Annotated in this window: 40 protein-coding genes (1 of these 40 running past the window's edge); 13 read left to right on the top strand and 27 right to left on the bottom strand. The window is 45.2% G+C overall.

Annotation, left to right across the window (positions count from 1 at the left end; genetic code table 11):
- Window positions 1-91: 91 nt before the first annotated feature.
- Window positions 92-889 carry a pYEATS domain-containing protein gene (locus ABD031_RS10995; protein WP_343851334.1) on the top strand — a complete coding sequence of 266 codons (798 nt, stop codon included), beginning with the start codon at window positions 92-94 and terminating at the stop codon, window positions 887-889.
- A gap of 417 nt (window positions 890-1,306) precedes the next feature.
- Here ABD031_RS10995 and ABD031_RS11000 read toward each other — a convergent pair whose 3' ends face one another.
- Entirely contained in the window at window positions 1,307-3,844 is a 2,538-nt protein-coding gene (locus ABD031_RS11000; protein ID WP_343851336.1) for a hypothetical protein, read from the bottom strand.
- Window positions 3,845-4,309: 465 nt separating this feature from the next.
- On the opposite strand from ABD031_RS11000, the gene ABD031_RS11005 reads away from it, so the two are divergent.
- The 5 genes from ABD031_RS11005 to ABD031_RS11025 all read left to right on the top strand — a co-directional run bounded on the left by ABD031_RS11005 (window position 4,310) and on the right by ABD031_RS11025 (window position 10,043).
- A complete protein-coding gene (locus tag ABD031_RS11005; RefSeq protein ID WP_343851338.1) occupies window positions 4,310-6,469 on the top strand; it encodes a TonB-dependent receptor in 2,160 nt (719 codons plus the stop codon).
- An 11-nt stretch (window positions 6,470-6,480) separates the two neighbouring features.
- On the top strand, window positions 6,481-7,125 hold the full coding sequence (locus tag ABD031_RS11010) for a tetratricopeptide repeat protein (protein WP_343851340.1): 645 nt from the start codon (window positions 6,481-6,483) through the stop codon (window positions 7,123-7,125).
- Between the two features lie 209 nt (window positions 7,126-7,334).
- Window positions 7,335-8,411 (top strand): sensor histidine kinase, encoded by a 1,077-nt coding sequence (locus ABD031_RS11015; protein WP_343851342.1) that lies wholly within the window; start codon window positions 7,335-7,337, stop codon window positions 8,409-8,411.
- Entirely contained in the window at window positions 8,408-9,160 is a 753-nt protein-coding gene (locus ABD031_RS11020; RefSeq protein WP_343851344.1) for a LytR/AlgR family response regulator transcription factor, read from the top strand. Before ABD031_RS11015 ends, ABD031_RS11020 begins: the two co-directional genes overlap by 4 nt.
- A gap of 73 nt (window positions 9,161-9,233) precedes the next feature.
- Entirely contained in the window at window positions 9,234-10,043 is an 810-nt protein-coding gene (locus ABD031_RS11025; protein WP_343851346.1) for a DUF4349 domain-containing protein, read from the top strand.
- A gap of 34 nt (window positions 10,044-10,077) precedes the next feature.
- Here the strand turns inward: ABD031_RS11025 and ABD031_RS11030 are convergent, their stop codons facing one another.
- Window positions 10,078-10,977 (bottom strand): sugar phosphate isomerase/epimerase family protein, encoded by a 900-nt coding sequence (locus ABD031_RS11030; RefSeq protein ID WP_343851348.1) that lies wholly within the window; start codon window positions 10,975-10,977, stop codon window positions 10,078-10,080.
- Window positions 10,978-11,114: 137 nt separating this feature from the next.
- Between ABD031_RS11030 and ABD031_RS11035 the strand changes: the two genes are divergently transcribed.
- Window positions 11,115-12,017: a cation diffusion facilitator family transporter gene (locus tag ABD031_RS11035; protein WP_343851350.1), complete on the top strand. Its 903-nt coding sequence runs from the start codon at window positions 11,115-11,117 to the stop codon at window positions 12,015-12,017.
- Window positions 12,018-12,027: 10 nt separating this feature from the next.
- Here the strand turns inward: ABD031_RS11035 and ABD031_RS11040 are convergent, their stop codons facing one another.
- Window positions 12,028-12,486 carry a DUF4251 domain-containing protein gene (locus ABD031_RS11040; protein WP_343851352.1) on the bottom strand — a complete coding sequence of 153 codons (459 nt, stop codon included), beginning with the start codon at window positions 12,484-12,486 and terminating at the stop codon, window positions 12,028-12,030.
- Window positions 12,487-12,715: 229 nt separating this feature from the next.
- On the opposite strand from ABD031_RS11040, the gene ABD031_RS11045 reads away from it, so the two are divergent.
- Window positions 12,716-13,834 (top strand): hypothetical protein, encoded by a 1,119-nt coding sequence (locus tag ABD031_RS11045; protein WP_343851354.1) that lies wholly within the window; start codon window positions 12,716-12,718, stop codon window positions 13,832-13,834.
- A 327-nt stretch (window positions 13,835-14,161) separates the two neighbouring features.
- Here the strand turns inward: ABD031_RS11045 and ABD031_RS11050 are convergent, their stop codons facing one another.
- The 24 genes from ABD031_RS11050 to ABD031_RS11165 form a co-directional block, all read right to left on the bottom strand.
- On the bottom strand, window positions 14,162-16,435 hold the full coding sequence (locus ABD031_RS11050) for an eCIS core domain-containing protein (protein WP_343851357.1): 2,274 nt from the start codon (window positions 16,433-16,435) through the stop codon (window positions 14,162-14,164).
- Window positions 16,436-16,452: 17 nt separating this feature from the next.
- A complete protein-coding gene (locus ABD031_RS11055; protein ID WP_343851359.1) occupies window positions 16,453-19,770 on the bottom strand; it encodes an eCIS core domain-containing protein in 3,318 nt (1,105 codons plus the stop codon).
- A gap of 495 nt (window positions 19,771-20,265) precedes the next feature.
- The gene (locus ABD031_RS11060; RefSeq protein ID WP_343851361.1) at window positions 20,266-22,074 is read right to left on the bottom strand and encodes an eCIS core domain-containing protein; all 1,809 of its coding nucleotides are present in this window, start codon (window positions 22,072-22,074) and stop codon (window positions 20,266-20,268) included.
- Window positions 22,075-22,257: 183 nt separating this feature from the next.
- Window positions 22,258-25,086, bottom strand: coding sequence for an eCIS core domain-containing protein (locus ABD031_RS11065; RefSeq protein WP_343851363.1), 2,829 nt, complete (start codon window positions 25,084-25,086; stop codon window positions 22,258-22,260).
- 9 nt (window positions 25,087-25,095) lie between these two features.
- Window positions 25,096-25,488, bottom strand: a complete 393-nt coding sequence (locus tag ABD031_RS11070) for a hypothetical protein (protein WP_343851365.1) — start codon at window positions 25,486-25,488, stop codon at window positions 25,096-25,098.
- Window positions 25,489-25,498: 10 nt separating this feature from the next.
- Entirely contained in the window at window positions 25,499-26,722 is a 1,224-nt protein-coding gene (locus tag ABD031_RS11075; RefSeq protein WP_343851367.1) for an eCIS core domain-containing protein, read from the bottom strand.
- A gap of 322 nt (window positions 26,723-27,044) precedes the next feature.
- Window positions 27,045-28,349, bottom strand: a complete 1,305-nt coding sequence (locus ABD031_RS11080) for an ATP-binding protein (protein WP_343851369.1) — start codon at window positions 28,347-28,349, stop codon at window positions 27,045-27,047.
- A gap of 6 nt (window positions 28,350-28,355) precedes the next feature.
- A complete protein-coding gene (locus tag ABD031_RS11085) occupies window positions 28,356-29,570 on the bottom strand; it encodes an eCIS core domain-containing protein (protein WP_343851371.1) in 1,215 nt (404 codons plus the stop codon).
- Between the two features lie 12 nt (window positions 29,571-29,582).
- Window positions 29,583-31,130 (bottom strand): contractile injection system tape measure protein, encoded by a 1,548-nt coding sequence (locus tag ABD031_RS11090; protein WP_343851373.1) that lies wholly within the window; start codon window positions 31,128-31,130, stop codon window positions 29,583-29,585.
- Window positions 31,131-31,141: 11 nt separating this feature from the next.
- Window positions 31,142-35,521, bottom strand: coding sequence for a PKD domain-containing protein (locus tag ABD031_RS11095; protein WP_343851375.1), 4,380 nt, complete (start codon window positions 35,519-35,521; stop codon window positions 31,142-31,144).
- 2 nt (window positions 35,522-35,523) lie between these two features.
- Complete coding sequence (locus tag ABD031_RS11100) at window positions 35,524-38,505, bottom strand: hypothetical protein (RefSeq protein WP_343851377.1); 2,982 nt, start codon at window positions 38,503-38,505, stop codon at window positions 35,524-35,526.
- Window positions 38,505-42,092 (bottom strand): baseplate J/gp47 family protein, encoded by a 3,588-nt coding sequence (locus ABD031_RS11105; protein WP_343851379.1) that lies wholly within the window; start codon window positions 42,090-42,092, stop codon window positions 38,505-38,507. Before ABD031_RS11105 ends, ABD031_RS11100 begins: the two co-directional genes overlap by 1 nt.
- A 6-nt stretch (window positions 42,093-42,098) precedes the next feature.
- Window positions 42,099-42,506, bottom strand: coding sequence for a GPW/gp25 family protein (locus ABD031_RS11110; RefSeq protein WP_343851381.1), 408 nt, complete (start codon window positions 42,504-42,506; stop codon window positions 42,099-42,101).
- 14 nt (window positions 42,507-42,520) lie between these two features.
- Window positions 42,521-42,814: a PAAR domain-containing protein gene (locus ABD031_RS11115; RefSeq protein ID WP_343851383.1), complete on the bottom strand. Its 294-nt coding sequence runs from the start codon at window positions 42,812-42,814 to the stop codon at window positions 42,521-42,523.
- Window positions 42,815-42,821: 7 nt separating this feature from the next.
- Window positions 42,822-44,591 carry a type VI secretion system tip protein VgrG gene (vgrG, locus tag ABD031_RS11120; RefSeq protein ID WP_343851385.1) on the bottom strand — a complete coding sequence of 590 codons (1,770 nt, stop codon included), beginning with the start codon at window positions 44,589-44,591 and terminating at the stop codon, window positions 42,822-42,824.
- Window positions 44,592-44,599: 8 nt separating this feature from the next.
- Window positions 44,600-45,316: a CIS tube protein gene (locus ABD031_RS11125; protein WP_343851387.1), complete on the bottom strand. Its 717-nt coding sequence runs from the start codon at window positions 45,314-45,316 to the stop codon at window positions 44,600-44,602.
- On the bottom strand, window positions 45,316-45,483 hold the full coding sequence (locus ABD031_RS11130; RefSeq protein ID WP_343851389.1) for a DUF5908 family protein: 168 nt from the start codon (window positions 45,481-45,483) through the stop codon (window positions 45,316-45,318). Before ABD031_RS11130 ends, ABD031_RS11125 begins: the two co-directional genes overlap by 1 nt.
- Window positions 45,484-45,493: 10 nt before the next feature.
- Window positions 45,494-45,991, bottom strand: coding sequence for a phage tail protein (locus tag ABD031_RS11135; RefSeq protein WP_343851391.1), 498 nt, complete (start codon window positions 45,989-45,991; stop codon window positions 45,494-45,496).
- A gap of 2 nt (window positions 45,992-45,993) precedes the next feature.
- Window positions 45,994-46,425, bottom strand: coding sequence for a phage tail protein (locus tag ABD031_RS11140; protein ID WP_343851393.1), 432 nt, complete (start codon window positions 46,423-46,425; stop codon window positions 45,994-45,996).
- Between the two features lie 45 nt (window positions 46,426-46,470).
- Entirely contained in the window at window positions 46,471-47,892 is a 1,422-nt protein-coding gene (locus tag ABD031_RS11145) for a phage tail sheath family protein (protein WP_343851395.1), read from the bottom strand.
- 30 nt (window positions 47,893-47,922) lie between these two features.
- Window positions 47,923-48,540, bottom strand: coding sequence for a hypothetical protein (locus ABD031_RS11150; protein WP_343851397.1), 618 nt, complete (start codon window positions 48,538-48,540; stop codon window positions 47,923-47,925).
- 5 nt (window positions 48,541-48,545) lie between these two features.
- Window positions 48,546-49,133: a Pvc16 family protein gene (locus tag ABD031_RS11155; RefSeq protein ID WP_343851399.1), complete on the bottom strand. Its 588-nt coding sequence runs from the start codon at window positions 49,131-49,133 to the stop codon at window positions 48,546-48,548.
- A 311-nt stretch (window positions 49,134-49,444) separates the two neighbouring features.
- Window positions 49,445-50,080: a LuxR C-terminal-related transcriptional regulator gene (locus ABD031_RS11160; RefSeq protein WP_343851402.1), complete on the bottom strand. Its 636-nt coding sequence runs from the start codon at window positions 50,078-50,080 to the stop codon at window positions 49,445-49,447.
- 138 nt (window positions 50,081-50,218) lie between these two features.
- Window positions 50,219-51,610 (bottom strand): hypothetical protein, encoded by a 1,392-nt coding sequence (locus tag ABD031_RS11165; RefSeq protein WP_343851404.1) that lies wholly within the window; start codon window positions 51,608-51,610, stop codon window positions 50,219-50,221.
- An 83-nt stretch (window positions 51,611-51,693) separates the two neighbouring features.
- Here ABD031_RS11165 and rbfA point away from each other — a divergent pair, with 83 nt between their 5' ends.
- The 5 genes from rbfA to ABD031_RS11190 all read left to right on the top strand — a co-directional run.
- On the top strand, window positions 51,694-52,083 hold the full coding sequence (gene rbfA, locus ABD031_RS11170; RefSeq protein WP_343851406.1) for a 30S ribosome-binding factor RbfA: 390 nt from the start codon (window positions 51,694-51,696) through the stop codon (window positions 52,081-52,083).
- 11 nt (window positions 52,084-52,094) lie between these two features.
- Window positions 52,095-53,321, top strand: coding sequence for an FtsX-like permease family protein (locus ABD031_RS11175; protein ID WP_343851408.1), 1,227 nt, complete (start codon window positions 52,095-52,097; stop codon window positions 53,319-53,321).
- A 1,017-nt stretch (window positions 53,322-54,338) separates the two neighbouring features.
- Window positions 54,339-54,938, top strand: coding sequence for a hypothetical protein (locus ABD031_RS11180; protein WP_343851410.1), 600 nt, complete (start codon window positions 54,339-54,341; stop codon window positions 54,936-54,938).
- 57 nt (window positions 54,939-54,995) lie between these two features.
- Window positions 54,996-56,123, top strand: coding sequence for an N-methyl-L-tryptophan oxidase (gene solA / locus ABD031_RS11185; protein WP_343851411.1), 1,128 nt, complete (start codon window positions 54,996-54,998; stop codon window positions 56,121-56,123).
- A 248-nt stretch (window positions 56,124-56,371) separates the two neighbouring features.
- Window positions 56,372-57,671: the 5' portion of an ABC transporter ATP-binding protein gene (locus ABD031_RS11190; protein WP_343851412.1), read on the top strand. 488 nt of this gene lie beyond the right edge of the window; only the first 1,300 of its 1,788 coding nucleotides appear in the window; the start codon lies at window positions 56,372-56,374; its stop codon lies off the right edge, out of view.

Here is a 57,671-nt window from a genome sequence, read left to right on the forward strand (position 1 = left end):
AAATTGGCTCTCATCCCTTACCACTTTTCAATAAAATTAATCGCTCGAAAGGTGATTTTTTAATCTGAAGCTAACATAGGAGAAGCGAAGCGTGGAAGAAACGGCTTTGCTGGAAATCAAACGGCTGATTAAAAGTCACGTAGGAGTAAATGAGGAGGCAAGAGAATATTTCACCGAGAGACAATTGATGTACATTGAGCCGTATTTGGATAAATTCAAAGCAAACCCTGAGGAGCAAAATTGGATTGATAAAAGCGAAAAATTTAGGGAAGAACAAAAAGCCTTAGAGGTAAAGAAAGCTCTGATGGAGTCCTCAAAAAAGAGGAATGAAAGAAGGAGATGGATCGCTGTAATAGTTAGTATTTTATTAATTAGTATGGCTTTCGTTCTATATAAATCAATGGAATCTAAACAAAAGGAAATCAGTAGTTTACAGCAAAAACTTGATGATCAATTAAAGCTAGATCAAACTAAGGAATTATTAACTCTCGTAATGCGCGGTAGAGGTCCGGAATATAAAAATCTCACAGATGAAGAAATTGAAAGAATTATTTATAAAGAAAGAACGTATCCTCTTGATAGCTTGATAGAAATCAAAGCATCAGTCAGTCCATCAAATAAAGGAGGTACGAATCGGAACTATACCATGTGGCTAGATATGCCATCTTTCCGCAAGGACGAAATCAAAGAAGTTCAATATAACTTCTGTAGAGATTTTATAGATAAACTTCGCATTTCTAAAGACCCGACATCTTCATTTTCTATAGGGTATTTAGGTTATGGCTATTGTCCTACGATGAAAATCGACATCATCCGTTTTCAAGGAGATACGATAACTCGGTACTTTTCTTTTGAGAAGTATTTTGAGAAAAACCCGCTGACAGATTAAGATGCTTCTATACTTACGTTATTAATCCAGTTGGTCAATTTTCTTTGTCAAATGGGCTAGAAGACCGATGCATCGTTTTTGGTGTTTTGTTTAGCGAAACTTCAATTAGTCCTGGTTTTGCACTGGCAAATAGCCGTTTATCCTAATAATGCATTTATGATTTCGAACTCTCGAAGGACTTGGGACCGCTACCAAAAAGGCTAGTGCACAGAGTAAAGGATGTTTCACGCTGAGTCATAACAATTCAAGAATTTGCAAAGAGGGAATCACTCTGTTTTGATTCGATGCGTTTGTCAGCCTGAGCGCCCGCCTATGTCAGGCTGAGCGGAATCGAAGCCCGTTACAAATTTGATTCTAGTTTAAGGTAGTGAAAGCAAGAAGACGGCTAGGCAAGCCGATCAATCTCCCTTCATTAACCTACTGAATAATCTTAAGCAACCCCGCTTTTCTCAGGTGCTCCTGCGCGGAGATCTTGCCGGACAGATCCAGCTCCACCGTCCCGCTGTTCAAATTGACATGGAAATGATACACAAACACCGACAGGGTTTTGTTGGGCAGTTCTTTGTCTGTCAAATCAGCCGGAAGACGATCATAGCTGTTCTCGATCAGTTGTTCAGCAAAAGCCGGAGTCATGCCATTTTTACTCATTGTAACGGCGTTGGATGCGATCACGAGCGCAAACATGCGATACTCGGATTCTAGATCAAAAAACATCGACTTGAAGATCTCATAGTAGGAGAGTTTCTTTTGGCCTGTAAGACTTTTCACAAAGCGCTTGTCAGGCGCAACTGCAGAACCATCTATATTGAATTTCTCCAGACTTGTCGTTATCGCAAATCCCTGAGCCGCATAGTAATAATGCAGTTGGTTGCTATATCCGGCAGAGATAAATTCCTTTCGAAGAAAGTCGTCTACCTTTCCAAGTGTCTTCAAACCTGGCTGGAAGTTTCGCTTGATATAGCTTGCTGAAGCTAACGGAGCGAGTTCCGGGAAGAAGAAAGATCTTTCTTCCACCGATCTCGCCAAATCATTTTCAGTCTCAGCAGTTAAATTTTCTTCAGCTAACGGATATCCATATGGGTTAAAGTCATAAGGAAACTTCTCCTGCAACTGCGAAAATAGTGTCTCAATGGCCTCCGAATTCAATTCTCGCAATATGAATTCATCCCTTTCCCCATTACTGAAAAAATCTGAGTGGTATAATTTGTTGATGAATTCGTTGTATGAATAGTAAAGCTCCTCTACATCAAAATCAGATGGAACGGAGAATTGATCGGAAGCCAGAAATTTGAATTGGATAAACTTCGAGACCAAATCCAACTCTCGAAGCATTTCGTAGGATTGGCTTATCTCATTATATGGACCATAAGGAACCACGTTTCTTTTGTTCTCCAAAACAGAGAAGTCCGATCTGATGCCATAAATTTCAGCGAATGCTTTCAGGCCTTCGAAATCGTACTGTTCATAATTCTTGGCTTTGTAAAAGATGCGTTGAAAATCTGGGTAAATGTCTTCGTTGAAATAGGGGGTGAATTGGTCTTTTAACCCGGTAATTTTACTCGACAAAGCGGACACATCTTCTTGCAGAAACTTTATGTGATTATAAAATAGTGTTTCCTTGTCCGTTTTTTCGCGTTCCTTTTGAGATAGATTATAATGATCTATTCCCCGTTCCAATGTTTCTTTCCATTCCACCAGTGTTTTTCTAAGTACATCTTTTCTGGCTCTAAAAAGCAGCCTTGCGGTGTTTTCATACAGCAGCGAATAAGTGAAATCATAGAGCGCTGGATTTTCGGCGATAAACATTGAATCGCTTATCTCGCTCAATTCCTTTTCGTGCAAAGCAAGTATTGAAGCAATCCGACTATCGGTTTGCGTCTCAAATTGAGCCTGAATAATGGATAGATTGATGAACGCCTGTGCAGTAGCATAGGGCGCGTAGGAAAACTTCTTTTTTAAATCGCCATACAAAAGATCGAGTTCCTTGGCATTCAATTCGTTTTTTAGGAATGTATCCTTTGCTTTGGTGATCCTGTTGTAAAAAATCTCATCCTCACTTTGATCTCTGAAAATAAAGTAGTCATTGTAAAGCCGATAGCTTTCAAACCAAGAAAGAGAGTCGCTGTGGGTTCTTGACGCCAGTCTCTTCAATTGAACGTACCTGAGAATCAGGTCCAATTGATCATCGAGCGGATAGGTCGTATCAATACGGGTCGTGGTCTGATTGTAGTTGTAGTTCTTTTTGAAGTGACCATATTCGGATGGCAATGCCAGGGTGTTTGGTCCGAAATCGTAATTGTTTGAATCGAATTCTCTTTCTACTATCGCAAAATTATACTCGAAGCTATAGATATTAGCAAAGTACGATAGCGAGTCAGTTTCGAACTTATCCGAATTTTTGGCTTTTAAGAAAATGCGCTTAAAGTCCGGTAGGATATCCTGATTGAAATAGGGGGTAAAAAAGCTTTTCAGATCAAAGAGCTCTTTGTGCAAATTGGTGTACGATCGTTCTTCAAATTTTATTAGGTCGAAAAAAGAATTGTCCTGCTCCCAGCTTGCATACCTTTTTGAGCTATAAAAGTTTTCAATGGCTTTTTCCAGTGAGTTTTTCCAGTCGATCAGTGTTTCACGATCGGTGTTTTTCTTGGTTCGAAACAAAAGCTTTGCCTGATTGTAGTAGAGCAGCGAGTAGGAAAAATGGTAGAGCGCTGCATTGTCTCGGATAAATGCGCTGTCAGTGATCGACGCCAATTCCATTTTTTCAAAGGGAAGTATATTTGAAATTCGCTCCACACTTATTCCCTCAAAATACTCCTTGGTCAGGGTCAGGTTGATGTATGCTTGTGCCAAAGTGATCGAGTCGTTTTTGACGGGGGGAGGGCCTTCCTGCGCCGTTGCCCCACTCAGTGAAAACGTGAGCAGAAGTAGCGCTAAATAGCCTTTCAAAAGATGCATTGCATTTGGTCTAGAGGAATGATAAAAGAAAGAAACGATTGAAAATCATAGCTTTCATTCCTGAATATATGGTAATTAATAATCTTAACGTTATAAAATGGCTTCTTAATCCAATAATTAAAAGTGAACGATTGGGGACATTCTCCCCATCGCAGAGCTCGCCATTTCCAAAAACCATTGCTTCCTGTTTTAACTCTGAAGGTCTCCAGCCACCAAATCAATTTTTTGAGCATTCAACAACAAAGCATTTATCAAAAAGGGAGGTAAGGAAATCCTGGTCGACTAATCAAAGCGCCGATTACCGATAGCACGTTCACAAAATCTGAAGGGAATTCAGTTCCCTAAGGATTCAAAATTACCCCAGCCCCCACTTTTTACATTTCAGTCGCCGAATTCAACACTTCAGTCAGCTTCAGTTTTTGGATTGAATTCGGCACTGCACTTTTGATTCATATCTGAATCGAAATGAGAATCCGCCTGATACTTTTAGCCTACTTTTTCCTCAGCCAAACGCTTGCCTTTGCGCAGACGATCCTTAGCGGCAAGGTCTTGGACGAAAAAAATAAGCCTTTGCCTGGTGTGAATGTTTTTATCAAAGGCTCCTTCGACGGTACAAGCACCGATGTAGCCGGAACCTTCCGATTTGAAACCACCGAATCCGGCACAAAAATCTTAGTCTTTAGCATGCTGGGTTTTGAATCCCAGGAAGTGAAGGTCGAGCTTGCAGGAGGAGAATTGACGATACCTGCCCTGACGCTCCGCGAGGAATTTAACGAGTTGAACACCGTCACCATCTCCGCTGGAGCGATGGAAGCCTCGGATGAGAAAAAATCCGTAATCCTCCGTCCCCTGGATATCGTCACCACTCCCTCTGCGAACGGTGACATCATCGGCGCATTTCAGACGCTTCCCGGTACAAGCACAGTCGGAAATGATGGCAGACTCTTCGTGCGTGGAGGCGACGCCAGCGAGGTGGGTATCTACATCGATGGCTTGAAAGTCGCCAACTCCTACGGTACCACCGCGGCCAATGTCCCAACGCGAAATCGCTTCAATCCAAATCTCTTTAAGGGAACCTTCTTTTCCACCGGTGGCTATTCCGCGGAGTATGGACAGGCACTTTCTTCCGCCCTGGCGATGAACACCAAAGATGTGGCTGCCAGAAGTCAAGGTGACCTCTCGGTGCTTTCCGTAGGTGCCGGCTATTCCCATACCTTGGCAAACGACAAACAGAGTATTTCGCTCAGCGGAAATATCCTGGACTTGGCTCCCTACCAGGCGATGGTCAAGCAAAATTTCGAATGGGAGCGTGCGCCGCATGGCTGGGACCTGGAGATTGCGGGGCAGACGAAGTTGAAAAAAGGAGGCATGCTGAAAGTACTCGCCCGCACCGAAGGTGGCGGCATGGAACTTTGGCAGGCGCTGCCGGGAGTCGAGGGCAAGGGCGTGTTGGTCAACCTGAAAAACAGCTATTCCTACGCCCAGAGCAATTGGAGAAAAGCCTATGACAATGGATGGTCTCTTTTTTCTGGAGCTTCCTATTCCCACAACCGTGACCAGATCCGCTACGACTCCGCCGAGATAGATCGAGGCAACGACCTGAGCCATCTGAAATTCACCGCCGTAAAAGACTTTTCGGGCCGGGTTTCTGCCAAAAGCGGAGCAGAGCTTTTCATTCATTCCTATTCGGAAAGGATGGTAAGGGCTGAGTTAAGTCGGTCTTTTGATGATCAAGAAGGCTACCTTTTCACCGAGTGGGACTGGTACTTGAGCCGGAAGTTTGTCTTGAGAGGAGGGCTGCGAGCCGGACACTCCACACTCGCGAAAGATACTTGGCTGGACCCCCGAGGGTCGCTTGCCTACCAAGTTTCCGAAAATGGAACCCTCTCCCTTGCCGCCGGCAGATTTCATCAATTGCCTGTGGATAACTTTCGGGTTTTGAACCTGGAACTGCAAAACTCCCAATCCAAGCACCTGATCCTGAACTATCTCCTGCAAAAAGAAGGACTCACCTTTCGGGCCGAGACCTTCTATAAATCCTACGAGGGCTTGGTCCTCTTTGAAGGAAATCCACAGAGTCCAAGCCTGCTGCAAAATGGCGGCGAGGGCTTTGCCAAAGGTTTTGACCTCTTCTTCCGGGATCGAAAAAGCCTGAAGAATACCGACTACTGGATCACCTACAGCTTTGTGGACAGCAAGCGTAGCTACAACCAGTATGTGACGGAAGTCCAACCTGATTTTGCGCCAAAGCATAATTTCTCTGTCGTGGTGAAACACTTCGTCACTAGGCTCAAGTCACAGATAGGCGCGTCTTTTTCATTCAACGACGGCTATACCTACACCAATCCCAATTTTACGGGAGAGATGAACTCGAAGACCCGATCCTATCAAAACCTCAGTCTGAGCTGGAGTTACCTGCCCAAGCCGAATCTGATCATCCACGGAGCGGTGACCAACGTACTCGGCAGCGAAAACATTTTCGGCTACAACTATTCGCTCACGCCTGACGAATCCGGTTCGTACGACTCACTCCCGATCCAGCAGTCCGCTCCGAGATTTATCGTGATTGGGGTGTTCCTGACCCTGTCTAAAGACAAAAATGCAAACATGTTAAACAACCTCTAAATCCTTTATTTATGAAAACGTTCCTATCCACTTTCTTCCTGGCTTTCGCCTTTGTTCTATCCGCTTTTTCCGCAGATCCTGCTTATGAAAATGCCATGAAAACGCAACTTGCTGCGATGGAAACCATCCAGACTTTGGAAGAATCCCAGGCAGTCACCAACGGTTTTCTGCGCATCGCGGAAGCTAAACCTGAAGAATGGCTCCCGCTCTATTATGCAGCCTATTTGCAGGCGACTGCAGCTTTTCGGTTTGATGTCAACAAAGATCAATACTTCGATCAGGCGGACGAGCTGATCACAAAGGCAGACAAAATCGCCCCAAACAATTCGGAAATCACGGCGATAAAGGGCTATGTCTTGATGGGGAAAATCTCTGTCGATCCTTCTTCCCGAGGTCAAAGTCTTAGTCCACAAGCCATGCAGCTCTTCGGGAAAGCAATCAACTTGGATCGTGAAAACCCGCGCGCGCTGATGCTCATGTCGCAAATGGAGCAGGGCATGGCCCAATTTTTCGGATCAGGCCCGGAGAAAGCATGTGGATTGGCCAGAAATTCAATCGCGCTTTACTCCAAAGAGGAAGCCGAAGTGAGCGAAGATTACATCCTGCCGACGTGGGGGAAGGATCTCGCCGAGAAAGTAGCTGGCGTCTGTAAATAGCCCTTCGATTGCTAACTAAACCAAGCCCAGTCTCCGTCATTCCGTCGGTGACTGGCTCCTGCCTTGAGATGTAGCCGCTCGCTGGCTAATTCTTTGTGTTTAGTCTGAATGCTCGAAAGCTGCTAAGCGATTGAAGATGCAATTGAGGTCGATGAACGCTGCCAGTGGATAGTCGACGATTTGAAAAACCTTTTTTATTATCTTCCCCCATGACCACAGCGACCGTCGACAGCTCCTGCAGAACCGGGAGTGATTTCTGGTATGACACCAAGAAATTTATACTGATTAATTTGGCCATCGCCCTTATCCTTCAACTGGTGTTTTGTACGCAGTGCTTCCTGTCTTGGGACGGGATCAAAAGCATGGGGCCAGACTTTCTGTTTTCCTTTACGATCTCTTCTCTATTGAGCTTTGGCGGCAGCCGGGTCGAGCACTACCTAGACTCCCGGCTTTCTTGGGTCCACACTCCGGTCAAGCGTCTTCTGGTCACTACGGCGCTGTATTTTGCTTATGCTTTCGTCGTGAGTTTTATTGTCGTCTTTTGCTTTTCTTGGCTGCGCGACCGTTTTCCTTTAGATCAAATTCCTTGGGCTTTTATCTTCCGCTACAGCCTCATTCCCATGTATATCGCCTTGGTCTTTATGGCGATCTTCACTACCCGGTCATGGCTGATGGAGTGGCGCAAGTCTGCCATCGAAGCGGAGCAGCTACGTTCCGAAAAACTTGCCAGCCAAAACCAGAGCCTCAAAGACCAGCTCAACCCGCATTTTCTTTTCAACTCGCTCAACACGCTTTCCAACCTAGTCTATGAGGATGCCGACCGCTCGGCGGCTTTTATCCAAAAGCTCTCCCGCATCTACCGCTATGTGCTGGAAGTGCAGCAGGAGGAGCTCGTTGCGCTGGATCGGGAACTGGACTTTGCCCGCAATTTTCTTGAACTGCAGCAGATTCGCTTTGGGGAAAATCTAAATTTCAGCATCAAAGTACCCGATCCGCAGGGTCTCTTTTTGCCACCGCTCTCTCTGCAGCTCCTGCTGGAAAATGCCATCAAACACAACATCGCCTCGACGGAAAATCCGCTCTTTATCCACATCCTCCAAAAGGGTCAGGAGCTCTGGGTAAGCAATACTTTTCAACCCAAATCCAGCCAAAGCGAACCCTCCACCGGAGTCGGACTAAAAAATATCCGATCCCGCTACCAGCTGCTGAGCAAGACACAACCAGAGGTGATCCAGGCGAAACATGAGTACCTGGTCAAGCTGCCCCTACTGACTATACAGCTATGAAAATCCTGATCATCGAAGACGAAAAACCCGCCGCAAACCGACTGGAAAGGCTGCTTTCCGCCCATTTTCCAGAAGTGCAGTTTGGGGAAAATCTCGACACCGTGACCAAAGCCCTGCGCTGGTTTGGGGAAAACGCCGCGCCTGACCTGATCTTTTGCGACATACAACTCGCCGACGGGATCAGCTTTGAGATTTTTGAGAAGTTAAAAGTAGCGGCACCGGTGATCTTCACCACGGCTTTTGACCAATACGCGATCCGCGCTTTTCAGGTCAATGCCATCGACTACCTGCTCAAGCCCATCGATCCCGCCGAGCTGGCGAGAGCTGTGGATAAGTTTAAGTCTCGGCAGGTGAAGCAGGTTTTGGATCTGGAGCTGTTGAAAGGACTACTACAGCCGGAAAGAAGAGTTTTCAAAAACAGGTTTTTGGTGCGTTTCGGGGAAAAGATCCAAAGCATTGCCGTAGAGGAAGTGGCCTTCTTCTTCAGCGAGGAGCGGGTGACTTTTTTGCAGACCAAAGAAGGGAAAAAGTACGTCTTGGACTCGACACTGGAGCAGGTCGAAAATCAGATTGATCCTGCCGTTTTCTTCCGAATTAACCGAAAATATCTCTGCCGAGTTGAAGCCGTCGATGAAGTCCTGACCTACTCCAACAGCCGGCTTAAGGTGAAGCTCACTAATAGCGCTGATTCGGATATTCTCATCAGCCGGGAGAAAGTTGGGGATTTCAAAGACTGGCTGGATCGATAAATGTTAATTTTTCCATCAATTGCGGCCGAACGTTCTACCTAGACGTTTTAATTTTCACCCAAGCTCCAGCACTATGAAACTCTTTTTGCTAAAATTTCCCGTTCTGATGGGATTTATCGTTGCGGCCTGTAGTACTCAAAATTCACCTGAGTTGGCAGTAGATTCCGATACTTCCTATGAAATGTTGAACGTTCCAGTGACCGAACAACCTCCTGTACAAACAGAGTCGGTGGAAAGGAAAGTCATCCGAGAAGGAGAAATCTACTTCGAATGCCGGGATATTCAAGAGACGGATTCGTTTTTGAAAAACGAGGTAAAATCCGCTAAAGGGTACATCTCCAGCGAATCTTCCAACAGCTATGGCGAGCGGACAGAAAAGCGTCTGAGCATTAGAATTCCCGCCGATCAGCTGGATCCCTTGCTGGAAAAGATACAGTCGCATGCGATCCATATCGAAAATACCAACATCCGAAGCGATGACGTGACGGAGCAATACATCGATGTGGAAGCTCGGCTGAAGACCAAAAAGGAACTGGAAAATCGCTACATGGAGCTCCTGAAGCAGGCTGGCAACCTCGAGGAAACACTGGGACTCGAGCGAGAACTTGCCAATGTGCGCGGGGAAATCGAATCGATGGAGGGCCGGCTTCGTTACCTCAGCGACCGAGTTGCACTCAGCACGCTGAATGTTTCCTTCTATGTGGAGGGCAAAAGGACTTTTGGCTTTTTAAGCAAAGCCAGTGAAGGAATCGGAAACGGCTGGGAAAACCTGCAATGGTTTCTTGTTCTCCTGATCAATATTTGGCCCTTCTTCCTGATTTTTGGAGCCTTGCTCTTCTGGCTGTTGAAAAGAAAGAAAACGCCTCCTCCCCCGATGAAGTGATAGAAAGCGGGTTTCTCCACTTGAGAATAGTCAACTAGCCAAATAATCCGATCAGGTTCTTTTTAAAATAGTCTGCACTGTCCTTGACACTCTGGATCGGGTTTTGGGCAAAATTGCCGCCCTGCTCGATGTAATAGTATTCCATGCCGGAGAGCGTGGCGTCCGGAAGTATTTTCGTGTAGTCAATCGACCCGTTTCCCATCTCGGTATAGTCACGGCTGACCTTGTGCATGTCCTTGATATGCCACATCACGTAGCGGCCGGGCGCTTTCAGGAAGAGTTCGTGTGCCGAGAGCGGCGAGCTATGCGCTACCCAATAAAGGTCAATCTGCAGCTTCACCAGCTTTGGGTCGGTATTGGCCAGGATGATGTCGTAGCCGTTTTCCCCGTCATGGTCGATGAATTCGAAGTCGTGATTGTGGTACGCAAAACCCAGTTTGGCTTTGTTGACCCGCTCACCGATCCGGTTCAGTTTTTCGGCCAAGATCTTAAACTTCTCGATGGATCGAGACTCCGGATCGAGCCAAGGCCAGGTGATGTATTGTTGCCCCAGAGCATGGGCTCCCACGATGCATTGGTCGGTGTAGCGCATGAGCTCCTCATCCGGACCATTGAAATACTTGATGAAATCATAATGTCCGCTGGTGCTGGTGAGGGCGTTGTCTTCCAGTACTTTTTTGAAATCAGCAGCAGGCATGCCGTAGTACTTATTGGCGGGGCCGTCGAAGCCGTAGATCTCCGTGTCCTGATAGCCAAATCCGGCGATGGTTTTTAGCGTTTTGATGGGATCATCCGCCATGGGTTGGCGAAGGGTAAAGAGCTGGAGACCCATTTTGTATCGTTTTGCCATGGGAAAGTCGAATGCGGAAAGGCCAAGGCCTGCGGCAGAAAGGGCAAGACCAGATTGCTTGAGAAAATCGCGTCGGGAAGACATGAGGAATAGGTTAGGTTTGGATTAGATACTCACCCGTGTAGGTTGAGTTTTAAATATACGATTCGAAACTAGAATCCGGCAATTGCAATGAATGTGCATAAATCCAACGCTTTCGAAAAGCCGCTATCTTTAAACTAATGTCACACGGTCACCATCATCATCACGACTCAGGAAAAGGGTTGAAAGCGGCTTTTTTCCTCAACCTTACCTTTACCATTTTCGAGCTCATCGGGGGTTGGTATGTCAACAGTGTCTCGATCGTCTCCGACGCGGTGCACGACTTGGGAGACACGATTTCGCTGGGCACTTCGTGGCGGCTGGATAGCCTATCAAAGAAGAAAGCGACGGAAGCCTACTCTTTTGGCTACCGCAGGTTTTCGCTTTTAGGAGCGCTGATCAATGCCATTGTCCTGATCTTGGGCTCTGTCTTTGTGATTCGGGAAGCCGTGCTGCGGCTCATCCACCCTGAAATGTCCGATGCGGAGGGCATGCTCTACTTTGCGATCTTCGGTGTGGCAGTGAATGGGTATGCCGCCTGGAAAGTAAGCCACGGCAAAACGCTGAACGAGCGGGTGATTTCCTGGCATTTGATGGAGGATGTCCTCGGTTGGGTGGCGGTGATGCTGGTTTCGGTGGTGATGCTTTTTTACCCGAGTCCATATTTAGATCCGGCTCTATCGCTTTTGATCTCACTTTATATCTTGTGGAATGTCCTGAAACGGCTTCAAGAGACCATTTTTCTTTTTCTCCAAGGGAAACCGGCAGATGTGGATAAATCTGCAATCGAAGCCGAAATCAGAAAAATCCCCGATGTCAAATCTACTCACCACACCCACATTTGGTCATTGGATGGGGAACATCATGTCTTTACGACCCATGTTAAGCTAAAGCCTGTGCAGACGATTGAGGAGATTTTGGAAGTAAAAAATAGGCTCAAGGAGATCATGAAGCGGTACCCCTTTGAGCATTATACAATTGAAACGGAGATCGATCAGGAAGATTGTGTCCTGCTCAGTGGCGAGGTACACAGCCACTCCTGAGAGGCCCGCACTATTGGATGGTCCCCGTATAGGACATGCCCTCCTTACTGTTGCTGGTGATTCTAAGAGAGGCATTGCCGGACTCTTGGATTGTCAGGAAAACAGACCGGATATCATTGGACTCCGTCGGCTCGATGGTGATGTCCCAGCCGCCCTTTTTGCGAGGCTTGACTTCATAGGTGTACTCTGTAAAATCAAACTTTAACCCACCATCTGTTTGTCCCGGAGTCGAGGTGTAGGCTCTGCCAAAGAAAGGCAAATCGCCGACGACTCGGTCTGGACTTACATTGAGCGTATATCCCGGATCCAGTTGGATCATTCTCCCTCGAACACCGCTCGCTTGGCGGCCTTCAAAAACGAAAGTTTGGGAATCGACAGCAGCCTGTAGGTTTTCTTGATCACTCTTTTGAGCTTGAGCGATAGTGATCATGGTGAGGCAGAACACAAAGAGAAGAGCCAGATTTTTCATACCTGTATTAATTTTGAATTAGGGGAGTACTTACGTGGATTCTTTCTTGATTGTTGGATTTGAATTAGTTGAGGCGTTTATTCGGGATTTCTCAATAAAAGCGCGGGAATTTTTATTTTAAAGCAGTGGCATCTTTGCTGACATTCGTCATGTTTTAGCGTTAGTCGTCCACATACCTTTGATTGGTTTGCTACATTTACCTCTAAGCTAATTTAATTCAACTACCGTTATGAAACGAATACTTTTACTCGGATTTGCGCTCATATTATTCCTTGACGTTGCCGAGGCTCAGGTCTTTTCCAACAAGCCAGTTGGGGAAAAGCAAAAAAGGGTAATTGATAGCGTGAAGATGGCCGAATACCCCTATGCGCTGCCGATTTTAGGAGATAAAGCGACCGGGGCTGGCTTTGAGCTTCCCTATTCTGCCGGAGTCAGTGCGCAGTATTTTTGGCAGCAGTCTGATTTGATCCTCGAAAATATGATGGTCGGGTTCAACAATGGACAGATGTACGATGTGGATGAAATCATCCGATTTAACAAAGCCGTGGCTACCGCAAGTGCTTTGACTGTAAGGCCCGATATCTGGCTTTTTCCATTTTTGAATATCTACGGAATATTGGGTAAGTCTCAAGCATCCACAGACATTGGATTTGGTCTTTGGCTCCCCGATGGCGACAACAATTTTACCGAAGTATTGTCTGCGTCAACTTTGGTAGAATTCAAGGCTACCTCCTTTGGCTTGGGCATGACGCCAACGATCGGTATTGGAGGGGGATTTATGGCTCTGGATATGAATGTGGTTTGGACCGATGTACCGCAGCTCTCTAAGCCAGCCAAGACCTTTGTGTTTGGGCCCCGATTTGGGAAAAACTTTAAATTGCCCGACGACAAAGCGGTGACCATGTGGGTCGGTGGATTTAGAGTTCACCTCAATTCCGAGACCAATGGGTCAATGTCGCTAAGTGAGGTTTTTCCTGACGGTTCGTTAGGCGGAAAAGTAGATGCAGGGTTCGAAAAGGTTGAAAATGCCCAAAACAGCGTAGATACTTGGTGGAATGGTCTCAGCCAAGCAGAACAAAACAACCCGGTCAACAAAGCCAAACACAATAAGGCTAACCAAGTCTTGGATACAGCCAGCACCATCTTGGTAGCTGCAGATGCGGCACTTAGCACGATCGGCAGTTCAACCGTTCAATATTCTATGGACAAGCGTCCAAAAGATATGTGGAACTTCCTCGTGGGGGGGCAATACCAGTTCAGTAAACATTTTATGGTGAGAGCAGAAGCCGGATTTTTGGCATCACGAACTCAAGTGATGACGGGAGTTCAATATCGGTTCGGACTTTAATCAGTTAGAATGCCCCATCATTTCGCAAAAAGGCAGGTTTCTCAAAGAGCCTGCTTTTTTGTTGCATAAAATGGCGCCAATTTCTACTTCATAATCGCTTTTTTCCCAAGTTATTACCTTGGCTCCAGCCCCGTCAGGAATCCGTTAGAAGTTGTGCTTGGTTACGTTTTTTGGCTCTGAATAAACCGTGGAGATGAGTAGGAGTTGGGTGGATTTCTGACTGGGTATTCTTGGAAATCTTCAAAAGGATTTTTTTTGACCGTATTTGACTTTGGACTGTGAAATTGAACTGTTGCGGTCGTTTCGCAAAAAAAATCGTCTAGAACTCTAAAGGTCGGTTCGTTCAAGACTACTGTCCTGATTTTTAAATAGTTTTGGCATTTTGCCTTTAGCTTCTGCATCTGCATAAAAAATCTTCATTTCTGTTGGAAGAGGAATGCCGTATGCGTCTTCAAAACTAAGCTTTCTTAACTTTTTTAGGGCGTCGGGCTTTTTTGAGTCAGCGGTTGATTCCGAAATGCCTGTGTTTAAAATCCCCTTATTGTTTATCACAGAATAGTTTCCATCCTTCCTGATTAGGGCAGCGACATGCGCAGCCCTACTGGCATCAACCCCCTCCGGTACAAAAGCAATGTATCCGATAGCATCAAACCCTGCACCAGAAAATAATCTCATAGCGTAAGTCGCAAAAACATCACAATCCGCTTCAAAGCGTTTATTGGAGGGTTGTCCGGCCTTTAAATGGCTAATCTTTCCCTCCAAATCCGGAACTGCATCCCGATCATGGGGTATGTGAAAGAAGAAAATATCAGCAATATTCCGGTACATTTCGAAAATCGAGTTGGGGTCAGCAGGATATTTTTTGCTTGCGGCATCGCCTATTTTTTCGGTATTTGATTCTAACCAAGTTTTTAACCCTGCAAAATTCATTGAAGAGGGTTTATCAATAGTAATACTTTGGCTTTTGGCTAGGTCAATAAGAAACTGAACATAGTATTTTTGCTTATAGGTGTAAACCCACGGCATGTCATCTGTCATCCTTTTTTCTCCATACTTTTCAGAAGGCATATCTTTGGGTATCAAATTGGCCAAAACCGATGCACCATACCCGGGTTCAATAAAATAGGGATGTTTTAAAACTTTAAACAGTATTTCAGGATTCCCAATCGAGCTGTCCATTAATGCGTCGGAAACGGAATTCCTGACAGCCGGATTAAACATCAGCACTTCGGCAATAGCCTCAATAATGGTATCATGGTTACCAAATTTGGCAATCAGTACCTTGAAAATTGCCTTGGTCCGATCATCCTTTAAATGCTTTAGGGGAGAATCATTGCCGTTAGTTAATAGTTGTACTATGGGTACGGATGCTGGATCAGCTGCTCCTTTGCATTGAAAATTCACAATTGTTTCAAATTCTGAAGCAGATATACTCGCAGGTTTTGACAGTACAGTATCATAGACAAGGGTGCGAGTTGAATCCTCCAAGTATCCTGATTGGGCTATTGCTTTGGAAACAAAACCGGCCTTTGCCAGTGAATCAAGGATATAATAGGCTTTTGAATCAGCATCCGATTTTATATTGTCATCCTTTGTAGTTGATTTCAAAGTAAACAACCACCGGCTGATAAACTCCGCCTTGGCGAAATTATCGTTCCATTTTTGCAAAGCTGCTTTATCTGATGCCGCTGGCTTTGGCAGAGGAGACATGGTATCGTCCACAATTTGCGGACGGATAAAATCCCAAACTGCCCATGGAAAGTCAGCATGGGTTCTATCCTTTGTTTTTTTGTTGTCGTCTGCCCATTTATTAAATTCTGCCTCTACGCTCGCATTGTCTACGGCCCGCATAATTGTATTACTTGCCCGGCCTGATTGCTGTATGACATGAGTGAGTTCATGCGCCAATAGTTTCTTGCCTCCTTGAGTTTGAGTTTCGAATTTTTCGGAATTGAAATAGATATCCGAGCCATGGGTAAAGGCTTTAGCATTCAGACGTTTACTTAAGTCAGTCGCATAGGTATCGGTATGTATTCTGACTTCGGAGAAATCTGAACCAAAGCTTCGCTCCATCTCTGACTTTGTGTTTTTTGGCAATGGATCACCACTTCCTTTGGAGGTATAAAGCTGGCTTGCGGGCTTACCGGAAACTGTGGACTGGACGGGACGGTCCTGCTTTTTCATGATGGCCGATTCATTCTGGTCCCTGCCGACATCCCCCTCATGAGAAAAGCGGGATTCAGGTTTCCTCCGGATTTCCCGATCGTTATCTTCCTTTTCCTCCTCGTCACAAGCGACACATTTTGCTTGTAGAGGAGGAACGTTTGGAGTTGGAAACTTGCCCGTATCCAAAAAATTTGAGTTCCCAATATCTGATCGGGAGGTCGGTGGAGGCAAAAAGGGGGAAGGATTGAGACTTGGTGTAGCGGCAGAAAGTCGGCTGACGACCCGCTCCGCGACGGTGTCCGCCTCCTGTTCGTATTGATCGCCAGGATGGTTGATCGTCAATTTGGCTTGGACAGTTGCCGGAGCAAAAAAAGAACCTCTACTTTGTCCATTGGAGGAGGTCATCGACTGTTTTCTTTCCTGTTGAGTTTCCATTTGTATACAAAAATTAGTCACTCTCTACGCGGATTTCGTGGAAATCTAAAATCCCCCAGCCTCATTTCCTCTCGAATCTCCATAAAAACCGTCCTAAAATCACGTGGGGATAGCCCTTCTAGCCTTCTATGCAACTCCAAAACATATCCAACATTATCCTCATGAATATGTGTAAGGTGTAAGATGGTACCAAATTCATTGGCTACTTGAGCGTTTCCTGCTAACCACACACCGTTTTCCACGCCATTTAGCGTTAATCCTGAACGTTCTAGGGCATCGTGTAGTTCTAAAATTCGACGCTGGATATCAGGAGACAAAGAGGTTGATCTGTATAGCCGAGCGGGTATAATATGATGCGCATGAAATCCTACAGCTGGTCTCAGGTCACCGTGCGCTTCGAGAGCCTCACCAAGTAATTGTGAAGGACTAGCCTCAGCACGAAGTCTTGGATGAAGACTGGACCTTACGTCATCAAGTTCTAAGGCGGCATCTGGTATTCCAGTGGAACTATCCAACCCTCTGATTTCATCAACATCCCTAGCAAAAAGCCCTCGGGTATCATGTGGCAATTCAGCAGCAAATTCAGTCATTCGCTCGACAAGTGTTTCGTTAAATTCAGACTCAGTTATTTCGTTCAAAATTAACCTGTTATTTAAGTTGGCTATATCCTGTTCGATTTCTGCAAAACTGTGGAGGAGAACACTATCATCTGGCAATGTGTCCTGAATTGCCCTTAGTCTTTCTAAGAATAAATCGCAAGGACTTGCGCAGATAAGTAGTCTTCCGTCCCTGATTCCTATCCGTACCGGTCTTCCATCAACTGTAATCGCTCCACGAGTATCTGCGGGACGTGAAGGAATGGGGCTTGATGTAGCTTCCCCGCTGGATCGTTCCTCAATTTCCCTTCTATCGGGAGAATCACTTGCTCTTGAGGTATCGGAAATACGCTCTTCATCTCCCAACATCCTGCGCATGTCATCCACAACTTCCTCTGCCTCCTCCGTTGCGCCTCGCCTCAAAGCTTCTAAAGCTTCTTGTTCTATCCTTTCAAATTCTTCTAATGCAAGCCCAAGTCTGCCATCAGCATTCAATGACCTAATTGTAGTCATAAGACCTTCCAACTCCTCGGAGATATTTCTGGATAGCGCTTCTATCACTTCTCTGAACAGTACTCCCACGTCTTGTAGTATTTGAGGTAGTCGTTCGCGAGCGGCAGATCTAAGGGCAGCGATTTGAGCACTCGTAAGATCTGTCAGCCGGATCATATAAGGGCTATAGCGTGTGATAGCCTGTTCCCATTTGTTTAGGACTCGCCCTTGCATTACCACCCAATTTACAGTAAGGCTACGTGTAAGACTATCAGACGAGTCTAGCAATAGCTCCAGATATCTTCTGTCTATATGCCTTGTTATTGCTGACACAACAGTCTCTGACATGCGCCCAACTGGCATGTCGGACAGCCCTCTCCTAAGTCCTGACATCATCGACTTAGCTCCATCTCCCAACGCCGGTATAACACCAACTATAGCTCCAACCAAACCCAACCAGGTCGACCAACTTGATCTCTGTTGATCGTATTTGGACATCCGATAGATGTATCCTGTAATGTCTCTTACATCTGCTACTTGTCCTACCAAGGGTACTACACCAACCAGCACATCAAATAGAAGGGCAATATTAGGGGAGGCATGTTCCTCACCGGTAGCCTCATCAAAATCCCATGACCCCAGCACCATATGATAGGCAAATTGAACCCCTTCCCCTCTCAGCTCCCCTATTTCTTCAAGTCCTTCAATGCCCAAACGAAATAAATTGCGTGCTAATCTCCCCTCGAAAGCAATAATAGATAGCATTTCTACGCTCTCTGACCGGAGTTGCCGGAAAAACTCCAAGTATCTGGCTGAGTCTGTTCCAAGATCAGTGCTGAGAATATTGGTGATAGCCTGTGCGTATATGGTATCGGAGTATTGCTGATTTTCTTCCTCCTGTATAATGTCGTTGAGATGTTGTCGAATGTATTGTCGTACATGGCGAATAGTCTGTGCGATACTGGCTGTAGTTCTTTCTTCACGCTCAGCAGGTGCTTCAGCCCTTTCTGTCTCAATCTCCTCTAAAATTTCAGTGCCGTGTGATCGTATGAACGAATGCCTCCCAATTCCAGCAAGCCTTCTGTGTATCACTCTAAGCGCGAAAGGAAATTCACGTACTGGAATGGCTCCGGTGGGATACAAAGGATAAACGTACGTAGCCAGAGAAACACCATTTATAAAATGTATAAATCGTTGTGCCGATTGCAGCCAACGAAAGGTTAGTCTTTCGTTGACTTGATCACTCAAGCGTTCATTTACAAAGGCTTCGTCTATTAAGAGATAGAGTTGTTGTGCTCTTGAAAAACCGCTATTAATCCTAGCCAGATTGTATGTAAAGCCCCTATGTCTTATAACATCTGTTCTATGCCGCACCGATGAATGACTATAGTTTAATTCCCCAAGAAAATCATCAATATCACTTGATGTATCCAGTATTTCGTCCACTAGCCCCGGATACCTTGAATTAAAATCAGCTAGAGCTACTCGTTGGATCGATTTGGATTGCACATCCTGTCTTTGCTGCACCACGTGCGTCAGTTCATGGGCCAATAGCTTTTTTCCTCCATAGCTTTGGGGCTCAAACTTTCCTGAATTGAAGTAGATGTCCGAACCATGCGTAAATGCCTGGGCTCCAAGGTTTTTGCTCAAGTTGGCAGCGGAGGGACCTGTATGGATCCTGACATTGGAAAAATCAGTTCCAAAGCCACGCTCCATTTCTGATTTTGCGGTTTTTGGCAAAGGATCTCCACTCCCCTTGGAGGCATACAGCTGGCTCGCAGTCGCGGGAGATACTTCGGGCTGGGAAGGTAGACCGTGCTTGGCCATGATGGTGGATTCATCTTCGTCTTCACCAGCATCCGCCTGAAGGGAAATCAGCGATTCGGGCTTCCTCTGGATCTCTTCCTCCTGCTTGTCTTTTTCCCCTGCTTCACAATCGGCGCATTTGGTTTGGACGGGCGTAACAGTTGAGGCTGTGGTTTTGCTTCTATTCAAAAAACTTGACGCTGCCGCTGTGGTAGTCGGAAAAGTGCTGAAGGAAGGAATTTTGTTAGAATCAGGACTTGAATCGGCAACTGAAAGCTTGCTGACGACCCGTTCGGCGACGGTGTCCGCCTCCTGCTCATAAATATCCCCGGGATTATTGACTGTTAATTTCGCTTGGACAGGGACAGGGGCGAAAAAAGAACCGCTCTTCTGTCCATTGGTGGAGGTGATTGGCTTCTTTCTTTCCTGTAGGAATTCCATTTTAGTGTTTTGTTCGAATTCAAACTATCAGTCCCATTTCTTTTGCAGAATTTGCCATCATTGGGAATACTGGCGCTTTCACGATGATTTTTTTTAACTAAGGAGTCTTGACGAAAGCAGTTGCTGATAACTTTCAGCTGTCAAAACATTCCTTATGCATTCCCAAGGAAACTATGATGAGGTTTTCAAAAACTGGCTTTTGAACTTCAAAAAATAATGGTCAATTGCCTATCTGGGAATGGCTAAAATCCTATTTTACAGGAAACAAGAACATCTGCTAATTTCCAGATAATATGACCTTTATCCAAAATTTCTCAAGTGTATTTGGAAGGGAGTTTCTTAGGCCCTCATTATTTATCTGGAGTTAGAGGGAACAAACCCATCGTTAGGTTCAATTAAAAAAACCTTAAGTAAGAGTGCGTATTCGGTTTCCGGTTCCCTTGGTCTTGCGGGTTTTCATGGCGGTCATTTGGAAAATTTGGTACGTTTAATTTTCTACCAAACAAAATTCACTGGAAGCTCTAATAACCGAACTAATGTCGCATCTTCTCCCTCACGACCTACGATCACTCTACACAATACGGTGGCATTGGAAATTCCATTGTCACGTAAAACCGTTCGGGTTGGAGCATTGATATAGGCATTTAGTTGATCGCCATAGTGATCGACAAACGATTCGTCATTTCCGCGCATTCGGTATCTGTTATTGGAGGCGTCCCTGATCATCCATCTGGCTCGCAGGCTATGGCCGGGGACAATTGGTCTTACTTCAAAGTGCGGTCCATTTGTCGACCCGGATAAAGTCCCGGATATATCGATGGTTGTTCCTCCACTATCCAGACTGGTAATGGCGAGCGAGGGGTTGGCAATCATTTCGTACTCACCCAATCCCCGGCTAAAAGATGATAAGGTTGTCTCAAAAAGGGCAGTAGGAGTATCCATCAATGAACCCCCGGTAGCTGCGGGCACTATTGTCGAGAAATCAGAAGGCCAAGCACCACCGGCGGGAAGCAGAGATCCCGGGTGGAAAGAAATTCTTTTATTGAAGGTGTAGCCATTAAATTTTGACAGAGATCTGGCACTATCCCAAACATCACAAATGGTTTCCACATTGGATCGATTGAATGATCGGGCTGCCATGTAAAAGGCGATTAGATTGGACGAAAGGTCTTCTTCAGAAAAAGATGAGCTTCCGATGGAATCAGTCCAGTTTTGAAGTGCTTCAAAGCCCAAAGATTGAAGCATAAAGATCCGCAACGCAACTTGGAGAACCTCGTCTGAAGTTAATACTCGTTTGATATGTGCAACAGGAGTCACGCCGCTCAGAAACACGGGTCCCCCGCTGGATTCCATCCTTGGAGCAAAAATCCGCTCTGGAACGGTAGAACCACTTGTTGCCATCCGGTCTGAAGCGTCTTGCACCGCATCGATCAGTTGTCTAGTCATTCCTGGGTTTGCATGTTCCCAGTCAATCCATGCGCAGTTGGTAGAAAATGAATAGCGTGGTGGTGACTCTTCAATCCCGCTTTCGTCTGGTATTCTCATTATTTTTCCAGAGTTGTTGCTATTCTGCTGCACCACATGCGTCAGCTCATGTGCCAACAATTTCTTGCCCCCCTGGCTTTGGGTGTCGTATTTCCCAGAATTAAAATAAATGTCCGAACCATGGGTAAATGCCTGAGCCCCCAGGTTTTTGCTCATGGTTTCAGCGCCAGAGTTAGTATGGATTCTTACATTCGAAAAATCAACTCCAAAGCCTTTCTCCATTTCTGACTTGGTGTTTTTAGGCAGAGGATCGCCGCTCCCTTTGGAGGCATATAGTTGGCTGGCAGTTTCAGAAGATACCGTGGGCTGGGAGGGCAGGCCGTGCATGGCCATGATGGTAGATTCTTCCTCGTCGTCACCCTCAGCCTGCAGGGAAATGTGAGGTTCAGTTTTCCTCTGGATTTCGTCTTCTTGCTTGTCCTTTTCCTCTGCCTCGCAATCGGCGCATTTGGTTTGGACAGCAGTGAAGTTTGACGCTGCCGGTTTGCTTATGGTCAAAGGATTTGATTCTCCACTAGCTGACCCACCGGTTGCTGTAGAGGTGATGGAGGAAGTACGTTTGTTAGAACCAAGACTAGGATCGGCCTGTGAAAGTCGGCTCACGACCTGTTCGGCGACGCTGTCCGCTTCTTGTTCATAGCTATCCCCCGGTTTATTGACAGTTAATTTTGCCTGGACAGGAACGGGCGCAAAAAAAGACCCTCTCCTCTGTCCAATGGGCGAGGAACTTGGCTTTTTTCTTTCCTGTTGGGTTTCCATGTTAATATTTAGCTTTAGTAAAAATTTTCTATCTTGTCTTTTCTACTAGCCTCAGAAGTGAATTTTGATCTGTTGGTTTAGACCTGAAAATAATTGGAGTATGATTTCAATAGGTAAGGAAGTTTACAGTTTCGATAGTCATCCAAATTGATAATATAAAAAACTAAGTTGTCAGCATCATCGCTATTTTTCTATGGTCATAGTTGATCCAAGGTTTATTTTATGAATATTGCCTTTCGCATCTACAAATTCTGATGTGTAGGTGATTGTTAAATTAATTTTACTGCCTCGCTTCAATTTGTCAATATTTAAATCTTTAGGAACAGTTGCCCTGATTTCAGTAACTGTTCCTATTCCGTTTTTTAATTTGTAATAAACATAAGTGCTAATTGTACCATCTTTTATCTTGTCGTTCAAGTTAGCAACTCTTCCTGCACCTTTTGGAATTTTCGAAAAGTCCCAATTACCTGCTTGAGTTTGTAATCGCTTAATACGCTGATCAGGGGTTTCAGTATTTGTTGTTGGAGTGGAAGTGGTTGTTGAAGTTGTGGCACCTGTAGTCGTGCTTTTTTTCACTTCTGCAATTGCTTTTCTTAGATTCTCGATCACTTCATCAGGCGTTTTACCTTTCGAAGATTCCATTCCATCAATTAGTTTATCTGCCTGTTCCTGAGTTAAATCAGAAGGCACTATTTCAAAAAATTTAGTCACAACGTCATCATTCAGTATGAGATCGTCTTTTTGTCCTTGAGCAAATGCCTTAAATAACGATGCAACAGGTTTAGTTGCTTCAGTTAGCTTTTTTCTGTTTGAATCATTGAAACCTTTGAATTTATCATCAGTTCCAGCAGTTCCTCCATCCCCGGTTTTATCTTTTTGAGAATCTGGAGAAGAAGGTTTATCTCCATCTTTTCCGCTTCCTTCGCCACTTTTCTTTTTTATTGTATCCAAGTCCGATTTAGAATTCCCCGTGGTCATATCAGCAAGATTATCTACTTCCGCATCGGTAATATTTTTGGTGGTCTCTAGAAATTCTTCCATCCATTTCTGATCGGGAATACTGTAATTTCCCTTCTGTTTCCCCGCCATTTTCGCTAATAATTTTTTCTGAGCTGGAGTGGCTTTGACGAGTGCCTCATCTAATTTTGTTGCTTTTGAAATAGCTTCTTTCGTTGAATCGTTTCCATCTCCTTCCCCGTCTCCAGTTTTTTTGCTATCTGTATCCCCACTTTTGCCAGCTTGCGTCTTGACTTGACCTTCCATACTCCCTTTTCCTGCAACACCTGCACCCGCGATCGCATTTCCCTCACTCTTTCCTGCCCCGGCTACTCCCGCGCCGGCTGATAAGTCATCTTTTGAAGTTCCTGCACCTGCTGCACCAGCCGCAGCTGTAGTGGAACCTGATGATGCTCCTGCACCCACCACTGCGACCGCTGCTCCCTGTGAATCATATATTACGCCGGCGCTCAAGGTGCCCACCGACACCCCATCAGACATTATTGATACACCAATACCTGCATTTGCCGCTCCCGAACTACTGCTTAAAATACTAATTCCAAGACCGAAATTAAATGCACTTCCCCCAGCTTTAGGTTTATCAGGCTGTTTAGGTTTATCTTGTCCACCAGGTTTTTTCCATTTTTTTATATCAAACTCCATCGCATCATAAGCCACCACCCCGGGAAACCTAGCAAAGTCAGTTCCTCCAAAACACACTACATTTTTGCTTGGCAAAATTGGTATAACATAAGGAATCATTGGAGTCATTTTAGTGCCTTCTGTCCAATTTAGTCCGGTTGCTAATTTTAAAAATGGGAGGTATATGGTTCTTATTTTACTTAGTTTTTTGCTTTGTTCTTTGACGGTGGTCACATCAAAGACTTCTCGTGTTGTGAGATTGATCAAATCGGGTTCAAGTAAACTTTGTACTAGATCTATCGCCTTTCCACTGACTGCATCCGCAGGATCAAGTGCTTCAGTTACGCTATCGGGTGGTTCTATTTTATGTCTTTTTTGAGGAGATTTTCCTCGATGAAATCCGTTTTTAATGTCATCAAAAATTTTCTGCTCTCTAGGGGGTAAGCCCGTCAATGAATGACCTATCAATAGTTCTTCATTTGTAACAACAACACCACTACTTGTTAATTTATAGTGTGCTATCGCAGCCAATTCAGCTGGCTTATTGATAAAGAATTTTCGCGCATCTACGGGAATACCAGTTGGACATGGGCCCCAGGGCGATCTTTGTATCTTAGATGTTTCGCTCTGTGACTGCTGCACGACATGCGTCAGTTCATGCGCCAATGGCTTCTTTCCTCCACTACTTTGGGTATCGAATTTTCCGGAATTGAAGTAGATGTCTGATCCGTGGGTAAATGCCTGGGCGCCGAGGTTTTTGCTCATGTCGGTCGCGGAAGCGCCTGTATGGATTCTGACATTTGAAAAATCTGTTCCAAAGCCCCGCTCCATTTCTGATTTTGCGATTTTTGGCAAAGGATCTCCGCTTCCCTTGGAGGAGTACAGCTGGCTGGCGGTCTCGGAAGAGACTTCGGGTTGGGAGGGCAGGCCGTGGTTGGCCATGATGGTGGATTCATCTTCGTCGTCATCACTATCCGCCTGAAGGGTAATCTGCGATTCGGGCTTCCTCTGGATCTTGTCCTCCTCTTTGTCTTTGTCCACCGCCTCGCAAGCATCACATTTGGTTTGGACAGAAGTAAAGTTTGACGCTGCCGGTTTGCTTATGGTCAAAGGATTTGATTCTCTATACGAAGTTGACTCTATCGTTTTTGGAAGGGTGGACGAAAATGGGTTTTTTTTTGAATCAGGATTTCGGTTGGCCACAGAAAGTCGGCTGAGGACTTGTTCCGCGACAGTATCCGCTTCTTGCTCATAAATATCCCCTGGTTTATTGACTGTTAATTTGGTCTGGACTGGCACAGGGGCAAAAAAAGCCCCTCTCCTTTGCCCGTGGGGCGTTGGATTCGACTTCTTTTTTTCCTGTAAGGCTTCCATGTTAAAATCTCAGTTTATTTTGGGGACCCGAAAATCGAATACTATTGGGGAAGATGCCTGAACGGTATCATCAGTTACTTTTATTGTCATATTGACTACGATGTTGTTTTTATTGAGTCCCGCTATAGGAATAAACTGGAAACTCAAGTCCAATTGAAATCCCTGTTTTTCTTTGACAGTAAAATTCTCAGGATCTAGCTCTGTATATTCTGGAAGCTTGTATAGAAAATATTTGTCCAACGGAAGTTCTTTTTCTCCGTCAGAGACATGGGCTTCCATAACAGAGACAGCAATAGGACCTTTACTTTGATTGGTAATTTCAAAATTCCCATTGGTGATTTTCGGCTCTTGCCCTTGGTAGTACACTTTGTTTACGGGTATTCCTTTCAATTCAATTTCCATTAGTTTTCTTTTAAGGGCATGTTGGCCAGTCCAATGGTCTTACAGTTCTTGGATTCAAAATTTGTCTTGGGCCCGGAACGGTATCTCCGTTTGCTGCATTTCTGACATACACACTGCCGTTTTCTCTTCTTACCCTAACTCTGTTTGACCCTACTTTAGCTATCACTTCTTCATTAGCCCCCATTCCGGGATAGGTGGCGACGTGTGCGTCTAAGCTTGTTTGGTCTATTACTGTCTCGCCGGAGACAGGATCGGTGGTGACCAATCCCGGATCGGGAGACAGCCCCCGTCCAATACTCCAGTTCGTCTCTAATGTATATGCATAATCCTCCTCATCCGCCCAAGGCTGGGTACGCAATCTCCTTGGAGAGCGTGCGTGTTGATATTCATGATACAGAGGGCGGGCGACGGTTTCACAATCATCTGAAATGTTCAGCCTGATGGTATTTCCCGACGTCTCTCCTGCACCTTGCATCGGGTGAGCTTGCCAAGACCCTCCCTGAAAAATTTCATCTGCCCAAAATAAATCGTCGACTAAAATCACTACCCTAGATCCGCTTCTGAAGTCATTGATAATTGATGCATTCCATGGACAAAGTATTTCCTGAAGGCATACCACATCGGCTGGGTTTTGACTGAGCGTACTCGCATTATCGACTACTGTCGGGAAGTCAGAGTCCAAAGCTGCCATTGTATTTGTTCCGACTTTACCAATTGGGTCCGCGGTGACGCCTTTATTTTGTTGATAGGTCCTTACGCCGCGTCGGGTTTCGTCTTCGAAAATCCCATCAATTCCATGATTGATTAAAAAAAAACCTTTGTCTTGGATGGCATGCTGTATTTTGTTGACATGGCCTCCTCTTTCCCCGGCTTCAAGAACTTTATTGCCATCATATACTTCTTCCAATTCGGCGTCTCCTGCAAATCTCGGTGAGCTTAAATCGTGCCCGTCCCCAATGGCCCTTTGAATCTTGGGGTTCACTCCTTCTCTTTGTTGTACCACATGGGTGAGTTCATGAGCCATCAGTTTTTTGTCCCTTGTGGAATTCCCGGAATATTCTCCTTGATTGAATACAATGTGATTTCGGGTAGCATAGGCCTTGGCATTTATCTCGTCGGCACTGCAGTCATTTTCATGAACCCGAACTTTCGAAAAATCCCTTCCAAACCGGGGCTCAAAAAAGCGCTTCTCCACATTGCTCAATACTCTTCCTTTACCGTCAAGATTGGACACATGGCTTTCAAATTTTCCCGAGATTTCAGGTGTTTGGGATGATTCCTCCTTTCTGTCCAAACTCTCCTCTTCGCATGTCTCACATTTTCTTTGGATAACCGGGATGGCGCTATCCCCCCTACGTTCATGGGATGGAGACACTATATCTTGGGAGACTTTCTCGGCTTCTTTTTCGAATGAGTCCCCAGGTCGGCTCACCTTCAATTTTGCCTGCACCGGTATAGCCGGAAAGAAGGGCCGATTTCTTTTTATTGCTGTGTCTTGGTGATCGGATTTGATTCTTTTCAGTGCCCTCATGGTGAATTCATCTAAATGCCTCCGTTTACTTCCCTTCTTTCTCCAGTTCCCGTTTGATGCTTTTGACCATCAGGTCGCGGGAAAGCATGAAGTTTCGGCTTTCCAAGGATACCAAGGTGATATACTGGATGATATTGATGATGTGAGAACCGGTGAGTTCGTACTTTTCGGCAAGTTCTTTCAATGCCACGTCCTTCTCCAGGGTGAACTGCTCCGGCAGAGACTTTTCCCAAAGCAAAAGCCTGTCCTCAGCCTTAGGTGCGGGAAAATAGACCATGGAATTAAACCTCCTGACAAATGCCGTGTCGATGTTGTTGCGAAAATTGGAAGCCAAAATCACCAGACCATTGTAGCTTTCAATTCGCTGCAAAAGATAGGAAACTTCCTGGTTGGCGTATTTGTCATGCGCATCCCTGACGCCCGTCCGCTTTCCAAAAATTGCATCTGCTTCATCAAAAAAGAGAATCCAGTCTTTGTTTTCGGCCTTATCAAACAGGGTGGAAAGGTTTTTTTCTGTCTCACCTATGTATTTGGAAACGATCATGGAAAGGTCTATCCTAAATACTTCCTTTCCGGTATATTTTCCCAAAAGGGAGGCGGTGACCGTTTTTCCTGTACCCGGTGGACCGTAGAATAGTGCTCTGTACCCCGGTTTGATCTTCCTTCCCAAATCAAATTCTGAAAGCAGGGATTCTTTGTGTTTGAGCCAGACCTGCAGTTCCCTGACTTGATTCCAAACTTGATCGGGAAGTACAAGATCTTCCCAGGCCATTTCCGTCTGAAGATGCTCAGCTGGGAAATTAATACTGAGTGAAGGCAAGCCGACTTTGCCGGTGGTAAAAACTTCCACATATTCCGAATCCATGACCAATCTTCCGCTTAGTTTGGGTTCCCCTGATTTGACGGGATCTAGGGAAATAATGCGGTGTTTTATCAGGGGATTGCTCTGGTCGAATACGGACAGGTAGTTCAGTCGCGCCTGAATGTCTATTCCGGCCAAAATAAACAGCGCTGTTTCGCCAGTTGGCAGCATCCCTCTTTGGTTTTCGCTTTTAGTCCCTCCGAATTCTGGGAAATCCCCACCTTGCGGCAGGAATTCTCTGATGATATTGTCAAAAAAACCCGGAATAATATGGGGAACCAATGCAGAAGCGAGTAGTATAATTTCCTCTTTACCTAACTTGTAATGTTTGATGAAGTCAGATAAGGGGGCGTTTCCAATCAATTCAAAATCAGGAAGGGAAAACGGTTTTCCTTCAAAATGACTCTCCACTCTAAGCGAAATTGTCTTCTGGAGGTTTAAAATGATATTTTGAATTTCTCTTTCCATAATTTTCTAAAACATCCACTGTACACCTGCATGAATCAATACCCCGGTTGTTGGATTATAGGTGAATCTCAATCCAGCTCCGAAGCCTTGATTACTTTCGTCGGCCAGCGGTTGAAGTGCTTTGACTGACCCCATTATTGCATCAATATCGTCACCATGTGCCTGGTAAAAACTCACTGGATCTTGCATATTGCCAATATCCCCCAGAATCCCACTTGCGCCTGCCCAACCTGCATTGACGGGCCCTGCCAAATCAAAAGGCATGGGCAATAACTTGGCGCCGTAGCCAAGGTTGAATCCAAACCCGCCGGTTGTTAGGTCGGCATTGGCTCCAAACCTGAACCGATCTTGAGTTAAACCAAAGGATAGGGCGGGGGAGTGCGGATTAAATCCGAATTCAGTACTTAGCGAGGGTGTTCGGGTGCCCAAGGTGAGATTTCCACCATAATTATAACCAAACCTGCTCCTCATCAATCCTTGTGAAAACTGGAGGGCAACCCTACTGGTATTTGCCTCGAGTATCCATTGACCTATTGAAAATTGAAGAGATGGTGGCAATAAATCATAGTCAAATTCAAATTCGTCTTCCTCAGCATTTTGGGGAGTGGACTCCTCTTCGTCACGCTGAATATTGGCCCATGAAATGGCTCCTTGCTGTACGACATGCGTCAGTTCGTGCGCAAGAAGTTTTTTGCCTTGATACGTAGTTGGATTGTATTCCCCCCGTTTGAAAAAAATATTGTTTCCGGTGGTAAATGCCTTGGCGTCCAATTGTCGGTTCAATCGATCGGAAGTGTTGTCATTGTGAATTTTAACTGCTCCAAAGGGCTGTCCAAAATGTGATTCCATCGAAGTTTGCGTCTCAGCGGGCATGGCCGCCCCACCCCCTTTGGCGGATTGAATACGGTTTTCAATTTCCGGTTCAAGATCACCGCCCCGGAAGTTACCTTTCATCTGAACTGTTTCTTCCTCCTCACATTCGGCACACTTCTTTTGGATGTCGTCTCCATATATCGGTCTGATATTTTGCATAGACAACTCTTCAATGACTGGCCCTGAATCCATGTTAGTAGAATCTGAGATTTTATCTGCAACCGCATCGGCTTCTTGTTCATACCTGTCCCCCGGTAGGTTTACCGTGAGTTTGGCCTGGAAAAAAGTCCTGGGATGGTGAGAAGCTTTTTTCTTTTCCCTATTTTCTTTAGAGGCGATAGCAGTCATACTATTTTGGATTCAATTCCACTCTACATACATCATTTCGTTCATCCAAGGCAATTTGACGATGCCTATTCCCCAGGGAAGCTTATTCAAAAGCACGTCTACTGCTTTGCGCTCCACCACCAGTTTCCATCCTTTTTCAACCCTGCTGATTCTCCCCGATCGTTGCAAAAAAGTCTCCCTCAGTCCATCCACACTGGTATTTTTCAAAATTGACCAATGCCCGATGACGGCTTGCAGGAGCGCGACGCATTCTTCCTTTAATTCCGGACTTAATTCGGTGGCCACATCCAGCACCTCCGACACACCCATTCCACACAATATTTTGTTAAATACAAAATAGTTTTCAGACAATTCGTTTTCTCCATACACCAAAAACTGAAGAACTCTAGCTGCAAGTTGCTGATCAGATGAAGCAAAGAATTTTCCGTTTTCAGTCAGCCGAACGCTATTGAACAAATCTGCTAAAAATGGGTGTAATAGAACTAAGCCTGCATTTTCAATGAAAATTTCATTTTCTGTTCCTAGATTTTCAATGATTTCCGAATTCGGTTTTTGTGTTTTTGAGTCGGAAGAAATTTCATCGGGTCGCCCAAAATCTTTCTTGGAATGTGTTTCTCCGACGTCTTTTTTTTCATCTTTTAAAAACGAGTCGAAGGGCTCTCCCGATTCAAATTCTGCGGCGGAGAATCCAGCCTTTTCCAAAATGCCTGGGTGTCGTTTCTGGAGTGTTTCAGTCAACAGCTTCATTTTTTTAAAGACATGAGGATTCGGGATATTAAGAAAGAGCATAACTAGGCTCCTTAGGAATTGGTCGTCCGCGGTCACTTCTGAACCCAAATAATCCGCAAGAATTTGAAGGTTTTCGCCATCCAATTTGGCAATCAGCAATATCAGAAACTCGTTGTCCGAAATTGTTTTTTGAAATACTGGGTAGGACAAGAAGGCGGACAGCAATTCCTTTTGAATGTTTCTATGGGCATGTTGTTGAAAATGTTTGAACAATCCCGGGATTTTGGGATTGGAGATTTCTCCGATGGCGCCAACAATTTTAGCGATAAAGGCTACAGAAAATGAGCTGAACAACCTGTCACGGATTAGGGAGTTTTTTTTGTAGGAATGGGATAGCTTCCCTAAAAATTGACGGTCCAGGTAGGCTTCGGTTTCCAGTTCTAGGGGTTTCGAAAAAGGGCTGTTCCAAGGGAAAAAGCCCCTTTCAATAAAAAAGAAAAACACTTCTCTAGCCTTTTCCTTTTTGGAAAGGACTGTTGATTTACCCGCGGGTAGTGATTCCAGTTCGTTTCTTATTTCTTCAAGTATTTTTTGGTGTAATATTTCCTCCCAATTTTCGCTGGGCAAAAATCCGCAATCTAAAACTAAAGAATCTATAACCCAGGTTGTATTGGGATCAGCCAGTTCATCCAGCTCTTTTTCTAAAGCAGGTTTTACTTTTTCGTGAAACACCAAAGCCAACCTTTCCTGCAAACCAAAATCTTCCTCCATCCCCTCAAATTGTACTTGGAGGGAAGCGGTATGGATCTTATGGTTTTGTGAAAGTCCCATTTAAAAAATCATTAAAGTATTTCAACGATGATTTTTAGCTGGCTGAAATATTTGGTTTTGATAGTTTCCTCTCCGTTCGCCGTAGTCTGGACCATGGCCGCACTCATGTCACTTTCCACTCTCAATATCAATTGGAGTTCCAACCTACCCATCGCTCCACTGGCCCTCATATCTGCCCATACTTTGGCATGAGATTCGATAACTTCAAATACTTTTTGCGTCGGGATACTTGCTACATCGAAATCATCTTTTTGGATACACACGATATGCATAGCCAGGAGATTTAAGATTTTGTATAGTCCAAAAGCCAGAGTCCTGAGTTCCCTTATCTCAATTAGTAGATTGTTCAATAATTGTAGCCATTCCACAAATTGTGACAGCAAGCCTGTGTTGACAAATTCATTGACGAAGAAGTCAATTTGTTTCTCGGGAGACTCGTTGGCAACAACTTTCATTGCTGCAAAAAATTCTTTTATCTGTCCATAGGGCGAGTAAATCTGCACAAACCTACCGAACAAGTCATTGGAATCTGTGCTGTCAAATTCCTCAAAAGCTTTGATGATGTCTTGGAGCGGACCACAGGATTTCTGCCTATCGTTATTGGATACGTTTACGGTGACAGAATCTTCGGCAGTGGCGCCTTTGTCATCGGTTACCCTCAAAGCGAAAACGTGAACTCCTGCGGATGCGAACTGGACAGTCGTTTTGACTTTTTCGGGTGTTTTTATTGCGGCGGTTGGTCCACTTGACTGAGTCCAAGCGAAGCTTTTGATTGTCCCGTCAGCGTCTGAAGAGGCTGATCCGTCCAGAACGGCCGTTGTGGCTCTGCCCGAAACGAATGTCAATGTCTGATCCTCACCGGCCCTGGCCTGAGGCCCTGTGTTTTCAGCTTCTGTAACATTGACCGATACAGAATCTTCGGCAGTGGCGCCTTTGTCATCGGTTACCTTCAGAGCGAAAATGTGAACTCCTGCGGATTCGAACTGGACAGTCGTTTTGACTTTTTCGGGTGCTTTGATTGCGGCGGTCGGTCCACTTACCTGAGTCCAAGCGAAGCTTTTGATTGTCCCGTCAGCGTCTGAAGAGGCTGATCCGTCCAGAACGGCCGTTGTGGCTCTACCCGAAACGAAGGGCAGTGTCTGATCCTCACCGGCCCTGGCCTGAGGACCTGTGTTTTCAGCTTCTGTAACATTGACCGATACAGAATCTTCGGCAGTGGCGCCTTTGTCATCGGTTACCTTAAGAGCGAAAACGTGAACTCCTGCGGATGCGAACTGGACAGTCGTTTTGACTTTTTCGGGTGTTTTTATTGCGGCGGTCGGTCCACTTACCTGAGTCCAAGCGAAGCTTTTGATTGTCCCGTCTGCGTCTGAAGAGGCTGATCCGTCCAGAACGGTCGTTGTGGCTCTGCCCGAAACGAAGGGCAGTGTCTGATCCTCACCGGCCCTGGCCTGAGGCCCTGTGTTTTCAGCTTCTGTAACATTGACCGATACAGAATCTTCGGCAGTGGCGCCTTTGTCATCGGTTACCTTCAGAGCGAAAATGTGAACTCCTGCGGATTCGAACTGGACCGTGGTTTTTACTTTTTCGGGTGCTTTGATTGCGGCGGCCGGTCCACTTACCTGAGTCCAAGCGAAGCTTTTGATTGTCCCGTCAGCGTCTGAAGAGGCTGATCCGTCCAGGGTAGCGGTATTGCCTCTTCCCGGCACAAATGTCAGCGTCTGATCGGGTCCTGCATTGGCGATCGGCCCCTTGTTTTCCGGTTCTATTACTTCTGGAATGACATAGGCAATGGGCGGACAATCGCTGCAGCAGAGGTAGGGAAGATAAAAATCCGCAATGACAGTTCCCTTCGAGATTGGTGTAGCTTGGTCCCTAATTTCCTTATCTTTTATGTTGAGTGCATCCAGAACACTTTTTGCAGCATCTCCAAGATTCAGATTTTTGATCAAATCGGACGCAAATTCAAACTCTGTTCTCTTGGCAGCAGTGATTTCTATCAGACTTTCTTTCTTGGAAATTTCTGTTACTAACGCTGACTTATCCATTGTCACCGATTTGGCTGCTGATTCCTTCGCAGCCAAATTGGCCAGAGTATTCCGAATCACTATATCCAAGTTTGGATTGGTTATGACGAGGTCTGGCAGGGTCAACAACCTTTCGGGTACGCCATTGTAGACTAAAACAAAACTGCCGCCTTTGGTGACACCCGCTTTGTGTTCCAGCCCGGGATGTTTTTTGAAATATTCGTTGAAATTGATCGCCGCATCGTACTGCGCAAGTCTTTTGAGGTATTCTTCCTTGAGCGCAAACAGTTTTTCATTCGCACATTTGAAAAGTAACTCGGTATTTTTTGCTGAGAAGTACTGTTTGATTTCCTCATTTTCTGATTTAGTCGCCTCTTGGATGAGACTTGCCACGGTTTTGGAATAGGGAGTCCACAGCTTGTTGTATGCGTCTTCGTCAAATTGATTGAGATCGAATGAGAGAAGGTATTTTACGATTTCTGCCAGCTGTTGCAAGAAGATCAATAATAGATCGGGTTGCTTGATGATGTAATCAAAAAAGGTTTTTTGCTCAACTATGAACTGGCTTATGTCTTTGGCGACAAAATCAGCCAGTTTTTCTCCTTCCTCCACGTCCCGGAGTGCCAGATTTTTGATGATATCTGCATTGGAAATGCTGATGGGTCGATTTTTGGCAATATCGGCTTTGATGGTCTTTTGCATGTCCACCAAGTTTTTGGATATGTAAAAGTCCTTTTTGGAATTCAAGACGGTGACAAGCCTGTCAGAATTTAGGCTTCTTTTTGGTCTGAGATTGCCCACATAGGCCAGGATTTGTTGCAGTTGACAGACGATCCCGGTGATCATTACCCGATAATCAGATGTGAGGTCCTCAATGTGACAAGTTATTTGTTTGCCGTTCAAAATGGCCGAGAGATCAATAGCATTGAGCGCCAGTACCTCAAAGGGCAGGTTGAATTCATGTTTTTGGCGGATGATTTCGGTCAGCGCTGACTGATAGTTTTTTCCGACATGGCCTTCTATCCTAAAGGCATTGTACCGTTCGATGTCATAAAGCAGCGGATTCTTGACCGGCCCGGGTGCGTCACTTTGCTGGGATGCCCTATATCCCAAATTGTACTGTTCACTTCCATCGTAGCTCAGGCTAAAATGCCATCTGGGATTGACCGACTTCCAATCATAATAGTAGGGAATAGCACGGCCGCTGAGGTTATCGTGCCCCAAGTTGCTGGGGGTGATAATTATCGGTTCTGTAGCCGCCAATTTTTCGCCCATAAATCCCTTGATCATAGCTACCAGCCTTTCCAAAAGGGCGGCTGCTTCATCGGCATTTTTCCCTAGCCCGCCTTGTATGGGGGAAGGCTCAAAATATTGTCGTTGGCTGTTTCTTTTGCCTAGAATTGTATTTTCACTGGCCATTCCCAAGGTCAGATGCAGCGGAAAATCCATCTCATCGGGACAGCATTCTCCAAACACATCGCTTACTTTGCATTTGAATTCAAGGTAAGCCTTGAGCAGATCGTCGACAAAATCATAAAAATATTGTACGAAGATCCTTTGGCCGGTATTGCCTGATAGTTTCTTTTTGACTTCAATCAGGTTGAGGTTTTCCAAGGGGTTTGCTGCAGGAAGACCGAGCATAACCGCATACTTACTCCAACAAAGGACAAGATTTTCCGAAAGCCCTTTCAGTGTCCCATCGTCCGTTATTGTCAAAAAACCCTGAAGAATGTCTTCGGACGTTTTTAGGTCACCCACCGGAACATTGAACCTTTTGAGAAAGATGGTATTAAAAGAGGCTTTTTCAGCAGGCAGGATAAACTTCCTGTGGATAAGTAAAGTTTTCAGGGTGAAATCCATCCTACTTCCCTTGTCATTGCAGTCCTGCGTGTCGCAGTTTTTGAGATCTATTTGCTCCGTTTCCAAAAACAACACGACTGCATAATCCTGTTGGTTGAGTGTATTCAGGAGTTTTTTGTCTGTGGTATCTTTGTCACCTTCGGGTATTAACTCCAAAATGTCTTTTTGGCCATAGTAGGGGATTTGGTCTCTATTTTCAGCGCTGCACTGGGTCAAAAAGTAAAGGTCATTTGGGAGAACTGGCGGAACATATGCGGTGTAATGTGTGAAATTGGTTTCGCAGAGTTGAATAAGGTATCCCTGCGAGGTGAGTCCGCATCCCTTACTTAGGGTGATAGCAGTATTCGACGTAGTGATTTCCAAGCCACAGACAATACCTCGGCCTACCAGCTTGATGCGCGTCAGCCTTTCCTGCTGTTCCAGATAGTTCAACAAGTTGTTCAGGTGCCCGTTGGAAAGAACCTGATCAGCTTCAAAAACGGGATATGAATTTAGAGGCTGCATGATTATAAATTTTGAGTTCCAAGAATTGTTTTCCCCAGCTTGACCGGGTTATTGTCGGCGTCGCTTTCTTCACAGTCATGAAGCGTGGCCTTCGGGTACACTGAGTTGAGTTTTGCCAATATTGCCAGCAAACTGTCATTGGCCTCCTGATAGGTGGAGAGGTTATCTCCATCCTGTTTAAACCGTGCAAGTTCCTCAGTCCATGTCTTATAGCTGGACTCGAATTTCCTGAGTTTATCATTGCTCACCCAGCAGACTTTCAATTGGATATGTGCAGGTGCTTCTTCACGGATTTTCTTTTCGAAGTATTGGCGAAATGCCATATTGTCAAAATGCTTTGGCCAATGAGGCAATACCACGGAAGCCCTGAACGAATAGATATCTTGCTCGCAGGGGCGGTCACAGTCGTGAAGGCAGACCTCCATCAAATCAAAATCCTTGCTTTTTGGCCGTAGTAAGATGTGCTCGATCAGATGTAGCCCTTCCGGATCGGGGCAATCGACGGAAAGTTCGGACGCAATGATGCCGATAGCCTCCGCTGCTTCCTCCTCTGACTGAAAGGTTTGCTCACTGGTCAAAATAATGGCATTCTGTTTTTTGAGCTTGATTTTTTTAACGGCGTAATTGAAATTTCCAATTTCACCGCCTAATTCCAGTACATCTTCCAAAACCTTTTCTGCCTCTGATTTGTCGGCATATTGCTTAGAGACAAGCTTGATTCCGTTTTTGGAAGTGAGCGAAAAAGTATGAACACAGTGAATTTCATCCCCTACTTCCATTTCCTCGCAGAGGATTTCGACATGTTTGATACAGTAGAGAAAGCGTCTTGTGAAATCCTTGATTCCGGTCAGTTGGCTGATTCTTTTTTCCAGACCGGATACATTGTCGGTATCCCAAATTTTTGTTTCATCAAGGTTGAACTCTTCATCCTGTGGGAAATAGTTGAACGCTAAAGATCTGGCGTAACTGATTTCGGGATAGGTTTGTAGGGTTCGGGTTTTGATGTCAACAATTTCTTCAAGTTCGATTTTTTCAAGACTGATATCTTCGAGATTGATCCTGTACATTAAGAGTGAATAGTCACTGAAAGCCTCTGCAAAACGTGCCAAGAGGTGATCCAAAAACCTATTTCTTCTTTCAAAAAACCGGTTTTTGTTTTCGTAAAGTTTTTGCCAAAGCTCTTGGCTTTCGGTGTCCGAGATGTCATTGGCCATCGTTTTTTGTAGATCGGGATCCAGAATTTCGCCGATTTCCTTGATGGTGCCGAGGTATTGGGCAAAGTAGGTTTGGCGAATATTATCAGTAGAAAAAAGGCTTTTGGCATTGGTAAGCTGCGCAAAAAAGTCCGCCAATAGTTGCTCAAAAAACATCAGGTAGCCTTTCAGTTGCTGCTGTTGACCTTTTCTCAGGCTATCTGCTTCGGGAGGCAGACCAAATTCGCCGACACCATAGACTATCGGTAGGTCATATTGGACTGGCCAATAGCTCATGCTGTCCCTGCGGTTTCCTTTTGGAATGGGAAGATCCGAGAATGTTGGTACCAGTTTCCCGGTGTTTTGTTGGGCATGGAGGAGATAGACGGTGTCCCGCACTTCCTCATACCTTGAGAGGAATGGAAATCCATCCTTGAAAAAAATGATTTTTGAAAAACTGGTACTCATGACGGGCTTGCGCATGGCAGTCACCTGTAGGCACCAGGAAATGCCTTTATGACCAGGTACAGGTATTCCATTTTTATCGTACTTGGTCATTAGGAAATTTCTGATGCCTCGAACTCCCTCTAGATCCATCAATAGGTTGATGATATCGGAGGCATAGATCACTTGTTTCAACTGGGCATTTTCCAATTCGCCGGTATCTATGAAGCCATGCCCGAGTTTCGGTCCTTCAAAGATTTCTTCCACGGGAGAGTCCTTGTCCATCAGTTCCCTCAGGGTGTAAAATTTAACCGGAGGATTGAGGTAGTTTTCTAACGTGAAGTAAATCTCGGCCTGTACTTTTTCAATGTCGGTATCCGGACTGACGTCTACGTCAAAGCAAAATGCTACTTCCTCAGAATCGATTGGTTCTACACTTACAAAATCCTCACACAGATTTCTGTTTTCGTGGAGGGTTTTGACGGCATTTTTGATCACTTGGTCAGCCTTGAATAATTTTTCCAGATAGGTTTCCAGAATCAACTTTCCAAAGTCCGTATCCTGTAGAATCAAGGTCACGTGGCTGTCGGTGATTTTTCCTTTTGGAGGGTTTTTGGGAATGCTTACCCGAAAAGGCACCTCCAGAATTTCAGCATCGATCAATTCAATCTTGAAATGATATAGCCAATTTTTTACCGGGTTTTTTTCGATTGTAAAAGTGGAGGTGTCCTCGGCGAGGATTTTTAGACTGGCTTCTTTAATTCCGGGCAGTTCAAACTTGACCTGAAATTCACCCGCTTCCATATCAACCATAGGTGAAAAAGGGAACGCGATGTTTTCCAATACGATATCACCTGTATTCATGTCGCCCAATTCAAGATCTACGGACAAATCCAACAATACCGTATACAGGCCTTTTAGTACCAGTTCATTATCAGTGGCGTCATATTGCAGTAGATCTTCTTTGCAATTGAGAAATACCGGCACTTCTTGTTTTCCGTCAGTCATGAGCCAGGCATTGTTTATCCCCTGAAGGTCGACCAAAAGTTTCCTGTAATCCGTCACTGACAATGGTGCCGTTGTCAGCATTTGTCTTGCAGTAAAAAATGTCTGTCCGCTTGCCTCTGTCAATAGGTCTTTGATTTCAAAATTAGTCCGATATCCCAGTTCGGTGATGGCGTAGCAGACTGCTTCCAATATCGTAATCCCTGGATCGTGTGTGTTGTAATCCGTCCAGATATCACTCGAAAGCGACTCGATGTACGCCAAACCTTCCTGACGCAATCTCTCAAAGTCCATGGAATGGATCAGGTTGGGATTTTTAGGTATGGTCGGAGAGGTTTTCATCAGCAGTCGCAGGTTTGGATTACTTGGATGATATGTCGCGGAGTACTTAGGTTGGATTCATCATAGTGTGAAACCAATATTGACCTGGACGTAGAAGCCACGATTTCTTCCAGGTCGCTGTGTTTTTTGGTTACTTTTCCTTCATCTTCCCGAAGAATATGGTGGAGTTTAAAGCAACTGAGGAAGTCCACATAGGGCCTTTCTTCCACGAAATTGATGAGGATTGATTTGTTGATCTTTCCTCCAAAGCTGATCTTCTGGTTGCTGTCCCAGGCCCATGGACAGAGAAACTGCTCAATCTCTATATCCAGCAGATTGCGGTAAAAAACCTCGTCCATTTGGTCATGAAAACGAACTTCAAACTCAAGCTGGACTTCCTCGAAGTTGGGATTGACGACGTGCAGCGTGGCAAAAGGATTTTTGATTTTCTCCAGAAAAATCCCGATATCGGTAAGTATACCGATGGCGGTGTAAGGGCGTAGGGGATTGATGTTGGTTTTGTTTTTGAGATCTGGAATGCAGATGACAGTAACATGTCCGGGATAATTCTCGCAAAAGACCTGCTCTCCGTTTTTTTCATAAAATCCCGTGTGATTAAGACATTTCACTTGGTAGACGGACTGAAATTCCTGCATCACCAAATGTTCATAGTCCCACATGGTAACAGCTCTTTGTTTGTGTCGCAGCCGCTCGCTGACACGCTGGTAATAGTCTGCATCGCTTTCTCGAACTCTTCCTCCCACCGAATCTGCAGGTTGGGTAACGGATTTGATGGCGCTGTCCGAGCGTGATAGTTTGCTGATTGTTCCCGCTGGAAGTACACTCAGGTATTCAACTCCCGCAGTTTCATCCTGAAGCAAATCTGCCAGAGCTCCCTGGGCTAATATGTCTATGATTTTGCAGACCGCATCGGTGTGGTCCGCGACCGAAGCTCGCAGCCAGATCTTATCGGTGGTCAATGCGGTATGGACTTTTCCCGCTTCCTTGGGAAAGCTTACGGTAACTATGCCAGTTCTTGTCAGGTTGATCGTTTCGTCGATGACGTTGTTTTGCTCAAAATCTACCCAATGGCCGGCGGCATCCATATAGGACCAGGTGACCGTTTCCTCGTTTTTCAAAGGATTGGAGCTGCCGTCAGAAAGAAGAAAAAGCAGGTTGATGGTAATAGGAGCTTCAGCTTTAGTTATTCCTATCAACAGTTCGCCCTTTTGATTGTACCTGGCGACAAGTGTCGGTTCCCCGCTGGAAATCAGCTGGTAATATCCAAACGGAGTCAGGTGAAAAAATGAATGTCTAGGATTTACGCTTTCTGTAGGGATGGTTTCAGATGCGGAATAATCGATCGAAAACGATTCTGCGATCAATTCTTTGGGTACCGGAACGGAGTTTCCCGATACTTTGGTCGACGCTGCGATTTCTTTTAAATTGTCAAATTGCGTGGAATCCACTTCTGCGGATATTGTCCTTTCGACATTTAAAAGATCTGCAGCTTTTTCGCCCAAGAACTTGGCATCAATCTTCAATAAATCGTAGGTCTTTTGGGAATTGAGTACCACGCTGTCCAAGGCGCTGTTGACGTCATCCATATAGTCGGACAGGGAATAGCTTGATGTATTCAGTCGGAATCGCAAAAATCCTTCGAACGAAGTAGCCTTCAAAAAACCGTTTGAGCCAAAGTCCATAGAGGCTGGTTTCAGCAGGTATCCGTCGGTATTTTTATTTACCAAATAGGAATTGTTATCCTTGGTAACCGGGTAGGTGTCCCAGTCATTTCCATGCAGGTATTGGCAGGTAATTGGGTCTGAAATTGGAAAATTGACTTTAATAGAATCTAGTTTTTTCTGAAAAATTTCCTTTGAACCGATGTAAAATCCCGCATTTTTTTTGGGGAAATCCCCGAAAGGTTTGAATGGTTTTGCAGCATCGATAGAGCCTCCGTCACTGCTGAGAGCTAGGTCTTTTACACCTACTACCGCTACCGAAAGATTGATCGAAGTGACGGGATTATCCATCAAATCTGCGTAGGAAATGCTACTGCCTTTTTGGTTTAGGTACGCCATCATCAATGGCAGTGCAGTCTTGAAATTCTTTTTATGGGTTTTTTCAGTGTAAGGGAGAAGTGGAGGCTCTTCCACTCCCAAAGAAAACACCAGACTTAAGGTGTTCTGATTTTGGGAATACACACCGTTTACATTTTTTTCTACCCAGTCTTTTTCCCCTGTTAACTTGATCAGAAATGGAATCACCTTTTGGCTTCCCAAGAAACTGGACTTCGAAAATGCAGATTTCGATTTCAAAGGATCTCTGAATTGGACTTTTACCGTAATGGTCCTCGCTCCCTCTTTGAGAAATAATAAATTGGAAGCAATCGCAAACCCTGCCTCTGCCGTAGTTTCTGCTTTTCGATCCCCAAATGCAAACCAACTTTTGTCTTCCCCTTCAAACTTCCCGCCTTTTCCGTCGGCACTATTGGCCACCGGATAAGCCAATAAGTTCTTGTTATGAATCTGAAAAGCCTTAATCTCGCTGACCTCAGCTTGATTGAGCACCAAATCTTCTCTGAGACTGTAGCTCATATCTTTTCCATCAGCATTTTTGCCTCCTTTAAATAGCGTGCCCTTTTCCAGTAGATGTTGTGGAATGTGTTTTTGTAGTCCGATCGACAAGTGCACCTGATCCGGGATTGGGGGCTGGTTTTTAAATCTTAAAACATCCTTGTAATAAAAATCCAGATGGCGCGTACTGAATTCATTCAGGCTATCCTGAGCGGCCTTGAAAAGCTTTAAAAAGCTAAGGTAAAGTCCATAGTGGGGTTCATGGTTGGAATAGGTTTCAAGGGATTTTGAAAACAGGTCCCGTACCTTTTGTAGAATCGAAGAAAAACCTCCGAGGAAAATCGCAATTTGAGTATTGAAGAGGTTGTGGTTAATGATGTGACTGATTTTTTCACTTGTGGTTGAGCCGGAGATTGTGATTTTTATCTTTTCAGATCCAGCGGAAAAAAAGTTAAATGAAAGTGGGATTTGTGAGTTAACGGTGGTGATCGGTGAAGCACTGTCGGTCACATTGGAGATTGAAATCAAATCCAAATGATCCGTTCGGAAATTAGCCAACTTAGAAAACGGCGTATTGAGCTTGATTTGGATGACATTTTGGATGGTTTTCTGATATTCGGGTTCTTCACCCAATAGCGCGCACTGGCCATCCACCATCCCGGCTAGTGTAAAAATCAGGTCGAATAGGAATTTGAACTGTAAACTAGCTTCCACATCGTCCCCAGACGCTATGGCGAGTTTGGTTTTCTTGAGGAGCAACTTGAGGTAATCAGAAACCTCGATTAAATCCAGCGAAAGCAACACTGCCAAAACCACCGAGATATCTGCTTTCATCAAGGGTTCCCAAGTCCCGGCATCGGCATTGTTGTGATCTTTGAATTTGAGATAGGCAGCATACCTAGACGCAAAAAGCATCAAGTCTTCCATGGACCTTTCATCCACTTTGGCAAAAGCGGGATCAAGTGCCTGCAGCTTTCTTGTCAGCCGGTCCACACTTTCTCTGGTCAATGGGTTTCTGTCGTTGCACGCCATAATGCGTTATTTCAATTCAGTACCTTCGGTTTTATAAAACGGAAAGACAAAGTTGAACCTTGAATTGGTCGCTCTGACTTTGTAGGAGACCGTAATCAAAATCCTACCCTCCAGTTCACCGGTGTCGTTCAGTTCAATTTTTTCCAGCTCGATCCTGGGTTCGTGATACAATATTGAAGTCCTGATCAAATCGATGATATAGGTTTTGAAAGTGGTGGTCAGGGGCTCAAAGACCAGTTCATGGAGGTCGCAGCCATAGTCCGAGCGCATGACTCTTTCGCCTCGTTTGGTCGAAAGAAGGATTTCAAGACTGCTTTGGATATCTGCTTCATCACTGAGCATATCGGTTTTGGCTCCCACATTGTCAAACTGAGGAGGGAAGCTCCAGCCTGTTCCAAGAAACGATCTGTTCATTTTTTCCATAACACTTATCCTCCTATCAATACCGTGGGACAACCAATGACAATCACTCCTCCATGTGCAGTAGAATCACCCATTCTTGCGGCAGGTTTACCACCGATCATCACCGAGGAAGAACCAACTATGATTGTGTCTGGAGGTCCAGCACATACAGCCATATCACCAAGCCTTGCTGCAGGCAGTCCCCCGATAAGAACGGTAGGTTCACCAGGCGGCAATATTGGGCCACCTACATGAGGAGACCCGTTTGGATTCGGCATCGGGCACGTGTGCATATCAGTAATCCTGGCTGCGAGAGGCATTGGTTCTTTAATTTATTTTGACGAGACTTCCCTTGATGTTGACCATCGATCCTTCCAGGTCGGCGGTTCCGTTGCTTTTGATACTTAGGCCTGCGGAAGCCTCCATACTCATGTTCATGTCGGCAACGATGCCGATTTCAGGTGCGGCAAAAGCGATTTTTGTGGCAGATTTCAGCGAGATGTCCTTAGGAGACTCGCATTCGATACCGTTATCGTCCATTGTTAAGATATTTCCCGCTGCATCTTCCACCTGAATGATTCCCGCTGTATCATCCATCGTAAATTTTCTACCGCCAGGAGTTTCGATTACTATGCTTTTGTCGCCATCATGGATCGTGATCTTGATTTCCGACCTGGAGACATAGCCCTTTTTGTCGTTGGCTTCCTCTGGCTCCATTGGGGTAGTTTTTGCGCTGCTGTGCAACATCCCAAGAATGACCGGATGGGAGGGATCATCGTTGATAAATCCGACGATCACTTCGTCGTCAATCTCAGGCCTGAAAAAAGTGCCCCTGTTGTCTCCGGCATCTAAGGTCGCTACTCTGGCAAACACTCCGGGATCATTTGCGTTGACTAACGGCAAACGCACTTTCACTCTAGCTTCTCCTAAAGGATCCATGATATCGGTGACAATGCCGATATGCAGCCCTTGAATTCTGGAAAATTGCCCCATGCTGCTACTTGCCGAGGATGGGTTGAACTTTTCGGTAAAAAAATCTTCCTCCCAACCCAGCGTTGCGTCAGTCACCCAGTTACCCTGACGCACATCATGCCTGACTGCACTGACAAAGGCTTTTCCGCTAAACTGTTCACCAATTCCTTCTAAGGTGATCCAATTTCCGGGTCCGACTTCGGCACTTCCCGAAAAGGTGACTTTCCCTTTAATTTTTGATAAAGACAATTTTTGCTTTTTGGCATCGGCAAGCGACTGTAATGCTTCGTTTGTTAGCCTTGCAGAGGTTTTGATTTCATATTCCTGCCCGTTGATATCTGCTATGGCAGACTCTTGGATATTTCCGGGTGAAGCAGAACTCAAGCCTGTGCCTGCGACCTCAACTACTTCCTGATTGGCAAAATCCCAAGAAAATGCCTTGACAGCTGTAGGCTGTGACCTGATATCAGATTCGGATCGAAAGGAAATAATATTGGAGCCAAAAGTAAGGGTATGCACAGGATCCATGGATGAGTCAGGCTTGATCACTGTGAATTTGCTGCCGTCGATGACACAGGCCATACCATTGGCATCTATCCTGCTAAGTATATAGTCCCAATCTGTGACATTCACCTGCAACAGTTGCTCATGGCTACTGCCAAATGAGGGAATATCAAGGTCGGTCAATCCGTTTTCCTGTAATACTTGCTCTACCAGTTCGCTGTCCTTGAGGTCATTGAAGTGCCTGTTTTTTGGGGAAACGGTCATTTTCACAGCTTCATGCTTGCAGACTAGAAAGAGCGTAGACTGGTTGGCATTGACGGAATGGGAATTCCCCACAATGATCCCTTTGAATACGGACTTGTCGTCACCACTGCCGCCCAATTGGATATCAATGCTTTTTCCCATTGCAAATTCGCCGCTGTTGCCGATTTCAAAATCTGAATCAGCCGCCGAACCGTCTGCGATTTTTAGGGTGGCGTAGGGGATTTTATTCAGTGTTTTGTCCACTGTGATTTCCAGGATCTGTATCCGCCCAGAGACTTCCTGGTCAGGGGTAGCACCCGGACCTGTCCCTAGAAGGATTTTGAAGGTGACGAGCTCCCTGTTTTCTACGGAAATCATAGTTTGTATTATTTAGCTAATGGCGGAAAGTAAATCTTTGAACCCGACTTGATATTTCTGAAACTGTCTAAGGAATTGAATCCGGCAACATTGATGTAATGGATATCCTTTTCATATATTTTTTCGGTCATCCTGTCTAACCTATCCGATCCACCGAAAATCCGCTCATGGGTAATGTCTGCGCTTTCCCTATTTTCTTCAGCGGCTCTTTCTACGTCAGCAATGCTCTCCGCAAACTGGCATTTGGCAATTGCTCTGATGGGTTTGCCATCTGGAGTAAAAACCTTGTATTCGATATCCATTTGTTTTAATACCCCTTTAAACAGCAACTCACCCCAATGGATCTTTAGATAGTAAGGACGGTGCTTGTCCGACTGGTAATCGATTATTTTTTGCTTGAAAATTTCTATCTGTTCGGTGACTGTGCCGGGTTTTTCAAAGGGATTGGCAATTCCCAAACTCAATACAGACATGTCTTTGATAACACCTGTAGCATCAAATAGAAAGTCGAAATTGAAATCGCCAGGCATTATCCTGTTGAATTTCATATTTACGCCTGAGGTCCCGGGAGCTTGGGTAGAATCAAACTCAAACCGATAGGATACGCTGTAACTTGCGGGATTGATCAGGGCACTGAATTTATTATCCGGAACCGGTTTTTTGTATTCGGAATCACTGTACGCCTGGACATACAATTTTTCGGTCTTATGACTTAGGTCTAGCATTACCGTTCAAGTTTTAGCTGGATTATTCGCAACACATCCTCGGTCACTTCCCTGACAATTTCCTGTTTGATCCGGTCAATGTCAGGTGGGGTTTGGTTTTGGGAACCGGTATTAGGATTGTTGCCGACTGCGGCTTTTATCTGAAGATCTTTGAACTCTATGGGCATATGTTTTTCATTAAATTCCAATACTTCCTGATGCACTGATATTTCCTGCAAGTGAAAGAGCTGAATCCAAGCTGATGATGTTGAAATATTGATAGCTCAGGGTTATGGATTCTATGACGATCGAGCTTTGTTCGGCATTGAAACTGGAGACAGACCATTTTTTTGGAATGGCATTGACTACGTACCAGGACTGGATTGGGATATGGTTTTCGTTGAGCAGGCTGATGATGATGTTGACGGGTTCAAAGACGAAATTCTCGAAGGCATTCTTGCACCACATCAAAATCCCTGAACCGATAAACATGCCCCGTTTCAATACGATATCCGTATATCTTGCCTTGACGGGCAGCTGCCATTCAAATCGATTTTGCCCGCCCTCGGCGTAGCTCTCCATCTGCATTTCGATGTCAAGCCCACTCACTTCCTGAAATCTGAAGTCATTCGGAGTTTGGGGAAACAATTGGAATACTACCGAGAAATGAAACCCTACTGGTGGATATGAAAACATAGCTATTCGTTGACCATAGTGAGACCTTCATGCGCTATTTCAAGTGTTTCGATTGCTGTTTCACTGCCTGTGGAATTCAAATCCGTCGATTGTACTTTGATGGGCCATGCGTTTTTAATGCGCCAAACGACTACCGGTGCATGGGATTCATCCAATAGAGAAATGATCAGATCTCTTCGCTCGATCGTATTTAATGCAACGGTGTTCCACCACAAGTAAAATTCGTTGTCACTTTTGAATATGCCTCGCTTGAGGGTAATGTTCGAAAAGCTCTGCATTCCCGGCATTTTTATCTTATGGTATTCGGGACTTGCTCCATCTCGGTACTCGATGGGTTCGATGGTCACTTCGAGTCCTGTTACCTCGGTAAATCCGATTTTGGTTCCGCCCCAGTCTACCTGAAAATGGAACTTGGGAAGTGGATAATTAGCCATAGTAATATTTGGTTATAAGATTTTAGGATTACTTAAAACTGATAATTAGGATTCCTGCATTTTGTGCGAGAAACGAAGGATGATAAATTCTGCAGGGCGTACAGCTGCCATACCGATTTCGACGATGAGTCTTCCTTCCAAAATGTCGAGTGCAGTCATCGTTTGACCGAGCCCGCAGCGCACGTAGAAGGCGTGTTCCGGTTTGGCTCCTGCCAATGCTCCCTGTCTCCAGAGGAGCGTCAGGTAATTTTCGAGCATAGCTCTAAGTTTTACCCAGGTGTTGGCATCATTGGGTTCAAAGACAAATTGCATTGTTGCCTTTTTTGAGGATTCCTCTACCATGATGAAAAACCTCCTGACATTGACATATCTCCATTCGTTGTCATTGCCGGCGAGAGTCCGTGCTCCCCAGACCAAAAATCCTTTACCTTGAAACATCCGGATCGCATTGACTGATTTGCCAGTGGTGGGGTCAATGTTCATCCCTCCTTGCTCAGCCTCACTTATTTTGGCGGTGAGGTCATATACAGAATTAAGGGACACGTTAGCGGGAGCCTTCCATACGCCCCTTGATGCATCTACCTTCGCATAGACTCCTGCCATCGCAGAGGAAGGAGGAAGGGTAGGACTCAATTTTTCCCTGATTTTGGCTAGACTGAAGTTGTAAACTGCTGTCTCAGTGGTCCGTAGTGTGGAAAGTGCTACTCCCGCCGCTGGTGCTCCGTCTGTGGAAATCACGACGTCTACCTCGGTTTCACTGTAAGCGAAGTCAAAGGTGCTCCTCAAAGATGGATAATAGACAGCAGCGTAATTAAGACTTTCATTTTTCGTAAAAGCGCCCCTGAAGCCAGAGATTGTTGTTGTATTGTTCGTGCCAGGAGTATGGATGTCGAGGAGCGTAAACCTGTCTTGCAAGTCAGCACATTGATCAATAGCAGATGAAATCAATGCATAATATTGGGTTTCTGACAGGATATTAACGGCATCAGGGAATACTATGATAGTAGGTTCGTCTTCTGCCGCACAGGCCAAGAGTCCAGCGTCATAATCGTCTGGAATAACCACCGCATCTGTAGTATTTCCAATTGATATGATATAACAAGGGCCACCTCCATTGATAAAATACATCCGCATATTATAGTACATGGTATAAGGTGATGGAGTGACTATGTCGGCATCACCTACCATTGATTGCCTGGCACCACTCGTGTCCAAGGTAATTTCAACCGTTACGCTAATACCGGTTTCATTTACAGCTTTGCCAAAATATGTCTCATACTCTTTTAATGAGAAAATTTTGGTCGGAACGTTTTCCAGCGATTCTCCGATTTCATTGATGGCGATCTGGGTGTAGCCGATAAACGCCGGGATGGCAGTTTCAACTTGGGCTACTGACGGGGGAAAGAGCGGGATTTCGTTGATATAAACTCCCGGCGTCTTGATGGCGGATTCGTTGATTTGTGACATTGGATATTTTTTTTTGTTTGCTGTTAATTTCTAATTGTTTAAATGAATAGTGAACAGGTGTTCATTTTCATTACCATTTGCAGAGGTGTAGAAAAGGTGTTGGTTATTGACATCTGTATATAATCTGTGGGCACTTGATCCTTCGGTAACAATATCAATGACCCCAAAATGTCCCGAAAGATTGACGGATGAGGTTGTCCAGCTTCCTGGATTTCCGGGACTAAATACTCTAGTAGCTTCTCTTGAAACTATCGGTCCCATCGATGCTCCAGACAGCGACATGGAATTCGCCGCAGCACGGAGATTTATCCGAAAACGGTACATGTTTTCTTTGCCATGTGTGTCTACAGTGTCAGTATTGGCTTTGACTGGATTGGTGAGGTCGATAAAAAATCTGGCGCTGAAACTATTCGGCAAACGGAAGTAAGGTGCATCTTCAAGAGGTTTTATTCTGACAAAACACAACAGCATGTCCGCTCTCATTCGGAAGTGTATGTCATGCTTCTTAAAGAATGTCGCCGTGGTAGGGTCTGGTTCTAGCAATAGATTAGGAGTTAAAATACCTCCCATCGAACCGGAGTTTGGGTAAGCGGCATGCGAAAACCGAATGGAGAATAACTTTTCGAACTTTGTTAAGATCCTGTCCATGGCGATTATGGCTTGTTTGTGAATTGCGCATCTATCGTTTTTACCAAAGGAATCTCCATGCCTTCCTCGAAGCTGTCGATATAGGCCATCCTCATTTTATACAAAACCGACGGGATATATTTTCCTCCCATGATTCCCCAAAGTTGATTAAGCTCCTCAATTCCGGTAGAATGCATGTCGAATAAGATCTTGTCCAACCCAAAGCTGGTAAGTCCCGGTATTTCCGTTTCGGTGAAAATGGGATTGCGCTGAAAAAATGAAATGACTTGGGAAATCCGCTGAAGACCGATGTTGTATTGTTCTTTGTTGGCCCCAATGAGTACGTAGATATTTAGAAATATCCCAGGGTGTCGGGCTACTCCTCTTGGAATACCCGCAGTGTCAAATATTTGCCTGTTTGCAGGATTGTTTCGGAGTGTGCTTTCCTGCTGGATATTTGCTACCGACACGACGACCCTGTCTGTGATATTGGCTTCGGCTCCGACTTGGGCGGAATCTAATAGGGATAAATTCCCCAGCATAACATCGGGCTCAGCCGTACCAATATGGTCGTTCAACAAAACAATGACGCTATTTAGTACTTGGTCTATCATGTTGCGGGGCGAAAATTTAAAAATCAAAAAAACGGTAGTTTCGGATGCCGGGGAAATCAAGAAAAGATGGCAGTCTATCTAATTGCCTCTAAACTATTTCTATCAATAGTCGAGATTCAAAATTTAGCTCGGTTCTCTGCCACAGCAGAGCACAGGGGGAATATTTCCAAGTCGAAATGGGACTTATGTTTTAGTACGTCAATCAACCGGACACACAAGTTAGAAATAGCTTATGGTCAAAGTTGATTATTAAAACCGGCAATAAAATCCATGAAAATATGGATTTTAAAAAGTCATGGAATTCATGGATATCAATTGACGAGATTGGCGGAAATCGCCTCCCGGACCAATCCTGCAGTATTCCTGACACCCATCTTTTGGATCAAATGCAGACGGTGTGTTTCGACGGTGCAAAAGCTGATGAAAAGTTTGTTGGCGATCTCATGGGTAGTGTATTCATCCACGATTAATTGAAGGATTTGCTTTTCCCTTTTGGTTAAATGACTCTTAGTCGTGGGAAAACAATGAGATTGAAGGAGGGTGTCCATGAAAATCTCCGTCAATTGAGGATCCAAAAAGGACCTTCCCATATTGACTTGGTTAATCGCTTGGTATAGAACATGGGTACAGCAATTGGATAAAAGGTATCCTGAGACTCCTATTTTGAAAATCGATTTAATGCTACGAGAATCCTTAAATTCCCCGAACACAAACACTTTAAGTTTGGGCTGGTTTCTTAGAATCTTTTGTGTGAGTTTGAGGAGCCATTTAAATTCCTGAATCACGTCTATCCATAGAAACTGTGCCTCCGTCAAAATGAAAACCCCTCTGCTTTTCAAATCCTCTGGGGTGATCAATTCGACGTTTGCTCCTCTTTGATTTTCGAGAAAGTGCTGTAGCCCCTCGGAGAGTAGCGTGATTTCGCTGATGATACAGTGCCGTTCCATGCATACTTGATTAAAAAATGAATCAGTCTTTGAAAAATCAAAAGCCTTTCTTAAAAATAGCATTTATTTATCTGACAATCAAACGATTAAAACATAAGTTCGCCCGTTAGTTACGTTAAAGAAACTTTTTTGATCCTGCTATTTCAACTTAAAAACCCCGGGCTCTGTTTCGGAATATAGGTTTTTTAGCGCCGGTAATTCTTCTAGCAGTTCTTGGAAAATCCCCTCAGGATCGACAACCACTTGCGGCTTTTGGGTGTGGAGATTTTGGAAGATCTTGGCCTTTTGCTCCAATGTTTTTTCCGTTTCCAAATAGGCTTTCGAGAGGTTGAAATTCAGGAAAGGGCCTCCAACTGGATTTTCCAAATAGGGCGAGGACTCTTTGGACATGACCATGATTTTTTCCCCGGGTTTGAATTTAGTCGAAGTAGCTTTTGGCACAAAGTAGGAAGAACTCGCGGTGGCCTCCGTCTGCCAATAGTAGATTCCTGCAGCGGGGAGGACTAAAAGAAGGATCAAAAAGGCGGCTTTTCCGATTGTTTTTTTTCCCGTGTTCAGGAAAAACTGGGTGATCAGAAACGTCAACCCGGGGATGAAAATCAGCAGCTGAAATGTCGCCTGTCTTTTGATGAGCAAAAATTCCAAGAGGGAAAACACCAACCAGACTACGATCAATTGACGCTGTTTTTGCTGGTTGATCGTGGCGCCCCTGAGTACTGCGCTGTAGAAATAGCCCACTAAGGCGAGCAATAGCGGGAATGCGCCCAAAATCGACCAGACAAGAAAAGACTGGTAGCTGTATTTTTCGTAGGTAAAAATTAGGGGCCAGATCTCCAGCGTTTCACTTAGACCATTGTTCCAGAAATAAAACATCAGCAGCAGCAAAATCGGGAGGAAGAATCCAACCAACGATAAGATGAGCTGTCGGAAGGAAAATCCGCTGATTGCGATCCCCGCAAAGATCATATAAGGCAGAAAAATCCCAAAATTCAGGTGGAATCCCGTGGCTAGTCCTCCATAGATGCCGATCAGTAGCGTTGATTCGCTGGTTTCTTTTTGAAGCATAGTTTGGGAGAAAAGCTGACCCAAGGCTAAAACCAGGAAGGTACTTCCCAACAACGCCGGTGAAAGTCCGACCATGTCAAATGATAGGTGAAAAAGTGCTGCCATGATGATGGCCGGCAAATAAGTGTTTTCTTCAAAAACGCGGTATCGGATCAGGACGGTATTCCAATAAATTATCTGGGAAAAAACCAAAAGCCTGCCGATGAGCTCATAGGCGAAGTCACTTCGGCCGAAGAGAACATGGATGAACGTGAAAAATCCCGCTGACAAAGGCCCCGTATCGTCGATCACGTCTAGGTAGAGGTAGTAGCCATCACTCAGTCTTTCTCCCAAAACCATCCACACCAACCGGGGCTCGGTAAGCGGAAAGGAGAAAATCCCGAGCATCACTACCGCCAATAGGATCAGATAGATGACTATCCCTATCAGTCGAAATGGGTCGTTTACTTTAAAAAAACTTAACAAGGTGAGGGAAGGATTGGGTTGGATTGGGCCGAAATTAAAGCTTGCCCAAGTATTTCGCTAAATTTGTACCACAAATACTTCACATGGAAAGCAAAAGACAACAAAAACACTCTAAACTGCTCCAAAAAGAGCTTGGAGATATATTCCAGAAAGAGGCGAAGAGTCTGGTCGGAAGAGCAATGATCACGATCACCCGGGTCGAAGTGAGTCCTGATTTGGGATTTGCCAAGGTATACGTAAGTTTTCTGATCACAGATCCCAAGGCTACCTACGAATTGATCAACGAGCATAAAAAAGAAATACGTCATCATTTGGCCAAACGTATCGGAAAATCTGTAAGGATCATTCCTGAAATAGCCTTTTTTGCGGACGACTCTGCAGTGTATGCCCAACATATGGACAAGGTCATTTCCGATCTCAACATCCCTCCTGCTCCACCGGAAGAAGTGGACGAGGAAGAAGAAGGCGATTAATTTTCGACACGTTGAATAGCAGTTCGTTTATAGCCGGCAGATATTTTCGCAGTAAGAAGAAGCGGAATTTTATCACTGTACTTTCGATCATCTCGATGGTCGGAGTGGCTGTGGGCACGATCGCCTTGGTGGTCGTCATGTCGGTTTTTAACGGACTGGAGGATTTGATCAGGAGCCTTTTTGCCAGCTTTGATGCAGAGTTGAAGATCGAGCCAGCGAGGGGTAAAAGCTTCGTAACGTCAGCGGAATGGCTTCTGGAAATTGAAAAAATCGAAGGCGTTGCCATCCTGACGGAGGTCATCGAAGACAACGTGCTCTTCGAGCACGACGACAACCAGATCGTCGCCAAGATCAAGGGAGTTTCAGAAAATTTCCTGGATCAGGGGAGATTTTCAAAGGGATATTTTTGGGGTGACACGACCCTAGGAACAGATATTCGCCCTGGGGCTATATTGGGCAGGGGCGTTGGGTTTTTTCTGTCGATCCATCTCAATCAGCCCAATACCAGGCTCAAGGTTTTCTATCCCAAAGCGCCTCGCTCCGCCGGCAGCATTGACCCCAACCAGCTCTATACCTCCGCTCAATTGGAACCGAGGGCTTTTTTCAGTATCGAGCAGCAATTTGATGACGGGTACGTAATCGCTCCACTCGATTTTACCAGAAATTTGCTGAATTATGGAGAAAAGCGTACCGCCCTTGAAATCAAGGTAAGCGAAGGCTACTCCATCGCAGAGGTCCAGCGTAGCTTAAAAAGCCATTTGGGTCCGGATTTCTTGGTGAAAAATGCCGATGAACAACATGCAGGCCTGATTCGCACCGTAAAGTTGGAGAAGCTTTTTGTGTTTCTCACCCTGACATTTATACTGGCTATCGCCTCTTTTAACATTTTTTTCTCGCTGAGTATGCTGGCCATCGAAAAGAAAAAGGACATCGCCGTGCTCAAAGCCATGGGCGCAAAAGACAAATTGATCCGCAGAATCTTTCTAAAACAAGGAGCCTTGATCGCTCTGAGCGGTGCGGTGATCGGCTTGGTACTGGGCTATGTTACCGTGTGGATTCAGGATACTTTCGGATTGGTCTCATTGGGCATTTCTTCCGCAGTGGTGGATGCCTATCCTGTTCGGATTGTTTGGTCGGATTTTTTCTGGATCAGCATTGCTGTCATAGGCATTACCCTGTTGGCATCCTGGAGACCGGCAATCATCGCCTCGCAGGTGGATACAGTGCGGGAACTCTAACTTCTCACAGCTCAAAATCGAGACATTTTTTGCAATCTTTTATCCCTCTTTCTTGGAACCGTGCAGGCCTGCGAATCCCCGACATAGGAAGGAATAAACAGTCGCCAAAACACACAGTTCTCCGGTAAGGCAGGCATAGACTTCGTTAAAAAAGGTTTTGTCAAAAATCCTCACCAGTGCGATGCATATCGACATGTAGCCGATCACCGCCGTTCGGATAGTTCGGACATTCCCATGCTTTTTTCACAAGCTCCAAATTGAAGCTTCCTCTAGCCAGGTTATAGATAATTTCTCGGGCGGAGGAGTGGCAGACGAGTTTTCTACGAAACAGAGTTCAGACCAGATATTGGTCCAGAAGGCATTGTTTCTTTTGAGCTGAGCGAGCACCTCATCTTCATTTCTAAAGGGGCCTTTGATCACATCTTTTATCTTAATCACGCTGAACTTGAAGTCCGAAAACAATGCTGAAAAGATATTTTTGTCGTATTCGGATTTTTAGGTTTTGATAGATGTTTTTCCAAAGAGCGCCTGTTGGTTGTTGCCAGATTGGACAAATAGGAGCACTCCGATGATTGCTGCTACAGGTAGAAGAAAAAGCTAGATTCTAAAAGTATTCAGTTTCATGGGCAAAAAAGCCAACTATTATCTTTTCGGCTTCCGATCGGAAGTTGGGGCTTTGCGTTCGATTCCATGTTTTAGCTACATCCCCGTTCTATCAAAACTTTTAAAGCAACGTGGAGAACCTAGGTTAAGCACAGACAGGCGCTTTGGATTCTGGGGGGTGAGGAAGTTTCTTTTTTTACACCAAAAATCCACTGGCTACGGAAGATTAAGGCACCTGTAAAAAGGTGATGTCCCAAAGAAAATTTCGTCATGGTCAATAATAAATGTCAGATTAATCAGTTGATTATCAATTGGAAATAGCTATTCTCTTTCAGGGTTTTTTTTGATCAGAAAATTAAATTGGGTTTATTTGAGGCACGTTTATTGAAAGTAACCCAAAAACTACAAAGACCAATGCCGATTAAAGAGTATGCCCTGTTTGCATTTTTCCTTTTTTTTGGAATCTCAGCTTCTTTTGCACAAGACTCCACCGCAACTGAAAACTCCCTTAGCTCGGGTACTATCACCAGCCAATTTGACTATATCTATCGCGTATCCAATGGCTTTCAAGATTATGAAGTAGTCAAAAAAGCTTATTTGGAACAGCTCAAATCAAACGTGCTGGATTCGGTCGGCACCCTTTCCAAAAAGGTGTCAGATCTCAACATCCAGATGGCGAGTCTCGACGATTCGGTAGTAACTATCAAGGCGCGTCTCTCGGCAGAGATGGAACAAAAAAACCAAGCGATCGCTGACAGGGACAATTTTAGCCTACTAGGACTCGGAATTCAAAAGACCCTTTACTCGACCATCATGTGGACATTGGTGGCTATTCTTTCCGGAGCGGTGGCATTCTTTGCAGTTCAGTATTTCAAAAGTTCCGGACGGATCAGAAAAGCGGAAAAAGACTTCCTCGATGTGCAGGAAGAATTTGATCAACATCGCAAAAACACCCTCGACCGCGAGCGGAAGCTCAAGCGGGAACTGATCGACGCCCAGATGGGAAAAAACTAAAAGCAAGCCGGAGATTTTCTTCGGCTTTTTTTATCCTAGGAGTATCTTTAGTCTGCGATGGCGTTTCTCCCAAAATATGACGTAGCAGTAATTGGCCTCGGGGCTCTGGGTAGCGCGGCACTTTTTCAACTGAGCAAAAGCGGCAAGAGCGCTCTGGGAATAGACCGTTTTGAACCTCCTCATACCATGGGATCGAGCCACGGCGAGTCTCGGATCACTAGACTGGCAGTCGGAGAAGGAGAGGATTATGTAGCCTTAGCCAAGCGCTCCCATGAAATCTGGAAAGAAATTGAAGCCGAAACTGGTGCGCCAATCATGACCACTACTACCGGGATCTTGCTTGACTCGGGGATTCATTCATGGGAAAAACATGGGACCGTGAACTTCTGGGATCAAACGGTTGCGTTTGCACAGAGACAGCAAATCAACCATCAGATACTCGATCCAGCTGCGCTCAAAGCAAGATTTCCAGCTTTTCAATTAGAGCCTGCCGGCAAAGTCTATCTTGAACATGACGCGGGTTTTGTAAGACCTGAACTGGCTATCCAAACCCAGCTGAATCTAGCCAGAAAGAACGGTGCAGAAATTCAGGTCGATACCCCGGTGGACGAATTGAGTAGGTTGGGCGATGCCGTTTTGATCCGGACAAAGAAAGGGGAATTCTTGGCGGATCGGGTGTTGCTCAGTGCAGGAGGTTGGGTCAAAGACTTTCTCCCCGCAGAGGAAAAGCAGCGTTTAAAAATTTGCAGGCAAGTATTGCACTGGCTGGAGATTGATCCCGGTTTCACAGATTGGGCAGGCTATCCCGTTTGGATGTGGGGATTTGGATCTAATCCAACTGATTTTATCTATGGATTTCCTTCCCTCGATGGCAGGACAGTTAAGATCGCTACGGAGTCATTTGTAGACTCCGTTCATCCGGATCTTGTGCAGCGTAAGGTGAGTACAGAGGAGCAACAGCGCTTTTGGGAGCAAAAAGTCGCGGGAAGAATCCTGGGGCTCAAGCGGAATTTCGTAAGGTCTGAAGTTTGCTTTTATACAGTAACCGCTGACGCCAGATTTGTCGTCAAACCGATGGGCGGGATGGAAAAAGTCCTGCTAGTCTCTGCTTGCTCCGGGCATGGGTTCAAGCACTCGGCGGCATTGGGAGAAAGGCTCGCACTCGACTTGCTGCGGGACACCTGATCGTTTCCCCGCGCCAAATCTTCCGGTTCGCCGTGCCTTTTTAAATTGAATTCGGTTCCGTCGAAGTGCGAGATTTATCAAGTGGTTGCTCATTGCGACTGTCTTGACACTTTCGGGCAAAGTCTCTTACATCAGCCAAATTTTCCTCTTCACAGTTCCAAATTCTACCCTCTTTCGCCTCATTCCAATTTTCCCTGTCATTTCTCTGTCTTATCGCCTACTTTTGCCGACTGTTATCACAACTACTAATGGCCAAGAAACGAGGGACTGCCCTAGATCCGGAGGAGAAAAGAAAATTAAACAAACAGAACCTCAGTAAGCTTGGGGGGATTTTTAGATTTTTATTACCGTACCGATGGGCTTTTTTTTCGGGATTGGTGTTTCTGCTTTTCTCCTCGCTGACCTTGCTGACATTTCCTTTTGTCGCAGGCAAGCTGATCGATACCGCGCAGGGGACCAGTTGGATTGTCAATGACGTCAACTCCATTGCCTGGATTCTAGTCGGGATCCTGGCTGTTCAGAGTATTTTTTCTTTTTTCAGAGTTTGGCTTTTCGCGCTGGTGTCAGAGCGATCCATGCGCGATATCCGACTGGCTTTGTATTCCAAGTTGGTACGCCTCCCGATGACTTTCTTTGACAAGCGGCGGACCGGAGAACTCATCAGCAGGATTACCGCAGATGTCAGTCAGCTTCAGGACACGTTCTCCACTACGCTGGCTGAACTTTTCCGCCAAGTGGTCACGCTGGTAGCAGGTATCGGATTTTTGCTGTACAATACGCCTAAGCTGACGGTTTTTATGCTAGGGACTTTTCCGGTTTTGGTTTTGATCGCCATGGTTTTTGGCAGATTTATCAGAAACCTCTCCAAGAAAACTCAAGATGAACTGGCTGCTGCCAATGTAATCGTCGAGGAAACTCTGCAATCCATTAGCACAGTGAAGTCCTTTGTCGGCGAAGCCTACGAGTCTGCCCGCTATGGCAAAGGCCTCAATTCTGTAGTGGGAGTGGCGCTGACTACGGCAAAGTATCGCGGAGCTTTTATCTCCTTTATTATTTTTGCACTGTTTGGGGGGATCGTAGCGGTGATGTGGTATGGCGCGAGTCTTGTCGCTGAGGGGCAGATGAGCGTCGGCGAGCTGGTCTCTTTTGTACTATACACCACCTTCATCGGGGGCTCTATTGCGGGGCTGGGCGATATTTATAGTCAGGTGCAAAAGGCGATCGGCAGCTCCGAGCGAGTCCTGGAGATCATGGATGAAGAGGCGGAATCCGAAGCCGGACTCACGGTGGACAAATTTTTGGGCAAGATCGAATTCAAACAGGTGGGCTTTAGCTACCCAACACGTCCTGAGATGGAAGTGCTGAAGCAGGTTTCTTTTCAGATACAGCCAGGAGAAAAAGTGGCCTTGGCAGGGCACTCTGGAGCTGGTAAGTCGACGGTGATTCAGCTTTTGCTCCGCTTCTATGAGGCAGAAAAAGGACAGATTCTAATCGATGACCGGGATGTCAGGGACTGGGATCTCAAGGCTTTGCGAAGCAAAGTCGGAA

The sequence above is a fragment of the Algoriphagus jejuensis genome, assembly GCF_039523455.1.
Classification (GTDB): domain Bacteria; phylum Bacteroidota; class Bacteroidia; order Cytophagales; family Cyclobacteriaceae; genus Algoriphagus; species Algoriphagus jejuensis.

Bases quoted from the DNA above. Each gene is read 5' to 3' on its own strand.
- ABD031_RS11000 (WP_343851336.1), bottom strand. From the start codon at position 3,844: ATGCATCTTTTGAAAGGCTATTTAGCGCTACTTCTGCTCACGTTTTCA.
- ABD031_RS11005 (WP_343851338.1), top strand. From the start codon at position 4,310: ATGAGAATCCGCCTGATACTTTTAGCCTACTTTTTCCTCAGCCAAACG.
- ABD031_RS11010 (WP_343851340.1), top strand. From the start codon at position 6,481: ATGAAAACGTTCCTATCCACTTTCTTCCTGGCTTTCGCCTTTGTTCTA.
- ABD031_RS11015 (WP_343851342.1), top strand. From the start codon at position 7,335: ATGACCACAGCGACCGTCGACAGCTCCTGCAGAACCGGGAGTGATTTC.
- ABD031_RS11020 (WP_343851344.1), top strand. From the start codon at position 8,408: ATGAAAATCCTGATCATCGAAGACGAAAAACCCGCCGCAAACCGACTG.
- ABD031_RS11025 (WP_343851346.1), top strand. From the start codon at position 9,234: ATGAAACTCTTTTTGCTAAAATTTCCCGTTCTGATGGGATTTATCGTT.
- ABD031_RS11030 (WP_343851348.1), bottom strand. From the start codon at position 10,977: ATGTCTTCCCGACGCGATTTTCTCAAGCAATCTGGTCTTGCCCTTTCT.
- ABD031_RS11035 (WP_343851350.1), top strand. From the start codon at position 11,115: ATGTCACACGGTCACCATCATCATCACGACTCAGGAAAAGGGTTGAAA.
- ABD031_RS11040 (WP_343851352.1), bottom strand. From the start codon at position 12,486: ATGAAAAATCTGGCTCTTCTCTTTGTGTTCTGCCTCACCATGATCACT.
- ABD031_RS11045 (WP_343851354.1), top strand. From the start codon at position 12,716: ATGAAACGAATACTTTTACTCGGATTTGCGCTCATATTATTCCTTGAC.
- ABD031_RS11050 (WP_343851357.1), bottom strand. From the start codon at position 16,435: ATGGAAACTCAACAGGAAAGAAAACAGTCGATGACCTCCTCCAATGGA.
- ABD031_RS11055 (WP_343851359.1), bottom strand. From the start codon at position 19,770: ATGGAATTCCTACAGGAAAGAAAGAAGCCAATCACCTCCACCAATGGA.
- ABD031_RS11060 (WP_343851361.1), bottom strand. From the start codon at position 22,074: ATGGAAACCCAACAGGAAAGAAAAAAGCCAAGTTCCTCGCCCATTGGA.
- ABD031_RS11065 (WP_343851363.1), bottom strand. From the start codon at position 25,086: ATGGAAGCCTTACAGGAAAAAAAGAAGTCGAATCCAACGCCCCACGGG.
- ABD031_RS11070 (WP_343851365.1), bottom strand. From the start codon at position 25,488: ATGGAAATTGAATTGAAAGGAATACCCGTAAACAAAGTGTACTACCAA.
- ABD031_RS11080 (WP_343851369.1), bottom strand. From the start codon at position 28,349: ATGGAAAGAGAAATTCAAAATATCATTTTAAACCTCCAGAAGACAATT.
- ABD031_RS11085 (WP_343851371.1), bottom strand. From the start codon at position 29,570: ATGACTGCTATCGCCTCTAAAGAAAATAGGGAAAAGAAAAAAGCTTCT.
- ABD031_RS11090 (WP_343851373.1), bottom strand. From the start codon at position 31,130: ATGGGACTTTCACAAAACCATAAGATCCATACCGCTTCCCTCCAAGTA.
- ABD031_RS11095 (WP_343851375.1), bottom strand. From the start codon at position 35,521: ATGCAGCCTCTAAATTCATATCCCGTTTTTGAAGCTGATCAGGTTCTT.
- ABD031_RS11100 (WP_343851377.1), bottom strand. From the start codon at position 38,505: ATGAAAACCTCTCCGACCATACCTAAAAATCCCAACCTGATCCATTCC.
- ABD031_RS11105 (WP_343851379.1), bottom strand. From the start codon at position 42,092: ATGGCGTGCAACGACAGAAACCCATTGACCAGAGAAAGTGTGGACCGG.
- ABD031_RS11110 (WP_343851381.1), bottom strand. From the start codon at position 42,506: ATGAACAGATCGTTTCTTGGAACAGGCTGGAGCTTCCCTCCTCAGTTT.
- ABD031_RS11115 (WP_343851383.1), bottom strand. From the start codon at position 42,814: ATGCCTCTCGCAGCCAGGATTACTGATATGCACACGTGCCCGATGCCG.
- vgrG (WP_343851385.1), bottom strand. From the start codon at position 44,591: ATGATTTCCGTAGAAAACAGGGAGCTCGTCACCTTCAAAATCCTTCTA.
- ABD031_RS11125 (WP_343851387.1), bottom strand. From the start codon at position 45,316: ATGCTAGACCTAAGTCATAAGACCGAAAAATTGTATGTCCAGGCGTAC.
- ABD031_RS11130 (WP_343851389.1), bottom strand. From the start codon at position 45,483: ATGCCCATAGAGTTCAAAGATCTTCAGATAAAAGCCGCAGTCGGCAAC.
- ABD031_RS11135 (WP_343851391.1), bottom strand. From the start codon at position 45,991: ATGTTTTCATATCCACCAGTAGGGTTTCATTTCTCGGTAGTATTCCAA.
- ABD031_RS11140 (WP_343851393.1), bottom strand. From the start codon at position 46,425: ATGGCTAATTATCCACTTCCCAAGTTCCATTTTCAGGTAGACTGGGGC.
- ABD031_RS11145 (WP_343851395.1), bottom strand. From the start codon at position 47,892: ATGTCACAAATCAACGAATCCGCCATCAAGACGCCGGGAGTTTATATC.
- ABD031_RS11150 (WP_343851397.1), bottom strand. From the start codon at position 48,540: ATGGACAGGATCTTAACAAAGTTCGAAAAGTTATTCTCCATTCGGTTT.
- ABD031_RS11155 (WP_343851399.1), bottom strand. From the start codon at position 49,133: ATGATAGACCAAGTACTAAATAGCGTCATTGTTTTGTTGAACGACCAT.
- ABD031_RS11160 (WP_343851402.1), bottom strand. From the start codon at position 50,080: ATGGAACGGCACTGTATCATCAGCGAAATCACGCTACTCTCCGAGGGG.
- rbfA (WP_343851406.1), top strand. From the start codon at position 51,694: ATGGAAAGCAAAAGACAACAAAAACACTCTAAACTGCTCCAAAAAGAG.
- ABD031_RS11180 (WP_343851410.1), top strand. From the start codon at position 54,339: ATGCCGATTAAAGAGTATGCCCTGTTTGCATTTTTCCTTTTTTTTGGA.
- solA (WP_343851411.1), top strand. From the start codon at position 54,996: ATGGCGTTTCTCCCAAAATATGACGTAGCAGTAATTGGCCTCGGGGCT.